Below are 57,671 nucleotides of genomic sequence, written 5' to 3' on the forward strand. Positions count from 1 at the left end.
AAGGCCGCACCCCGATTGAATATCGGAATACGGCCTTAGCAAACATGAATTAATGTTAACGTCCAATTCTAGGGGTTAACTTCAATATTGCAGGCTTTTTTATTAACAAATTAGTCTTTGTCAACACTGTCTGGGAATGTAGCTAAACGCTCGCCTTCGCCAAGTTCTTCTTCGATTTCAAGCAAACGGTTGTACTTTTCAACACGTTCTGAACGAGCTGGGGCACCAGTCTTCAATTGACCACCGTTAACAGCAACGGCAAAGTCAGCGATAAATGTGTCACCAGTTTCACCTGAACGGTGAGAAATCATGGTGTTGTATCCGTTCTTACGTGAAAGACGGATAGTTTCCAAAGTTTCAGTAACAGTACCAATTTGGTTTAACTTGATTAATGAAGCGTTACCGGCACCTTCCTTAATAGCTTTAGTCAAAAGCTTAGGGTTGGTACAAATGAAGTCATCCAAAACAATTTGAATTCTGTCTTTGTGGCTTTGAGTAAATTTAATCATGCCGTCAACATCATTTTCATCGTATGGGTCTTCAATTGAAATTAATTCTGGGAACTCGTCAAGTAACTTGTCGTAGTATTGAGCTAATTCTTCATCATTAAATACTTTACCTTCGAAGTGGTACTTGCCGTCTTCTTTGTTGTAGAAGTAAGAAGCAGCACAGTCACACGCAATGGCAATATCTTCACCAGGCTTGTAACCAGCCTTAACGATAGCGTCGTGTAAAGCTTGTAAAGCTTCTTCCGAGTTCTTCATGTTAGGAGCGAAACCACCTTCATCACCAAGGCCAGTTTCGTAACCCATGTCTTCAAGAACCTTCTTCAAAGTGTGGTAAGTGTTAACGATCTTTTCAAAACCATCACGGAATGAAGTCTTTTTAACTGGAGTGATCATGAATTCTTGAACGTCAATACCGTTGTCAGCATGCTCACCACCGTTAATAACGTTGTGGAAAGTTTGAGGCATTTCAAGATCAGTACCACCAAGGTATCTGTATAAAGGTTGGTGACTATCTTTTGCTGCAGCAGCCGCAGTAGCCATTGATACACCCAAGATAGCGTTAGCACCAAGCTTAGCCTTGTTAGGGGTACCATCTAATTCAATCATTACGCGGTCAATGTTTGCCTGATCGTGTGGATCCAAACCTTTTAATGCTTTGGCAATTTCAGTGTTTACGTTTTCAACGGCTTTGGATACGCCCTTGCCGCCAACACGGCTGCCACCATCACGTAATTCAACAGCCTCATTTTCACCAGTCGAAGCACCTGATGGAACTTCAGCTTTACCAACAACACCGTTTGATAAGGTTACAAAAGCCTCAACTGTTGGGTTACCACGTGAATCATAGATTTCCAGTGCATGAACATTTTCAATGACTGATTTTAACATCTAAAAACCTCCTAAATAATAAATGCTGTACTATTTTGTGTAAGTACATACATTAGTGGAGCATAGGCTCCATATCTACATGACAAATTTTAGCCTAAGTTTGTGATTATGTAAACATTTGTAACCGATTTCTAATGTTAAAAAATATTAAAAATAATTTTGTCGCTTTTTTGACAGTTTTGATTTATTATTATGCTATACAATTTTTAAAAAGATTGGTTTATTTCAAAAAGGAATATTAATATGACAAAAGTAAGGTTAATTATAGATTCTGGTTCAAATGACCAGGCAAATAGCAATTTGACTGTCGTTCCTTTGACAATGACTATTTCTGGCAAGGATTTTGTCGATAATGAGAATCTTAACATTGAAGAATTTATTGCCAGTATGGAGAAAAATACGGAAGAAGGTAAAACTTCTTGTCCCAGTATCAACGAATGGCTTGAAGCTTTATCTGGAAGTAAGCGAGCTATCATTATGACCATAACCAGTGGTTTAAGTGGCAGCTTTTCTTCCGCGTTTCAAGCAAAACAAATATATGAAAAAGATCATCCCGACAGCCACGTAATTGTGGTTGATTCCAGAACAGCTGGACCCGAGATTTCGGTTATTCTGCAAGAAATTCAAAAGTTGGTTAATAGTAATGCCCGTTTTGTTGATCTAGAGCAAAAAATTTCAGATTACAAAACCCATACGCATTTGCTCGTTGTATTGAAATCTTTACACAACTTAGCGCTTAATGGACGTGTCAATATGGCTGTAGCCAAAGTGGCCAAAGTCTTAAATATTGATGTAGTAGGGACTGCCAGTGATGAAGGAAAATTAGAGCCACTGGCAAAAGTGCGCGGCATTAAGCGTGCGCTTAAAGAAATCATCAAATTAATGGGTGAAATGAAGTATCAGGGTGGACATGTTATCATTGACCAATGCAAAAACATGAAAGATGCCGAAACTTTAAAAGCAAAAATTTTAGAGCTTTATCCTGAAGCTGCGATAACTATTCGTCCAATGAGGGGATTATGTACCTTTTATGCCGAAGAAGGCAGTCTAATGATCGGTTTTGATGACCTCTAAAGTTTTTTAAGCCAGATTTTATTTGTTCTATAGATAACAGATTAGAAAAATGTAGCTTAAGTCCTAACAGTATAAAGTTAGGACTTATTTTTGTAAGAAAAAGAAAGCGCTTTTGTTACATAGATTGTGAAATGAAATTCATCTTCTAAAGTACTGAACATAGTGCTATAATGAAATTAGATAGCGCTTTCATCACAAACCAAACTGCGCTATCAAGTTTATCTTTATTTAAAATCTATCTTTTAGTTAATGAGAGGTTTTAGTTTAATCATATTAATAAGTTTCGTTGGAGGAATAATAATGGATTTAGTTAAAACAGTCCTTGCGATCATTCCAATCGTGTGGCTGATACTTTCCCTGGGTGTTTTCCACATTCGGGGTGACTTGGCGTGTTTAATCGGCTTTGCATTATCATTAATTCTAAGCATTGTCGGTTTCCACTTTTCGTTTTCAAACAGTATCACAGCAGGAATTGATGGTATAATCATGGCTTTGTGGCCGATAATTTATGTCATCATCTCGGCTCTGTTTATCTACAACATCAGTAGAAAATCAGGCGGAATGGATACAATAATGTCTATGTTAACTTCAATTACCAAGGATATGAGATTCTTAGTATTAATCTTAGCATGGGGATTAGGCGGATTCTTGGAAGCCATTGCCGGTTTCGGTACTGCGGTAGCGATTCCTGCAAGTATTTTAATAATGCTGGGTATGAACCCAATTAAAGCCGCTGTAGTGTGCTTGGTCGCAAATACTGCTCCTACAGCCTTTGGTGCTGTTGGTCTACCAGTAACAACTCTGGCTAAAGTAACAGGACTGGGAGTAACTCAATTAGGTTATTTAATTGCTATACAATTGTTTGTTTTAATGATGTTGGTGCCATTCGTTTTGGTAATGATGACTGAGGGTAAAGGCCTTAAGTCATTCAAAGGCAAAGGTGTATTGGTTTGCACTTTGGTAGCTGGTTTAACTTTCGCAGTACCAGAAATTTTCATTACTAAGTACTTGGGCCCTGAACTACCTTCAATTGTTGGTTCATTAGTTTGTCTGCTATTTTTGGTGATTATTATTAGAGGTTACAGCAAGAAAGATGAAGCAGGATCCTCTAGTGATGAAAAGGAAGAAAAAGCGCAAATTTCTACTGCTGAAAAAATCAAAGCTTGGGTACCATTCATTTTGGTCTTTTGCTTTATTATCTTCACTTCATCAATGTTTCCTGCAATTCATAATGCACTGGCAAGTGTCAAAACTAGTTTCCACTTCTACAATGGTGCAAATGCCAAACCGGTTGACATTGACTGGTTATCATCACCAGGTACTTTAATACTGCTTTCAAGTATCATTGGTGGTGCTATTCAAGGCTTATCATTTAAGGAAATGTTTTCCGTATTAACGAGCACAATCAAACAATTGGTTAAAACAATTATCACTGTTTGTTCTATTGTGGCTTTGTCCAAAGTCATGGGCTACAGCGGAATGATTGACGTTATTGCGGTTAGTCTTGTAACTTTAACTGGTGCATTTTACCCAGTAATTTCACCAATCATCGGTGTACTAGGAATCTTTATTACTGGTAGTGATACATCAGCTAACGTACTCTTTGGTGAATTGCAAGTACAAGCTGCCCATGCACTGAAAGTAAGTCCATATTGGCTGGCAGCAGCTAACATGGTTGGTGCTACCGCTGGTAAGATGCTTTCACCACAAAATATCGCAATCGCGACTGGTGCAACCGGACTTGAAGGTAAAGAAGGGGTTATTCTTAAGAAAGCACTGCCTCACTGTGCATGGTATACTGCAGTATTGTGTATTATCGTGTTTGTTGCCGGTAAAATGTTAAGTTACTTATAATATTGATTAATCTGTAAGTCAAATTTCTCATACTTAAAAACACCTCTGAATTCATAAAAATCAGAGATGTTTTTTGATTAAATAATTAAGAAAAGTAGCTGCTGTGCAATACTAAAGCATAAAACTGCTAGAGAAGTAGCTCCCAAAATGTCTGAAGGAAAGTGAGCTTTAAGACTAATTCGCGATATCACAACCATCAGCCAAATGATAGCTAAAATTAATAACAGCCGATTTCCTAATTGATTGGCAAAAATTTGCCAGATTATTAATGCCATTACCGTGCTGCCTAAAACATGACCGCTCGGAAAGCTATAGCCTTCTTCTAAGTCTGAGTGCAAAATCGGACGTTTTCTACGCATCCATTTTTTTAAAAATATTCCTATTAAATCAGTAAAGCCTAAAGTAAATAGCACCCAAAAAGCAAGTAGATTTTTATTTTTACTAATTAAGAAACTAGCAAGAAATACGTCTAAGACCACTAGTAGTTTAGGATCATTTATAAAGGCTATAATCTGCCAGCCAATCCCATCGTGCTTTCTAATCAGTAGTTTATGGTGAAGCCAATGATCGAATAAGTTAAACCGACGAGAATTTCTGACATTGAAAATAAGTAGCAACAATATGGCTGCAGATAAAATTGCAATCCAGAAGTTAATATTCAAAGTCAAATCCCTACCTATAACTATTACTCGTTTGTATTTTAACAGCAACTTTGTTTGGTATAAAAATAAAAACTTACTCTTGAATAAAACTTAAGAATTGCATTATTAGTAGACTTTTTCGATATAAGTAATAGTTTTAATTAATGATGATAAAGGTAAAATATAACTTAAAATTAAAGCTTGACTTTGATGAAAAACAACTTAAAATTGATGATATCAATGATATGCTGGATTTTGAGGTGAGAAAAATGGCTGATAATAAAACCACTAAACAGGAAACTGTCGGTGAAGCTTTACGTGATATAGCTCATCATGAACATGCTTTTGCTTTAGCTGATAATTCTACTAACCATATTGGTGACCTAGCTGTTTATGGCACACTTTATCTTTTGGCAATTTTACAACCCTATGTGCTTAGATTTGAGTGGATTTTTGTACTTCAAGCTCTAGTAGCAGTAATTAGTTTAGTTCGTTACCAGAACTTTTTAAGAAATAAAATTGCTTGCAAAAAAATGACTCCATTTTTTGTCAATACTAGTTTGATTTCAACAGGAGTTCGTGCATTTGTAGTAGTTAATGCACCTTTGTTTGCCTATAGCCTCTATACTAAGGGGCAGTTCAATGTCTTTATTTCCATTATAGCTGGTCTAGTTGTGGCTATAATTGGGATGTCTTGGCAATATCATTATCTAATTAATCGTCAAGTCATTGACAGACAAGAGCAATCGCCTAAGCAGACTTTTAAAAATGCTACTAAGTTCATTATTAATAGTTGCAGAAAAAATTATATTAGCCGTGGCTATTTGTTTGATATTGTTTGTGCTTTTGTGGTTTGCTCAAACAATATTGCTTATAAAGAATTTATCCTAGTTAAATTTGAAGCTTGGCAATTTGTCTTAATCACCCTTTTAGTAACATTGGGAGCAATCATATTTCAAAAGTTTTTACAAAATAAGGTTGCTGCAAAGGATATCAGTAAAAGCTTTAAATGGGGCTCTTTAATTATGACTGCAATTCGAGGCTATCTGATTATTGCTGCACCATGGATTGCTACATGCTTGTTTGCAGGGAGTGCTATTAATTGGCTTGCCGTGAATTTGGTAGGTTTATTTGTTGCTGTAGTTGCTACAGGATTGCAATATAGATACTTACAAAAAGTTGGAGTCTTTTAAAGATATGCAGCTAAAGAAAAGCCAGTAAAAGAATTTTCTCTTACTGGCTTTTTGTTTGAATAAAGCAGCTCAATAAAATTTGTATTTTCGCGACATTTTAAATAATTAGTTTGAGTAAAAAACAAATTAAGCAAAACAATAAATTAATTTTTATTTTAATTAATCATAAAAAAAAATAAAGTTTGAGACTTTAAATTATTCTTTTATCATATTTGTTTATTGGCTTATTAATTTTTTACAAGTGCGTACTTTTTCTTCTTAATTAGACATTATAGAAAGGTAGTTGTATTTGATTGAAAAAGTTGACAAAATAAACGGTGAATTTTTTTAATTTTACTGATTAATGAATATCATAGTATAAAGAAATTGGTTAGCCAATTTCTTTAATTGATTTGCATTTCTCAGAAAAAACAGTACAATTATCATATCTTTTTTTTGTAATTTTTATGACAATATACATATATTTAATTTTTTTACAAACCTATACAAAATTTAAAGTAAAATTTGTATTTATTATTGTTCCCGAATTAAGTAATGACAAAGAAAATAATTATTAAAGAGATGTAAATACTCTAAATAAAAAAGGCATTGTTCTTAATTGATTTTAGTTAAAAATATAATGAGTGAATGATTTATTATAAAAATTGAAATAGTAAAAAAATTCAATTAAAAAGTTTTATTATATATCAAAGTTCGCAATCATGTTATTAGTTTATATTCTAGGCTAACATTTTTATAGAAGTGAGATTTATAATTTAAATCAACTATGGTGTGTAAAAATTTATGTTAAAATATTAAATTACTTAACTGTATCTTAGTAACGTGTATTATATTATTTTAAAGTTAATTAATTAGTTAATAATTGTAACTTATCAGTTTGATAAATATGAAAATGTGAAAAATTTAACCGATGCTTAAAATAGGTTAATATAGAATAAGTACTTAATAAGGTAGATATGGAAAATATAAAGAAAAGATCTAAAGTACCCTTATTTATTTAAAGTTAACTTATATAATTTGTTAGTGTATAATAAAAAGACTCTTAAATTGATGTGAACCCCAAAATTAGGACACTTTATATTAGCTATTAACTGAGGACTAACTGCCGATATTCAAGCGGAGTTAGTCCTTTTAGTTTGATTTTGATTCTTTTCTGATTGTAATACTCAATGTAGTCTCTGATTGCGTCTTCCAGTTCAGTGAGATTTTTAAACTGCTTTTCAAATCCATAAAACATTTCTCGTTTGAGTATCCCGAAGAAACATTCCATTAACCCATCATCAAGCGAATTGCCCTTGCGTGACATTGATTGGCTAATGCCATGATTTTTAAGCCATGCTTGAAATCTATAATTCTGGTATTGCCAGCCCTGATCGGTGTGGAAGATTAAGCCATTCAAGGCTGGATATTTACGCCAAGCTTGGTTTAACATGTCCATTGTTTGCTTAAGATTAGGACTACGGGAAATAGTATAGGAAACAATCTCTTGGGTGCAGCCGTCAATGATCGGTGATAAGTAAGTCTTTTGCCCATTGAGCTTAAACTCAGTTATATCTGAATACCATTTGTGATTGGGATAAACTGCACTAAAGTTACGTTTAATTAGGTCAGGCTTAATCGGACCTTGGGTACCGCGATAGCTGCTGTATTTGTGCCAGCGTTTACTGACTATGCCGAACAGCTTCAGCTTGTTCATTAGGCGCTGCACCTTTTTATGATTGACTAATAAACCGCGACGCCTAAGCTCTGCAGTAATGCGGCGATAGCCATAGCGGTGCTTGTGTTCTTCATAGATAGCTTTGATTTCAGCCATTATTTCTCGATTACCCCGATCTTTGTCCTTCTTCTTTAAAGTGTAGTAGTAATTACTACGAGATAGATGGGGCAGATTGGGATTGGCATTAATGGTATCAAGAATAAAAGTTACGCTGACTTAACTCAGCAGGGCCGATTTGATAATCATGCCAAAGATGATAGATTTCAATTTTATCTTGTTTAGACAATTTAGACATAAAGATGACCCCCAAATTTGTCCTAAATTTGGGGGTCATATCAAATAAAGTTAGTTTTTTAAAATTGAGAAATATAAACTTACAAATATTAGCTATTTTTTAAAAAGATATATTTTTTGATATAAAGCAATTATTTATTAACAATCTTTGATAAATAGGATAAAATTTTAGTAACAAGGTTTTTATAAATTAATTATGGACTAGAAAAAGGTGATTTTATGTCTCGGATACCACCATTATCTGTTAAAAAACTAAAAAAGATTGACCGTACTGCACAAAAAATTCATTATGATGTTTTTGGAACTTCAGATCATTATGATGATATAGAGAATTATTTAGAGTATCAAGGTATTGATGTAAGATATATTATTAGTGAAGATATTGATGGATACTTAAGATGGGACGATAAGAAGGACTGTCCAGTAATTGCTGTCAGTATTACTGGGAACGCACCAGTTAGGCAAAGATTTACTATGGCACATGAGTTAGGACACCTAATACTTAATTTTGGCTGGAGACTTGGAATCGATCAAAATAATGCTCAAATAATTAATGGTTTTAAGCACAGTAATAAAAAGTTTTTAAATATTCTTTCTTATCGTGGAAAGGAATATACACCCGAAGAACAAGAAGTGGACGAATTTGCTGGGGCCTTTTTAATACCTACAAATAAATTAAGTAAATTAGTTAATGAATTTGTTTCAAACGATGTGAAAGATCCTGAGCAATCAGCAAATCAATTAGCTGTCAAAGTATCTCAGACTTTTAAAGTATCATTACAAACTGCTACACTTAGACTTAGAAATTATTTGAGAGAACTTCAAAATGAATAAATCAAATGAAAAAAAGATTAAAATATTATATAAAGTTTATAATGAAAGTTTGAAAAAAAAGTCAAAAGGTAGTGTTTTATCAAATTCTAAAAATAAAAAAAGTGCAGAAAATAAACATGAAGCTGCCCAAACAGCTTCTATAATTGAAAATGATACAAACAATGATGCAATTGTTAACCAAGCTATAATTAAACTAATTATTTCAATTTCTAATGTTATATCTAGTGATGAGGAAGAAAAAAATAAAATTAAGAAGCCAATCATATGGGGTATGATTATTTATTTCGTTATTATGACAGTTTTCGTTGCAATTGTAATTTTGAATTTTTCCCGTTCAAATACATTAATACGTTTTTTGCTGGGAGGCTTTTTTACAAATATGATAGGATTACTTGTTATTATTTTTAAATACATATTTGCTCCAAGCAAGGATTTGTATAATCTAATGATAAAACTTGAAGATAGATACCAGACTGAAAAATAATAATTTTGTAAATAACGATTTTTAATCGTTATTTTTTGTATAAAATAAAATGTTAGAAAACAATTCGATTAGGTATAATTTTGGGTTTTAAAAAAAATTGATTAAAAACGCTAAAAATAATATTGTTTGTTAAAGACCCTAAAGCATTAAAATAATGATGATAAACTGATGATTCGTATTGATCTTTTAGCAATTATAGTAGGGGATACTTGTTGTTTTTCAAAGAATGGCTTAGTCAGATTATCAATAGAGTATTCTTAGCAGAATTGATAAAATGTGGTAGCAGGTTTTAGAACTAGTTAACAAAGAAATTTTTCTTATCTACACAGTATTAAATGCTTAGAAAGATGAATAATATAGTCGATGGGGATTTAAAATTTGTTTTTACACAATTTTTACTTACAAAACTCCGAGTTATTTATAATTATGTTACGTGTTGTTTAGAGTTAATCGAAAAGCAGATAACGGGTAAAGTTTCAATACATGTTGTTGTGCTATCATTAAAAAACTATTTACCAAAAAATTTGTTTTTTTATCTATAATTAAAGTTTAATGGCAAAAAAAGATTTGACTAATACATTAAATTGTTTAGTATGAAGATAGTTAAGATTTAAAATCAAGGATGCCTTTTTGCAGAACTTATTTCAATAATCTTCATTTTGAACATATCATAGTTAGACCTTGATAATAAATTGAGTAATGCTCAAAGAAATTTGTGATCATTACTTTAAATATGATACTTGAGTATGCTATGGTAACAAATTTAAAGATTGATATAGTAGTTAAAGAAAAATCAAATTAATTCTGAGTCATTGCTAATATTAGAAATCAGTTTGAGTTAATTTGAAAAAATGAAACAATGAAGGTAAAAAAATATAAATTACCATTCATTACTATATAATATATAAACATTAAGATTGATTGTCTTGTTACTGATAAAATTATTTATCATGTTGGCATTAAACTTTAGCGCTAACTAATATTAATTATAATATTTTGCGAAGATGATTAGCAAAATTATAAAAATAGTTATGTTTTGCGGAGTTTAGATTATTTCTTATTACTTTGGCGATCAAGTTAATTTCAAAGGAATGTATTGATTTTCATAACTTTATCAATAAGGAGGGTGCAGTCTATTTTTATAAAAAATTCGAAAATGATATCTAGTAATTACTGATATTACAACATTTTTATTATTGATAGTAATTAATAATTAATTTTAAAGTTAGCAAACATGTTTATATACCATCGAGAACTTTCTCGATAGTATCATCTTGTTGTACTTCATACTCATCAAGCATATACGCATAATTTTTGCAGTAATTGTCATGCTTGAGTGTCCTAAACGTTTTGAAAGGCATATAAATCAATTCGTTTGCTGCTATAATAGCGTATACAAAAGGGCATAACCCTGTTGTATTTGTATTACTTCTAAGAAATCTAAATTCGAATAGTGATTTCTTAGAAGTTTTTTATTTTCAAAAATATTTAAATCTTATTTTTTACTTAAGCCAATTAATTCTATAGTAGACAATATAACTTCTCCAGCAGTTAAATCAGCCGTTACTTTGCTGACTTGACCTTTTTCAGCATTTTTGCCTAATATTTCGTTTAAATTATCATCAGAACCATCTTCCGATATTAAATTACCTCTGCCTTTTATTGGCCGTATGACATATCTTCCGGGTTTAATATCAAGTCCTACTAACCATATACCAGCACTTATTTTTGTTTTATATGTATATTTATCTGGTGTTGGTGTAAAGCTTGTAGACTCTATCCAATCTATCTTGATTTTGTCGTTTTTTACTAAGTTGGTAGTAAAAGAAGTTAACCGATCGCCATTAGCATCGTTTCCTAAAATAACGTTAATAGTGAAATCGCTGTTAGATAAATTACCACTGCCCTTGACAGCTTTAATAACGTATCTGCCTGGCTTGATATCTCTGCCGACTTTATACTTACCAGCACCTAAAGTAACTGCTTTAGCAGTGTTTTTCACTGGTATAAATTTGGAAACCTTTTTGGTAGTATAAGCAGAAAGCTTTTTTCTCTTTTTTATAGGTGATGGCTTTTTAAAATGATGTGTGGTAGTCTTGTATGTTTCATTATGACTTTCGGAATCTTTTGAATTTGAGACAAAGAAACCACAAATTAAAACTAGTATTAACCCCCATACCCACCAACGTTTCACTAACAGCTCCTTTGATGGATTTTTACTTGGCGTTGATGCTTCTTTATAATCTTTGTTATTTTCTAATTTTCTATCACTAATAATTATGTAAATAACAAAGATTATTAGTGCAATTATCCATAATAATTTCATTTGCCTTCTCCCATTATACTTGTAACTATACATTTATAATTTACCATTTTTATAACTGTCTTAAAAGAATAAATTGGTATATGTTTTTCAGTGCTATTGAGCATCATATTCTACATGGAAAGCTTTTCCTATAATTCTTCCAGCTCTTTTTGCATTAAGAATAATAGGGCCATAATCTCTATTCTTTGGTATTTTAATGTGAATAATTTTCTAGAGGGTTCATGGTCAAGGGTTAAATCAAGATATCTATAATGTTTTGCTCGGCAAAAATTGGTTCGCCACAAGTACTATTAACAATATTCAAATGCAATAACCTTTTAATTTAATCAATGGTAGATCATAAATAAAAGAGCAGTTATAGAAACTGCTCTTTTATCTTGAATAATGTATTACTTTAATTAAAAGGTTGCGAACATTTGGCGATCACATAAATTAAAAATGTTGATATACCAAGTTTTAAGACCATATATTTAAGGAGAGTACAGGATTTGAACCTGCGCGCCAAGGAAAACTTGGTTCGCCGGATTTCGAGTCCGGTGCATTACCACTCTGCCAACTCTCCATAACGAATAACATTATACCGTATCTGAAATTTTTTTCAACTTGACATTTATCATAAATCGGTAAAAAGAGTACTTGCTTTGCATTTAGTCAGACTAGTCAAAACTGAGCTTGCTATTTACCGGCTCATAGTCAATCAGTAGTTTTTATAAAGGCAGTCAAAGTAAAAGAATTACCATTATTCCTTTAAATCTCCGATTGTCTTAAGATAAGTTTTGATTTTCTGTTCTACAAATGCAATATTATCATTAATTTTCTTTTCTTCTTCATGTAAATTATCTAGTTGATTGAACAACAAAACCAGCCGTTCAGGAATAGTTTGGTCACCCGCATAGCGCAATTTAGCATATTTTTGCATTTCTTTGATGCTCATACCGGTTTTTTTTAAGCGCGAAATAAAACTAATCCAAGCCACATCTTTTTCGGTATAAAATCTGCGGTTGTTTTTATCACGACTGGGAAAAAGCAGTTTTTGCTTTTCATAATAACGCAGTGTGTCAATTGAAAAGCCACTAAGTTCGGCAAATTGACCAATTGAATATTTCATCTGATTTCCTTCTTTAACAGTATATGATTATATTTTACCATGTCGTAATATTTTTAAAATAGTAGTTGACATGGACTGCACTCCAGCAACTATTCTAATAACTGTTGAAACAAGTTTGCAGAATAAAAAGGAGAGATACTATGAAAAATGATGAACGCTATCAAAAGGGTTTAGCAAATTTAGAAAAAGTTGATCGCGAAGGTGGTAAATCAGTTATTAAATCACTGGCTGGCTTATCTGAAGACGTTGGGCGTTACATTATTGAGTTTGCGTTTGGTGATGTATACGATCGCGGTGTTTTAGATCTAAAGCAAAGAGAAATGATCACCATCACAACTTTGTTAACACAGGGCGATACTGAACCGCAACTGAATGTTCATATCAATGGTGCCTTGAATGTTGGTTTAACGCCGGAAGAAATAATCGAAACTTTTATTCAAACCATTCCTTATGTTGGCTTTCCCAAAGTACTGAATGCGATTACTGTCGCTAAAGAAGTGTTTAAAGACCGCGGAATAGATTTTACAAAAACAAATAAAAATGAATAAGCTCATTCCTGAAACTAGCTGCTACTTTTTAGCAAGCTAGTTTTTAGTTGGCGAAATATTTTATGACTGAAAGGAGTTTGACTTTTTTAATCGTCTAATGTAAGCTAACTTCAATTTAATTTTATATTAATGTTTCAAGATAAAGAGGTGCAAGATGGATAGCTCATTAACTAAACGTGCTGCAGTGATAGACGCAATTCCAACAGTCTTTGGCTACGTTGGTATTGGCATGGCTTTTGGCATTATTGGCAAAGCAAGTGGTTTTTCCACTTTAAATGTCTTTTTGATGTCTGTAATTATATACGCTGGCTCTGCCCAATTCACTACTGTGAGCATGTTGGCTGCGGGCAGTCCTATTGCTTCAATCATTCTGGCTACTTTTTTAGTCAATTCCCGTATGATTTTAATGAGCACCACGGTAGCAAGGTATTTTAAAAAAGATAAGCTGGGTAAGGGCGTTCTGATCGGTACTTTTCTGACAGATGAGAGTTTTGCCTTGAGCATGAATAAGGTTAATTATACCTCCGGCAAAATGACCTTCGATTGGTTTAATACCGCAAATATCGTGTCTTACATAACTTGGTTAATTGCCACTCTAATTGGTTCACTCCTAGGCAGTTTTGTTACTAGTCCAGAGAAATTTGGACTTGATTTTGCTCTTGTAGCCATGTTTATTGGCTTATTATATTTGCAAGTTGTTGGTGATAAAAAGCTCCAGAAACTTTTGCAGATTATTGTCATAGCAATCACTTTTGTTTTGACGTATTTACTGACAATTGTCTTACCAGCAAATATGGTTGTGATAGTGGTAACCCTGATTGGTTGTAGTTTAGGAATGGTGCTTAAGTATGTCTTCTTCTAATTATACGTTGTTAACGATTTTAGGCTGCGGTCTTGCAACCTGGTTATCAAGGGTAATTCCCTTCATTTTGTTAAAAAAATTTTCTTTACCAGAAAAATTGGTTGATTTTCTTTCATTTGTGCCAATTGTGATTATGTCTGCGCTTTGGTTCAGTAATTTGTTGCTCGCAAAACCGGGACACTTACCCCAATTTAATGTGGAGTATGTTTTAGCATCAATTCCAACTTTTGCCGCCGCGATTATTAGTAAATCATTGTTGGTTATTGTGTTAGTGGGGATGGTTTCATTGGCTGTTATCCGCTTAATTTAGCAGTTATTAGGTAAGTTTGTTATAATATCAATACTAAAAAGTATTAGGTTGGAGTCATAGACTTTCAAGAATTAGTTTCAGGTTTGGGTTGCCTGTCTGATTTTTGAAGGTCTTTTTTATGTGGAAAGTAGATTTAAAATGCAATTCTTAGAAACTTTATTTATCATTTTGCTAGCAACACTAATTGGCGGCCAGTTAAGCAGTAGATTAAATTTACCAGCGGTTATAGGTGAACTTCTTGCCGGGATTATAGTAGGCCCGGCAGTATTAAACATTGTGCAACCAAATGACATGATAAAAATCTTTTCTGATTTAGGAGTAATTCTATTAATGTTTTTAGCTGGTTTAGAAAGTGATCTAAAGATATTAGTCAAATTATTACGTCCCAGTTTTTTGGTAGCTGTGTGCGGAATGATAATACCAATCATAGTAGCTTATGCCACTGGCATCTTTTTTCATTTTTCACAATTAGAAAGCATCTTTTTAGGATTAACTTTTGCGGCAACTTCTGTTTCAATTTCGGTGGCTGTTTTGCAGGAAATGGGTCGATTAAACAGCAAAGAGGGGCTGACTATTTTAGGAGCAGCAGTGGTTGATGACTTACTTTCGATTTTATTATTAAGCGTTGCTACAAGCATGATCGGGGCTGCAACCGCAAAAAATAGTGCCGGTTTAAACCTAATATTGGCGATATTCCTGCAAATTCTTTACTTATTTTTGCTGGCTTTTATCAGCGTCAAGATAATACCGCGACTATTTAAGTTAAGTCAAAAAATTACCTTACCAGCTTCGGAGACTCTTATAGCTATGATAGTGATCATTTTAAGTGCTTGGGGAGCAGAAATGGTTGGTCTGAGCAATGTCATTGGGGCATTTTTTACGGGATTGGCTTTAAGCAAAACTCAAACTCAAAAAGCCTTAAAACAAAATTTTACAGCTATTGGTTACAGCAGCTTTATTCCGGTCTTTTTTGTTAGCATTGGCCTAGAAATGAGCATTAAAAGCATTGCCAATGATTTGTTACTGTTTTTGCTTTTAACGGTAGGGAGCATACTTTCAAAATTAATTGGAGCTGGCTTAGGGGCAAAAATAGCTGGTTTTACCAATTCAAACGCTTTTTTGGTCGGAACGGGAATGGTTTCTCGCGGAGAAATGGCTCTGGTAGTTGCACAAATAGGTCTGTCTAATCATTTACTAGCGCCGACAGCTTATTCTACTGTGATTGGAGCTATTATTATGACCACTGTTTTATCACCTTTTTTGTTAAAATGGGCAATTAGCCATAGTAAATAATCCAATTTTAGGTGGCACATTTTTATCAGATAAAAGTTCGATTTCTTTTCCCACATTTCAAGTATGGTATGATTAAAAACATGTTTTCATTCAATTTTGATGGAGGGATAGATTTAAAAAATGAAAATGCAGCTAAATACTGGAATTTTTAAATTGCAATGGTATATCGACCAAATGCGGGGTTGGAGTTTTAAAACTTATATGTTATTGATGTTGGGAATAGGTGTTATTATCGGCACTACTTTTTCATCGTCATTAAACTTGATTTCACTAATTACCATGGTAGCAGCCATATTGGGATTTACTTGCACGCTTGCTATCACGAATGCCAGACCGATTAACGGCATATTGGGGTTAGTTTCAAGTATTATTTATATTATCGTTTCTGTTGCTGCGCAAAATTATGCCAACATTATTTTGCAAGCCATCTATATTTTTCTCTTAGACTTACCAGTTTTGCTCTTGCCGTCTTGGACGAAAAATGCTGAAAAACATATTCGTGGTTTGAATTTTAAAAATTGGGTTTTTAGCTTATTATTTTTCTCTGTTGTTTTAAGCCTGCTTTATTTAATGGATACCCGAATTTTTATTAGTCCCAGACCCTGGATTGATGCCACCGCGGGTGCAGTCGGTATTACTGGTTCGATGCTTTGCATGTTGCATTTTAGAGAGCAATATTATTTTTGGACTATTCAGGGGATTTTAGCAATAATACTTTGGGGAGTAACTGCTTTTCAGGGGGATGCAAATCTGACATTATTTTTGACCTACATTTTGTATCTAAGCAATGATTTATTAGCTTTTACGGATAAGCACACACATTGGTTCCATTAAAAAAGTTCTTCTGTTAGGAAGAACTTTTTATTTTGCTAAATGTTTCTTGACAATTCTGCTTAAAATTTTGGTTGCACCTTTTCCCGCCTTATCATCATAATATGACTGATAACGGGTGTCAGTGTCATAAGCACTGACAATCCCTAAATGTATTTCAGGTGAGTAATTAGGCATAATAATTTGTAGCCATTTCTGATGCTTTTTAAAAATTTCAGCGCTAAGCTCTGCTTCTTTTTCAGGTTCTTTGACTACAGCTTGCAAATCCCTTATTAAGTCGGCTTCTGTCTGTTTCATTAAGTTGTATTTTTCATCTGTAAATTGATCCGCTTTAGTCATTTTTTCCTCCATCATTTTAATCTACTAAATAACTATAGCAATATTAAAAGCGAAAATCATGTGTAAATTGATTTGTCGTTTAAAAATAAACGGCAGATATGCGAGTATTTCCCAAAGTGTACTCAAAAACGGTATAATTAAGTTAAAGGAGAACAAATGATTACTTTTGTATGGGCTGAAGATCAACAACATCAAATTGGTATAGAAGGGCATTTGCCGTGGAATTTGCCCTTGGATTTACACCACTTTAAAGAAATAACTTATGGTCACCAAATAATAATGGGGCGTAAAACTTTCATGAGTCTGCCTAAAATCTTGCCGGGCAGAAAACATATAGTTCTAACAACTAGTAAAGAATTAAAAAGAAAATATCAAAATAACGAAAATGTCGTAATTGTGCAGTCAGAGGCTGAATTACAAGAATGGGTTGAAAAACATAAAAACCAAAATTTATGTGTGATAGGGGGCAATTCGGTTTTTAAAGCTTTAATCAAGCAAGCAGACTACTTGGAAAAAACAGCAATAAAAGCAACTTTCACTGCTGACACTACAATGATTCCAATCAAATATGATGAATTTAATTTGGTTAAAAAAGAAACTCATTACCCTGATGAGCAAAACAAATATTCATTTGACTTTTTAACATATAAGAGAAAGGAGCAATCTAATGAGACGAATATTAACATCTAGTCTAATTTTAATCATCTGTATCCTAACCTTGATAAGCAGTTTTATTTTAGCAGAAAACCTGAATCATAATTATTGGTGGCAAGTAATCGGTATGGGAATAGTTACTTTTGCAGTTGGACGTTTTTATTTTGACCAAGTAAAGTCATACCATGAAAAAGGCAAATAATTTTAATTTTATGGTTGACAGAATAATTTTTAAATGCTAAATTAATAAACAATTAAATAATTAATACATCTTGAAAAGCAGAGTAACTATTACTCAAGTTAATAAAGAGAGCTAACGTTTGGTGAGAGTTAGTTAACGAAGTGTAGTGAACATGGGCTCGAAATGATGACTGCTGGTGATATTTAGCTAGTGGCGGAGTTGCATCCGTTAGAATTGCAAGCTATTGGTAGATAGCTAGTGAGATTTATTACGTGAGTAATAAATAAAATAAAGGTGGTAACACGAAGCACTCGTCCTTATGTTAGGATGAGTGCTTTTTTTATTGAAAAATTGGGAGGTTTTTCAAATGACAAAGAAAAGTCGCAATATAATTATTGGAGTTGTGGTAGCTATAGTTGTAGTAGCTATTGCTTGGTTTAGTTTTGGTAAAAAAGGTGATAATCAAAAGAGCAATCACGTTGTCACTGTGGGTATTGTTAGTGAAACCAAGCCCAAGCAAATTATTTGGCAACATGCTGCTGCTTTGGCAAAGAAAAAGTACGGGGTAACAATTAAAATTAAAAACTTTACTGATTATAACCAACCTAATAAGGCTGTTAAAAGTGGTGATATTGACCTCAACGCTTTTCAACACTATGCCTTTCTTAAAGCCTGGAACAAAGCCAATAAAGGCGGTGTAGTTGCAATTGGTCGGACTGAAATTAACCCAATTAGGTTATACTCCAAGAAGTACCATAAATTAAGTGAGATACCGAAGGGCGCTACGATTGCTGTTCCAAATGACGCAAGTAATGAATCACGTGCATTATTTGTTCTTAAAAATGCCGGTTTAATTAAGTTACGCAAAGGTAAAATTTTAGTTTCTGCTGCAGACGTAATTAAAACCTCTAAGAACATCAAAGTTAAAGAAGTTAGTGCTGATCAATGTGGTCGGGTAATTAATTCTGTTGATGCCGCTGTAGTTAACAATGACTTTGCAGGTCCTGCAGGCTTAGGTAAAAAGCAAACTATCTTCATTGAACCAGTTAATAAAGATTCTTTACAATGGGTAAATATCATTTGTGCAAAGAAAGGTCAGGAAAAGAATAAAGACTATTTAGCTGTAGTAAAGTCATATCAAACAGCTGAAACTAAGCGCTTAGACAAGAAGTTTTATGGTGATATGAGTAAACCAGCTTGGGACGTTAAGTTTTAATGATCGGAGAAGAATGTAATGGGGATTGTTGATTTAGAACATGTTAATGTTGATTTCGCTGACAAAAAAGGAAAAGTTGTACATGCTGTTCACGACGTTAATTTAACGGTAGAAAAGGGTGATATCTATGGCATCGTAGGTTTTTCTGGAGCAGGCAAGTCTACTTTAGTAAGAACTGTTAACTTGTTGCAGAAACCAACTGCCGGAAACATTAGAGTCAATGATACTGATTTTGTCAAAGACGGCAAGCAAGTGATAGCTAATAAAAATTTACAATTAGCGCGTAGAAAGATCGGCATGATTTTTCAAAACTTTAACTTGCTAAATGAAATTAGTGTAGTTGACAACGTGTCCTTTGCCCTAAAGCATTCTGGTCTGAAAGAAAAGGAAATAAAGGAAAAATCACTAAATTTATTGGACCTGGTCGATTTAAAAGAGAAGGCCAACTTTTATCCCGTTCAGCTTTCAGGTGGGCAGCAGCAAAGGGTTGCGATTGCCCGCGCACTTGCAAATGAACCAGATATTCTAATCTCTGATGAGGCTACCAGTGCTCTTGACCCTCAAAATACTGCACAAATTTTATCTTTACTAAAGAAATTACAAAAAGACCTTAATCTGACAATCATTTTAATCACACACGAAATGGGTGCTGTTAAGAAAATTTGCAATAAAGTTGCTTTGATGCAATCTGGTCAAATAATTGAAAAAGGTAACTTGCGTGATGTGGTGCTTCATCCACAAAATGATCTCACTAAAAGTTTTGTTGGTGGCTCTCTTGAGGTCATTAATACGCTTAAGTCACTTAATTTGGACGAACTTAATGATAACGAAGCAATTTACCAATTAGTCTATAGTATGGCAAATGTGACCAAAACCATCATCATTGATTTGTACCGTCAAATTGGCGTTGAAGCAAGTATGTTATATGGTAACGTGGAATTATTAGATGACGAACCAATTGGTACATTGCTAGTTCAAGTTAAAGGCGGCAAAGATAAACAACAAGCAACAGTAGACTTTTTAAGAAAAGAAAAAGTGGCAGTTACTCGACTAAACGAAAAGGGGGACCTATATGAGTAGTTGGTTTAACAGTGTTTTTCCTAATGTGGTGCAATTAGGCTGGTTAGGTGATACCGGCTGGGGTACCAGCATTATTCAAACATTATTTATGACATTTTGGTCTGGTATTTTTGGTGGCATATTAGGATTAATCTTTGGAGTCATTCTAGTTTTAACTAAAAGTGATGGTATTAGACCAAACAAATTCTGGTTTAATATTTGTGACAAAATAGTTTCGATTTTCAGGGCAATCCCATTTATTATCTTGCTGGCATTTATCGCACCAGTCACTCAAAAAATAGTGGGCACTCAGATTGGTGTCAAGGCTGCACTTGTTCCTCTAACTTTGGGAGTTTTCCCTTTTTACGCCCGTCAAGTACAAGTCGCACTTGAAAGTGTTGATCACGGTAAAATTGAAGCTGCTCAAAGTTTAGGAGCTACAATTTGGGACATTATTTTTAATGTCTATATTAATGAAGCAAGATCAGAGCTTGCACGTGTTTCTACAGTTACAATTATCAGTTTAATCGGACTGACAGCAATGGCTGGTGCTATTGGAGCAGGAGGATTAGGTAATACAGCTATTTCATACGGTTACAATAGGTTTAATAATGACGTGACGTTTGTTGCGACAGCTTTAGTCATTATTCTGATATTTATTATTCAGGTGATTGGTGACTTCTTCGCTACCAAATTAAATCATCAAAATCATTAAATATAAAAAACAACGAGCTAAAAACTCGTTGTTTTTTCGTATTTATTAATAGAAATTATTTAACTGCATCCTTTAATGCTTTACCAGGCTTGAATGCTGGTACTTTGGTTGCAGGAATGGTCAAAGTCTTACCAGTTTGTGGGTTTCTACCTTTTCTAGCAGCACGATCACGTACTTCAAAAGAACCAAAACCAATAATTTGTACCTTTTCGCCTTTTGCCAAGTTATCTTTAATTGATTCAATCAAAGCGTCGATAACTTTTTCAGCATCCTTTTGCTTAAGGTCAGTTTTTGCTGCAACTTCTTTAGTAAGTTCAGATTTGTTAATTGAAGCCATAATTCTTCTCTTTTCTATAAAAAATATTACACATTCAATGCTAAAAATAGCCGAGTATTTTCTATACCTAGACCACGTCAAGCATTGTGTCGCTTGATATTCGGCAACTTTTATTATTTTAGCACAGATATAGCTTCCTTCAACAGTAAAACGCTAAATGTTATATTTATTTTTCTTGTTTTAACAGGCGATTGACCATTTGTTGGTAATTCAAATACAAGGGTTTGAAACGAGAATGTTTTTCTTTTTGCCAGGGTTTTGGCTTACCACAAAAATGCAAAATCGAAGTGTTTTTCATAACCCATTCAGTATTAATTTCACCCGTACTTCTTGTCAAGTAAACTGAAAATGCCCTCGCATCATAGTTCCATCTTGTTTCGGGTATTTTTAAAATGTCCTCACCGTACAAGTAATTTAATATATCTTGGTCTGGTAAAATTAAAGTGTCGTGGTGTTCTTCAATTGCCTGTGTAATATCCTCAATATTTATTTTTACACGCATCTGGTCTAAATCCATTAGCATTATTCCTGAATTAAAATACCCAGTTGACGTGCCAAGCCTAATGTTATTAATTGAACTCATAATGTCGGTTAAACCTTCATGTACCGAGGCCGCAAACATTTTACCTTTTAAGTCCAATTGCCATAAAGGGACGATGGAATTAATTACTAATATATCGGGATCTAGATAAATAATGCGGTGCAAATCAGCTGGCAAAATCTTGCTTGATAGTAATCTGAAATACATTTCTTTAGGATAGTCATGCAAGTTGAGCAGGGAATCGGGGAAGCTAATATTTTTATTCATTGTTAGCGTCATTACGTCAATGCCTATCTTTGCCCCAAATTTTTTTAATTTAGTCAAAGAGTGCCGATTGATATTGTCGTAAATCAGCCATACCCGAAAATTTTCATTCAAGTTGTTGAGTTTAAGTGAGTACATCATTACTTCAAGTGGTTTGATATAATTCTGGTCAATAGTGACCAAAATTTCGATTGGTTCTTTTTGCTGCTTTTCCATGGAGTCCTTCCTTTGAAGCGTAAGTTTCAATTTCATTCTTTACTAGTATAAAGCAAAAAAGAAATTATTACCTTATAATATAAGTGGTAAAAGTGTTAATCATTGGTTAAATTAGTTTATGTACAGCCTGTTTTCACTGGCAGACAAGAAATTATTTATTCAAAGTAGTAGAATGTATATAAATAAGTTTTTTTATAATGAGGTGTCAATATGAAGAAAAGACTATTGTTAAGTATAGTTGGAGTTGCTTCTCTGACTATTGGTTTGAGTACGAGCAGACCGGTTTTGGCCGCAGATACAGCTGCAGCTTCTTCAAGTCAAAATCAGACTACTGCTTCAAGCACCAATACAGCTGAAGGAAATACCAATACCAGCACTAATACTGATCAAAATCAGACGAATACAACAGGAGATAAGAATAATACTTCGTCCCCGTCAGATACTAGTAAGGAACCTAACAAGAATACTGCTAATACCAGTAACGCGTTTAAGTATGTTGGTAAAACTGTTAAGTTAAAGAAAAATGCCTATGTTTATAATAATAAAGGTAAAAGAATTAAAAACAAAAAACTAAAAAAGGGAACTATTCTTTCAGTTATTGGTTTTACTACTGTTAAGAATAAGAGTTACTTGCAAATATCAGTCAATGGTAAGAAAAGTAAGAAACAAGAATACATTAAGCCCGGTAATGTGAAACTTTTTAAAGTTGCCAGCTATAAAGTCAAACGGAACGCAAAAGTTTATAATAGCAAAGGCAAGCTTCTGGTAAAAGGCAATAAATATTCTTACGTTAAAAAAGGTAAAACAGTTTATGTATTTAGCGTCAAGAAGGTCAAAGGTAAAAAGTTTGTAGGAATTTCTGATACAGAATTCTTAAAATGGTCTGATTTAGTTCACAAGACCGGTAAAGCGGTTATTAAATAATTTAGTTTTTGTTTTTCTAGGAGGCATACAAATGACTGATCCAGTTTTAAAAAGAGTAGCTGTTAGAAAATATACCAGTGAAAAGGTTGCTCCAGAAGACATCAATAAATTGATTGCTGCTTTTCAGGCTGCTCCATGCGGCATGCATGAGGCAGATGTGATGCAAATGACGGTTGTCGAAGATGAAACCATCTTGTCTAAGATAGAGCAGGTAACAAATAATGCTTGCTATAATGCTCCATTGTTGTTTGTCATTAACGTCAAAAAAGATAGTAGTTTTGGCGAGAGGGATGCCTCAGTAGCGGCAGAGAATTTAATGATTGAAGCTGCAGAGCTAAACTTAGGTTCAGTTTATTTGATGAATGCGGCTTTAGTTCTTAATTCTGCGAGTGATTTGCAAAAAGAATTGCGTATTCCTGCTGGTTTTCAGACATGTGTGATAGTAGCTTGCGGACATGCTGCTGAACAGCCAGATAATAATCGTGCCAATCGGTATCAGGTTATCAGAAAATAACAGGTCTTTTAAAAACAAAATTTTTAAAAAGCTTTAGTTAATCTTTTTTACAAGAAAACTAAAGCTTTTTTGCTATCAAAATATATAATTTTTGCAGACTCAATGGTTTATGCAATCTGTACTTGGTATAATAAATAATGTAAGCGTTACAATTAAATTGTTTTTTCAGTTTGTTTAAGGAGTATAAGTCATGAAGAAAATTATTAATGATCCTGCTAATGTTGTACCAGAAATGGTTGAAGGTATGGTGAGATCCTACCCGCAATATCTTGAAAAAATAAAAGATACTGCAGCGGTTGTAAGAGCAGATAAAGATTCAATGAGCGGCAAAGTCGGCATTGTCAGCGGAGGAGGTTCAGGTCATGAGCCTACTCACGCTGGTTTTGTTGGTAAAGGCATGCTAAGTGCAGCAGTTTGCGGACAAGTCTTTACATCGCCAACCCCAGATCAAATTTATGAAGCAATTAAAGCTGTTGATCAAGGTAAAGGAGTTTTCTTAGTTATTAAGAACTATTCCGGAGATGTCATGAACTTTGATATGGCAAAAGATATGGCTGATATGGATAATATCAAAGTTAAATCAATTGTCGTTGATGATGATATTGCTGTTGAAAATAGTACTTTTACTCAAGGAAGACGCGGTGTTGCAGGCACAATTTTCATGCATAAAATTGTTGGAGCATTAGCTCAAGAAGGTGCTAGCTTAGACGAAATTGATGCCACTGCTAAAAAGGTCTTGCCGAATATTAAGACTATTGCTGTTGCTCTTTCAGCAGCAACCAATCCGGAAACTGGCAAACCAGGTTTTGTTTTAAAAGATGATGAAATTGAATATGGCGTCGGTATTCACTCTGAACCGGGTTATCGTCGTGAAAAAATTAGACCGGCAAAAGATTTAGTCACAGAATTAGTTGGAAAATTGAACGATGAAATGCACTTAGATGGGCACAAAAAATATGCGGTTTTAGTTAATGGCATGGGTGCGACTCCTTTAATGGAACAGTACATCTTTAGTAATGATTTACTTGATAAACTAAATGAGTTTAACGTCAAGCCGGCATTTATGAAAGTCGGTAATTATATGACTTCTTTAGATATGGCTGGTATTTCTCTTACTATTTTTGAATTAGCAGATGAGAAATGGCTGGAATATTTGAATAAGCCGGTTGAAACAATAGCTTGGTAATCACAAAGGAGTTTGTAATATGGGGTTAACTGTTAATAACTTAGTTGAATGGATGAATAATTTTGCCACTAAAATTGAGCAAAATAAACAATATTTAAGTGATCTTGACACTGCAATTGGTGACGGTGATCACGGCTTTAATATGAGCCGCGGTATGAGCGCTGTTAGTCAAAAATTAAGTACGATGCCAGATTCCATTACAGATGCTTTTAAGCAAATTGCTATGACTTTAATTTCTACTGTTGGTGGTGCTTCAGGACCACTTTACGGTACTGCTTTTTTAGAGATGGCTAAAAAAAGCAGCTCCACCAGTGATATCGGTGAATTATTAGAAGCAGCGTTAACTGGAATAAAAAAGCGTGGTGGAGCTGTTCCTGGTGATAAAACTATGGTTGATGTTTGGACAGAATTAGTTCCTGAAGTAAAAGACCATTCTTTAACAGCCGCTAAAATCGATGAAGCAGTAGCTCATACTAAAGAAATGGTGGCTAAAAAAGGGCGGGCATCATATTTAGGAGAAAGATCGAAGGGTCATATTGACCCCGGTTCTCAATCAAGCGGCTATCTTTTTGAGGCATTATTAGAAACTGAGGGCATTTTATGAATTTAGGAATTACACTAGTTTCACACGTCCCAGAAATTACAAAAGGTTTGAACCAGCTCTTAAAGCAAGTAGCTAAAGATGTTCCTATTACGATTGCTGGTGGTACAAATGATCAAGACATCGGTACCAGTATGGATAAAATTTTGCAAGCATTTAGTGATAATCAAGCAAGCGAAATTCTGGCCTTTTATGATTTAGGTAGTGCCAAAATGAATTTGGAACTGGCGCAAGAAATGACTTCTAAGAAAATACATGTGTATGATGTCTCTTTTATTGAAGGAGCATATACGGCAGCAGCTTTAGTAGAAGCTGGAGTTAATCTGTCTGAGATTGAACAGCAACTAGAACCATTAAAAATTAAAAAGTGAGCTCACAATATTTTTTATTGCAGAAAGGGTTTACATTAAACTAATAAAGTAATATATTCTAAATGGGGACAGTTTACTACTAATAATTATTTTGAGACTTTAAAGGGCTCAATAATCATAGTAGGAGATAAAAATGAATAGTAACTTAACAATGCAATTAATGGGTGAGTTTTTCGGAACTATCATCTTAGTATTGCTAGGAGATGGCGTTTGCGCCGGTGTCAATCTAAAAAAGTCAAAAGCTGAAGGCAGCGGCTGGGTCGCAATTTCTTTTGGCTGGGGCTTCGCTGTAACATTTGGCGTGTTCTGTGTCAGTTGGCTTTGTCCAGGGCATTTTAACCCAGCAGTGTCATTAGGTATGGCAATTGCAAATAAATTACCTTGGTCTTCAGTTTTGCCATATATTGTGGCACAAATAGCCGGCGGCTTTATTGGTGGTATCCTAGTTTGGTTGACATACTACCCACATTGGGCAGAAACAACTGACAAAGGTGGAATTTTAGGTTCTTTCGCTACGGAACCGGCAATTAGAAGCTATGGTTGGAATTTCTTTACAGAAATGATTGCAACCTTTGTCTTAGTTTACGGTTTACTCGGATTGACCAATATTAAGTTGGCTCCTGGATTGAATCCACTATTAGCCGGATTTTTGATTACAGCAATCTGTCTTTCCTTGGGAGGACCTACTGGAATCGCTATTAACCCGGCTCGTGACCTTGGTCCAAGACTAGCACATCAATTTATGCCAATAGCTAACAAAGGAGACTCAGATTGGGCTTATAGTTGGGTTCCAGTCTTTGGTCCGTTTCTTGGTGGTACATTAGCTGCATTATTGTTTAATCTTTTATCATAAAGTTCAACTGTAATATCAAAAACTCATGACTGAAAAGTCATGAGTTTTTTTATGCCCAAATTATTGATATTCATCTGGTTTAAAATGTCGCAGAATTTCAATCCCTTTGCGCTGATACTTGTTTGGTATAAAACTCTTTCTCATTGCTATCTGCATGTATGCCCACAATTTTTGACCTGGTTTTAACCGAATGACGTGAATATCAGAAACCTCTTTTAGACTGCTTTCCATGGCAAGAGCAATGCCTACATTGCGTTTAACTAATTCTATCATCATTCTCATTGTAGTAGCAGTGTATGAAATCTGTGGCGTAAAATCGCCCAATTTCCCTTCCTGTTCCAGGCATTCTCTAGTTAAATAGCCTCTTTCGCGAGCCACAAACTTGCGGTTGCGTAAGTCGGATGCATTAATTTGGTGGACATCCCGCCACTTGTCGCTTGTACTGGTAATAATGACTAGTTCAGTTCTTTGCAGGTTATGAATAAAATATTCGGGATCATTAATAGGAACCATCCACGAATATATTGCCACATCTACAGTGCCGTCGGTCAAGTCAGAAAATGCGTTAGCCGATCTTTCGATTCTAGATTCAATTAAATTAGCAATATTTGCTTGATAAAATTTTTGTATAATATCGGCAATGTAAAGGCTACCGGCCTCTCCAGAAAAGGCAAGCCGAATTTTTTTGTCACTGGCATGCATCACATCATAATTGATACTGGCGATATCTTGCAATAGAATTTTTGCTCTTTTATAAAGTAAGTCGCCGGCATCGGTCAAAGTTATTTTACTTTTGCGATTTTTTTGCAATATTAGTGGATCATCGAACTTATCTGCCAACCGCTTCACTGCCATGGAAATTGTGGGCTGGGTAACGTCAAAGAATGCGGCTGTAGTGGTATAGTTACCAGTTTCGACTAATTTACAAAAATATAATAAGTCTTTTTCATTCATGAGTACTTCCTAAATAAATAAAATTTATAAATATATCTGATTAAATTATATTAAATTTAGCTTTAATGTACAATAACAAGTTGCTATAATAACTTTTTGTATTATGAAACCAAAATATTTTTTCAAAAAATTTAATTAGACTTAAAAAGTTGGTCAAGATATATTTACGTTAAGAATAGTTTATAAGAAAGTGATGGTGAAAAATTTGATCTACGATTCAACACTCAAATGGGACGCCGTTTACGACGTAATTGTAGTCGGATTCGGCGGAGCTGGTGCCGGAGCGGCAAGATTTGCGGCAGATAACAATGCGCACGTTCTGCTCATTGACTCAGCTCCCGAAGGTCATGAAGGTGGCAATACCAGGTATGCTGGTGGTGCTTTTGCTTGGAGCGATAATTTTGCTGATCTCCGTGAATATTATAAGCAAACTTATTATCCCTTTAAGTATGATCCAAAAGATTTAGACGCTTTTGTCAATAATGTTTTGAAGATGAAGGAGTACTCTCAAAAATATTTTGGCATTGAAGCACAATATACCGGGAGAAGACCTCAAGGAGAATATCCAGAATACAAGCATGCAGAAACAATGCGCTCACAAAGCATGACTGCTGGTATGTATAATGGCGGATTCTGGAAATTATTACGTAAAAAAGTTTACGAGCGTTTAGACAAAATTGATGTTTGGTTTGAAAGTCCTGCACAACATTTAATTCAGGATCCCAACACTAAAACCATTTTGGGTGTGCAAATTAAACATCAAGGTATAAATAGAAATGTAGCTGCCAGAAATGGTGTAGTTCTATCATGTGGTGGCTTTGAAAATAACCAAGATATGGTTCAAACATTTTTAGGTCAAGGTTCTTTAGCTCCAATTGGTACTTTATATAATCAAGGTAAAGGAATTGATTTGGCTGTTGAAGCTGGCGCTAGACTGTGGCATATGTCCAACTATGATTCACATGGCTTTTCTTTAAGAGAAAGCGCGCCAAGAGAAAAATTTGCCTATATGATCAACTGGAAGAGCTTGTTTAATGGCAGTATTTTCGTTGCTGGCGATGATGGCACCCGGTATTACCGTGAAGACGAAGAAGACCGTCATGGTTACAAATATAACCACGGCAACTGGATTATGCAGCCTAATCAAAATCATCCACATATCATTATGGATCAAAGGCAATTTGAGCAACTAGCCAATGACGATTCAGATAAGGCTGAACAAATTAAAAGCCTGATTACCTATGCCATAAAAGCTGAAACTATTGCCGAATTAGCTGACAAGATTGCCGCACCAAAATTGGCTGAAGCTGTCAGTGATTTTAACTTTTTAGTCAATGAAAAAAAGCGCGATATGTTTTTAAATCGCAAAATTGAAACAATGCGTGCTTTTGGCGCAGGTCCATATTATGCTATCCCAATTTGCCACAACATTCTGCATACACATGGTGGCGCTCGTCGTAATGAAAATTGCGAAGTTTTGGACATGGAGAATAATGTTATTCCTCATTTATATGAAGCCGGTGAATTAGGAGACATTTTTGCTACCAAATATATTGGTGCAAACAGTATTGCTGATTTGTTAATTTCTGGCAAAATTGCAGGAGAAAATGCTGCGTGGCCAAAAAGAAAAATGGCTGAAGTTGATGTAGTTACAGGTGCTTCAAAAAACCCTGATCTAAAATCTGACGCCCATGCTTCTTCAACTGATTTTGAAGCTGGACCTAATCAGGGAATCGGAATTAGTGAAAATGGCATAAATGATGTCCCAATTGTGGTACGCGTCACGATGTCAGGTGATAAGATTTCTCAAATTGAAACACTGCAAGAAAAAGAAACGCCTTATTTGGGAGGCAAAGCAATTCCCGTTCTAACTAATGAAATGATTGAAAAGCAAACTACAGAGGTTGATGCGGTCAGTGGCGCAAGTACAACTAGTGCTGCTTTTAAAGAAGCGGTCAACCAAGCAATTGAGAACGCTGAAAAGCAGTAAAGAAGTGCAAAAATGAAAATCAACGAAAAAACTAAGTGGAATGGTGTGTATGATGTAGTCGTTTTAGGTTTTGGTGGAGCCGGAGGCACGGCAGCTCGTTTTGCGGCAGAAAATGGTGCTCAAGTCTTATTAGTTGACGCTGCTCCTTATGGTCATGAGGGTGGTAACACCCGTTATTCAGCACAGCATGTTGCTATGGCACATGATAGAAAGAAGATTGCTGAATATTATGAGCAGCTGGCAGCGCCATATAATTTTGATCAGAAAACAATGGCTGCTTATCTTGATGGCTTTGTTAATATGCCGCAATATTTTAAAAAGTATTTTGGTATTGATCCTTTTATCTGGTCACGTGATAATCAACCGGGTGACCATTTAGCAAAGAAAAAGAATTTATGTGAGTATCCTGAATATCGCGGCTCTGAAACCTTTGATTTTGCCTTGGTTCATAATCAAGACTTTGATGCTGAATTATGGAAAGTAATTCGTGCTCAAGTCGTCAAAAATGCTGCCAACATTGATGTCTGGCTTAATTCTAAAGCAGAGCATTTATTGCAGGACGAGACAACTGGTGAAATAGCTGGAGTAATTATTAATCGTAACAAGAAACAATATTATATTCATGCTCGCAAAGGAGTAATCGTTGCTACAGGTGGCTTTGAAAATAATAAGCAGATGCAGCAGGATTACCTGCACGTCACTAAATTAACCCCGCTGGGCACTCTCTATAATAAGGGTGACGGAATTAAAATGACTAGTGAAGTTGGAGCAAAAATGTGGCACATGAGCAATTATGAGTCATTAGGCATCGTCCCCAGCTATGTAATTGCTGAAGGTGAAAATGAGCGTGGTCGGCAAGTTAGCGGCTGGCAAAATGTCAAATCAGGTGCGATTTTTGCGGTGGCAGACGACGGCACTCGCTTTATGCGCGAAGATGCTAAATTCAGACATGGTCATATCGCTGAACACGGGGACTATTTATTGCCTCACGCTTACGACAATGCTTGGTTGGTCTTTGATAATCAGCAATATCAAAAATTCGTCTTAGAACAGAAGCAAGGAAAGCTCAAGTACGGTAAGTTCTTTGACAAGGTTGTTAGTGCCGGTTCACTGACTGAATTAGCCCAAAAGATGAATTTACCAGCCGCAAATCTAGAAAATACTGTTTTGCAATTTAACGAGTTTGCCACTAACGGCAAGGATTTGGAATTTGGTCGTGCACCTGAGTCAATGACTAGTTTCGATTTAAAAGATGACGTCCATGCAGTTAAATTGGCTCCCGCAGTGCTTAATACCCAAGGTGGGCCAGAACATGATGAGTTTGCCCGTGTACTTGATGTCAACGATCAACCAATCAAACGCCTCTACACAGCTGGTGAGCTTGGCGGAATGTGCGTCAATCGTTACCAGGGCGGTGGCAACTTAGCTGAATGCTTGATTTTTGGCAAAATTGCTGGAGAAAATGCTGCCAAGTTAGAGCCAATTGAGGATTCGATTAATTTAACGGAGAAATTACCGCGAATTAATGATCTTTTGGATGGAGAAAAGGACGATCAAATTGAGCTGGGACAAAATCAGTTTCTAGGATCTTCTGAAGCAGGTATTGGCGGTAGGATTTTGGTTCGCGTGACCTATTTTGATAATGAAATCAAAAAAATCGAAGTACTAGAAAATCATGAAACGGAAGGAATTGGAGCTGTAGCCATTGACCGTATACCCCAGGAAATGGTAAGCAATAATTCTACGAATGTTGATGCAGTTTCAGGAGCTTCTACCACAACTAATGCTTTAAAGGAAGCCGTGAATGCGGCGATTAAGAAAGCACAAAATAGCTCTAAAGGAGAATAAAGAAATGTTAGATAAAATACAATGGAAAAAGTGGGTTTTGCCACTAGCTATTGGCATTGGCTTATGGCTGCTAACTCCATTAAAACCAGCGGCAATTAACGTTCAAGCTTGGCATCTTTTTGCCATATTTATTGCAACTATAATTGCCTGTGTAACTAAACCATTACCAATGATGGCAACTACAATAATAGCGGTGGTGATTGCTACATTAACTGGTATTTTTAAGATGGAAGAAGTCACCGCCGGTTTTGGTAATTCCACGGCATGGATGGTCGCTATGTGTATGTTTATGGCGGCCGGCTTTATTAAATCGGGTCTTGGTAAAAGAATTGCCTACTTCTTTGTCAAAACTTTTGGCAAGAGAACTTTAGGTTTGGCTTATGCCTTATCCCTAGTGGAGACTGTTCTGGCAGTTGGTATCCCAAGTAACAATGCTCGTGTTAACGGGATTATGTACCCAATTATTGATAACTTATCAAGAGAAATGGGTTCAGATCCTAAAAAGGGAACTGAGCGTGACATGGGTTCATTCCTGGTCTTTACAGAATACGAAGTTAACATCGTTACTTCCACCATGTTTCTAACTGGTTTAGCCGGTAACATGGTGGCATTAGGAATAGCAAAGACCCAAAACGTTACTATTTCCTGGATGCAATGGTTTGTAGCTGCAATCGTACCAGGCATAATTTCCTTAATATTAGTACCTTTTATTCTATATAAAATTTACCCGCCTAAGATCAAAGAAACACCTAATGCTCATGCTTGGGCAGACAAAAAATTACAAGAATTAGGCAAAATGACAGCTGCAGAAAAAATTATGGGTGTGGTTTTTGTCCTGTCAGTTGTATTATGGTTAGTAGGCTCTAAGTTTGGCATTGACGCTACTTTAGTCAGCTTTATTGCAGTTGCATTACTATTGGTATTTGGCGTTATCAATGTTAAGGATATTTTAGGTCAGAGTTTTGCTTGGAACATCTTAACTTGGCTTTCAATTATCATGTTGATGTCTCAAAAATTAATGACTTTGGGCTTTTTCCCTTGGTTCTCAAAGACTTTAGGTAGTGCACTTAATGGTATGAATTGGGTTTTGGTACTGGTAATCTTGTTCTTGGTTTACTTCTACCTCCACTATTTATTTCCAAGTGTTTCTACACAAATTTCTGCTCTATATGCAGGATTTCTCTCAATTGCGATCGGTGCCGGAGTGCCACCTATGATGGCAGCGTTAATGCTAGCTTTAGACGGTTCTTTATACTTGTCAACTTCAAGCTATTCGGCAGGTCCTGCCGCTTTGCTTTCTTCAACAGGCTACGTTTCTAACAAAGATTGGTGGAAACTAAGCGCCATAATTGGTGTTGTACTTAACATTATATGGTTAGGCGGCGGTCTGGTTTGGACTAAAGTTATCGGCATGTGGTAATCAAAAAAGCTTTGAATAGTAGTATTCAAAGCTTTTTTATTTTGCCCGTCAAAGATTTTTATGATGGAACTTGTTACTTCATCTGCTCTAGTTTAGTATTATTACTATACTAATTTAAAAGGAAGATTAAAAATGAATAATTGGGCGGTAATTTCAACGTGGAATATGTCTTATGAGGGCCTAAAAACCTCAGCAGACTTGTTAAAAAAGGTACAGATGCCAAAGACGCAGTTGAAAAACTAATTAATCAGGTTGAATCTAATACCGAGTATACTTCTGTCGGTTATGGCGGGCTGCCCAACGAAAACGGTATCGTGCAAATGGATGCTGCCTTTATGGATGGTAATACACTCGCACAAGGTTCTGTTGCCGCAATTGAAAATGTCAAGCATGCGGTTTCTGTGGCGCGCAAATTGAGTTCAAACAAAACCAATAGTTTTTTAGTAGGTGAAGGTGCTACCAATTACGCGATGAAAAATGGTTTTGAAATGACTAACATGCTTACTACTAATGCCAAGAAAACATGGCGGCAAAAAGTTAAAGAGACTCATGAGCATGATGTTCACCCCTATGCTGGTCACGACACTGTTGGCGCAATCACTTTAGATCAAAAAGGTGCTATTACGGTAGCAACTTCAACATCTGGTTTATTTATGAAGAAAAATGGTCGGATTGGTGATTCTCCTTTATCAGGTTCAGGTTTTTATGCTGACAGTGATATAGGAGCAGCGGCTGCTACCGGTCTTGGTGAAGATATTATGAAAGGTTGTTTATCTTATGAAATTGTGCGGCAAATGTCTGCAGGTAAAAGCCCGCAAGAAGCATGTGACTCAGCTGTTTATTCTTTTTGTAAAAAACTAAAACAACGCTATGGGCAAGTTGGTGAGATTTCATTAATTGCCCTGAACAATAAGGGGGAATGGGGTGTCGCAACTAATGTTGAATTTACTTTTTGTGTTGCTGATAATAAGCACAAAGCCCGGATATTTACAGCTAACCCTGCACCAAATAATAAAACCCGAATTTCAGCTTTTAACTAAGTAATGATAAAATTGTTTGCTTCTGCTATTTTTACTAACTTTTGAGAAAGGAATTTAAATGCTAAAAGAAGCCTGTGTAGAAAATTTTACCGATATTGCCCGTGTAATAAAAAATGGCGCTCAAAGAATAGAATTAAATAATGACTTGGCGTTAGGGGGGACAACACCCACATACGGTGTAATGAAAAAAGCTCTCGCTTATACTAAAAACTGCAATATTCCAGTAGTGGTAATGATTAGGCCGCGTGGTGGCAATTTTGTTTATAGTGCAAGTGAAATTGAGATTATGGCTAGTGATTTAGAAGTAGCAGCCAAATTAGGAGCACAGGGGGTAGCATTTGGCTGCTTAAATTCCCAAAACCATTTAAATAAGTTACAAATGAGACAGCTGCTTAGTTTAGCTCATTCTTTGAACGTTGAAGTAGTCATGCACATGGCTTTTGACGAAATTCCCCAAATAATTCAAAAGGCAGAGCTAAGTTGGTTGGCTGAACAGGGTGTTAAAAGAATTTTGACACATGGCGGTAAGCTGAGCAAACCTATCTTGGCTAATATTTCCCACCTTAAAGAAATTATTTCCTGGGCAAACGGACAGATAGAGATTTTACCCGGTGGTGGTATTACAAGCACAAATTGTGATTTTATTGCTAAAAAATTAAACGTACAACAAGTTCATGGCACAAAAATAGTGGCTTGATTTTTGAAGAAAACTTGACAATGTTTTAATTAAAAACTAAAATACCTTTAATATCTTAAAAGCGATGAAGAGAAAAGTAAGTTTACTGGTAACGTACAGAGAGCTCTGGAGACTGAAATAGAGCCGCAAAAGCAAACTGAAAATCACTTGGAGCTATATGGTGAATTAAAGTAACCATTATTGGTAACACCCATTATTGTGTTAGCGTATCGCATATTGCCGTACGTGAAGTGATTGGTTAAATTAATTTGAGATAATTTGCCAGTAAAAAAGGTGGTACCGTGCCAATTAAAGCACCCTGAATTCATTAAATTCAGGGTGCTTTTTTTATTTAAAATGGCAAAAAATTCACTGGAAGAAAAAATGAGCAATAACAATTTTTATTATAATTGGAGGTTTATGCATGAACGAACTTGAGCAAGATGTTAACCAGCAACCACTAACTTGGAAACAATATTTAGTTGTAGCATCTTTATTATTTGGATTATTTTTTGGAGCAGGAAACCTCATTTTTCCCATTCACTTGGGACAAATGGCGGGTGCAAACTGGCTAGTTGCTACTTTAGGTTTTTTGGTAACTGCTGTCTTATTGCCTTTATTATCGGTTTTGGCTATCAGTGTGACGCATGCCAAAGGCGTATATGACATTGGACTGCCTCTGGGCTCGACATTTGCTTTAGTTTTTATGATCTTAATTCATCTTACTATCGGACCTCTTTTTGGTACACCCCGTACGGCTAGTATTTCTTTTAAAGTAGGAATTGAACCCATGTTGCCGCAGAGCATGGCTCAAATTGGTCTGCTAATTTTTTCAACTATATTTTTTGTATGTGCGTTTGTGGTTGCTTATGAAGAATCAAACATTTTAACCAGCATTGGCAAAGTGCTAAATCCATTATTCTTGTTACTACTATTTATCGTATTTCTGATGGGTTTCTTTTCGCCAATGGGTAGAGCTTCAGCTCAAAAAGTAACTTTAGCATACCAACAGGCTCCCTTTTTTAACGGCTTTCTGCAAGGCTATAATACGATGGATGCGCTGGCTGGATTAGCATTTGGGGTAACCGTTGTGACTGCTGTCAGACAAATGGGCAAAACCACTGCCAAAAGTAATGCTAAAGTCACTGCCAAAGCAGGTATATTGGCAACTTTAACTATTGGTGTCATCTATGTAGCCTTGATCTGGCTGGGTGCAACTACCTTGCAACATTATCGAATTGCTGCTGATGGCGGTACCACTTTCAACCAAATTGTGACATATTATTTGGGCAATGTGGGGCATGCGCTTTTGGCCAGCCTGATTACAGTGACTTGCTTAACTACTGCGGTCGGTTTAATCGCTGCTTTTGCTCAAGATTTTCACCGGAGCTTCCCTAAAGTTAGTTATCATACCTGGTTATTTTTAATGACATTAGCTTCATTTTTGACTGCTAATTTTGGTCTGGACACTATTATTGCCTGGTCAACACCAATGTTGATGTTTCTCTATCCTTTCGCAATGGTCTTAATCCTGCTTTCAATTACTGCGAATTTATTTAACAAAGATAGAGTGGTATATTTCTGGACTGTACTGTTCACACTTGTTCCTGCATTTTTAGATATGATCGCTGCTTTTCCACCTGTAGTAAGCCAAAGTTCGTGGGCACTAGCTTTAAAAGGTGTGCAAATGAAATACTTGCCGTTTGCAGCAATTGGAATGGATTGGATTATTCCAGCCTTGCTAGGTTTAGTAATTGGTTTAGCATGTCATTATGTGGTAACAAGAAAAGTCAAATCTTTACAAAATTAGTTTAAATTAGTGATGTACCATCTAAATATTAACGATGTTTTCAAAATTATAGTTGACATGAAAAAAGGCATTGATTAAAATATCATTAATATTGATAAAGCGATGAAAAGATAAGTAAGTTTGCATGTAGCGTTTTAGAGAGTCCTGTAGCTGAAAATGGACCGTGATGGCAAACTGAAAGTAACTTTGAGCTATATGGTGAATGATTAGTAGCTTATATTGGTGACACCCATTAACGTGTTAGCGTATCGTAATTTTTACCGTACGTGAAGTGACTGTGAGATTTTTTAGCAGAAAAAATATTTACAGTAATATAGGTGGTACCGTGCTGACAGCACCCTTGATTTAATCAAGGGTGCTTTTTTATTACCCTATTATTTATCAAAGTTTTTTATCATATTAATTTGTGTTTGATTTTTTGTTTAGGAGGAATCATGATGGAAGAAATTGAACAAGATGTAAATACCAAACCATTAACTTGGAAACAATATTTAGTTGTTGCTTCTTTGTTATTCGGATTATTTTTTGGTGCTGGTAACTTGATTTTTCCTATTCATTTGGGGCAAATTGCAGGAGCTAATTGGGGGATGGCTACTTTTGGCTTCTTAGTGACTGCAGTTTTATTACCACTTTTAGCTGTGCTCGCAATCAGTGCCAGTCATGCCAAAGGTGTTTACGACATTGGTAAACCGTTAGGTAAAATTTTTGCCCTTGCTTTTATGGTTTTGATTCATTTAACTTTAGGACCATTATTTGCAACGCCGCGGACTGCAAGTATTTCGTTTTCAGTTGGTTTGCAACCGGTCTTGCCCAAATCTGTGGCGAAACCGGCATTACTGGTGTTTTCTGCAATCTTTTTTATATTGGCGTTTATTATTTCATACCAGCAATCCACCATTTTGGATAGTATAGGTCGTATTCTAAATCCCTTATTTTTGTTGTTGCTGTTTTCCGTCTTTTTGTTAGCAGCTTTTTCACCTATGGGTGCGGCAAAGCAGCAAAACGTAACTGCTGCTTACCAAACTGCTCCATTTTTTAATGGCTTTTTAGAAGGCTATAACACGATGGATGCATTAGCGGGCTTAGCTTTCGGTTATACAATCGTTTCTGCTGTCAGACAACTGGGAAAAACTTCGGCTAAAAGCAACGCTGAAGTTACAGCTAGGGCAGGAGTCATTGCGACCAGTGCTATAGGAGTAATTTATGTGGGCTTAATTTGGCTAGGAGCAACTACTTTAAACCATTTTAAAGTTTCAGCAGAAGGCGGCACTGTTTTTAATCAAATCGTGACTTATTATTTAGGTAACTTTGGTCATGCTTTGCTGGCTACATTGGTTACCTTAACCTGTTTAACTACTGCAGTTGGCTTGATTGCAGCGTTTGCCCAAGATTTTCACCGTAGTTTTAATAAAATCAGCTATCATGGTTGGTTGACAATAATGACGCTCGTTTCCTTTATTACTGCTAATTTTGGTCTAGATACTATTATTTCGTGGTCAACACCAATGCTGATGTTTTTATATCCTATAGCAATGGTCTTGATTATTTTATCTATTTCCGGCTCTCTTTTTGACCGTGATCCAATTGTCTATTTCTGGGGGATCGCTTTAACCTTCATTCCAGCTATTTTGGATATGATCGCTTCTTTTCCCGCTGTTGTTAGCAAGCAGCCCTGGGCACTGCAGTTAAAATCATTTCAAATGCGCTTTTTACCCTTTGCAGATATCGGAATGGACTGGGTATTTCCAGCTATTGTGGGCTTGGCAATAGGTTTTGCATTCCATTTTTATCACGCAGCCAAAAACAAATAGATCAACATATAGTTCATATTATTAAAGCTAATTTTTTGACACCATCTGTTTATAAAAGTAGATTAAACTAAAGAGCAAAATTTGGTTTAAATAGATGGGACTGAGCAATTTGAACAATATGGATATGAACGACAATCATAATATGAATCATTCAATGAATAACAATGATTCATCCATGCAAATGGGTGGCCATGATATGATGATGCATGGCGGGCACATGATGCATATGGGCAATTTGAAGAAAAAGTTCTGGGTTTCTGTGATTTTATCTTTACCGATTATATTTTTATCACCAGCGATGGGAGTCCATTTGCCTTTTCAATTCTCTTTTCCGGGTTCTGAATGGGTAGTGGTGATCTTCGCAACTGTGCTGTATTTCTACGGCGGAGAGCCTTTCTTATCCGGGGCGTACTATGAAATAAAAGATAAAAAGCCCGAAATGATGACCCTTATTTCCTTGGGTATCACTACGGCTTATATTTATAGTCTGTATGCTTTTGTAAAAAATGATTTGCTAAACAGTAAAGTTCATGTGATGGATTTTTTCTGGGAGCTGGCAACATTAATTTTAATTATGCTTTTAGGACATTGGATAGAAATGACATCTGTCATGAATGCCAATAGTTCTGTTCATGATTTAGCAAAACTTTTACCTGATAAAGTTCACGTACAATCGGGTGATCAAGTTAAAGATACGGCAATCAATGATGTACAAAAAGATGCAGTTATATTGGTAAAAGCTGGTGAAAGTATTCCATTAGACGGTGTCATCATCACCGGTTCAAGCCAAGTTAATGAATCATTAGTGACTGGTGAATCACGCGAAATTACTCGTAAAAAAGGTGATAAAGTAATTGGCGGCTCTATTAATGGTTCTGGCACATTAACTATCAAGGTCACCAATTCAGCTAATTCAGGCTTTTTAGCAAACGTCAATAAACTTGTCGAGTCTTCACAAATGAATAAGTCAAAATTACAAAATTTGGCTGATCGAGTTTCAAGCTGGCTGTTTTACGCCGCGTTAATTTTCGGTATTATTGCTCTAATTGTCTGGACTAGTTTGCGGGGAATAGCAGGTGGGCTAGAACGGATGGTTACCGTTTTAGTAATTGCTTGTCCGCATGCTTTAGGGTTGGCAATTCCGCTGGTAAATGCTAAGAGTACCTCAATCGGTGCTAAAAATGGCTTATTGATCAGAAATCGCAACGTGATCAGCGTCAGCTCTAAAATTAATTATTTGCTTTTAGATAAAACTGGCACTCTGACGGAAGGCAAGTTTCAAGTGCGCAAATGTGACAGCTTGAATAAGTCGTACAGTGCAGATGAAGTAATTAAACTGATCGCTTCACTTGAGCAAGATTCTAATCACCCGATTGCGCAAAGCATTTTACAGTTTGCTAAGGAAAAAAATATTGAGCTCTATCCATTGTCAAATAGTAAAACACTTGACGGCAAAGGTGTTGCTGGAACTTTAAACAGTAAAGATTACCAGTTAGTAAATGAAAAAACAGCTAGAAGTATTGTCAATAATTTTCCGCAAGTTGATGCTTTAAACTATACCTCGAGTTACTTGATTGCGGGCAATGAACTTTTAGGTTACGTTGCCGTGGGGGATGAAATTAAGACTAACGCTGCTGAACTAATTAAACAAATTAAAGCTTTGAATATCACGCCCGTGATGCTAACTGGGGATAATGAAAATGTTGCCCAAAACATTGCCCAAAAACTTGGAATTACAGAAGTTCACTCAGGTTTAATGCCGCAAGACAAGCAAAAAATTGTGGCTGAATTACAAGATAAAGGTCAAAAGGTAATGATGGTCGGTGACGGTATCAATGATGCCCCTAGCTTGGCTAAAGCTGATATTGGTGTAGCCATTGGTGCAGGTACTGATGTTGCGGTGGATTCAGCTGACGTGGTCTTAGTTAATAGTGAACCACTGGATATCATTAGTTTTTTGAAACTAGCGCAGCATACCCAAAGAAAAACTGTCCAAAATTTATGGTGGGGTGCTGGCTACAATATTGTGGCACTACCACTTGCTGCTGGTATCCTAGCTCCATGGGGGATTTTACTTTCCCCAGCAGTCGGTGCGATCTTAATGTCACTCTCAACTGTAATAGTAGCTATTAATGCTGAAACACTAAAAATATAAAGATTTAATTAGGGCACTCAATAAGAGTGCTTTTTTGCTAAAATAAAATAAATTTTAAAATTTTAAAATGATAGCCCTTTTATTTTAAAATATTGAAAATAAAACTAAAAATCTGTATTATGAGTGCAAGAGAATATTACTGCTTTTAATAGCTAAAATACTAACATTTGAAAAGGAGATTTAGTATGAGTAAAGAAGAATACCGTGTTGAAAGTGATACAATTGGCCCTGTTAAAATTCCTAAAGACGCACTGTGGGGTCCTCAAACTGAAAGAAGTCGTAACAATTTTCCCAGTGGTGAATTAATGCCGCTTGCAATTATTCGTGCTTTTTTACATTTAAAAAAAGCTGCAGCTGAATCGAATGTAGAAGTCGGCGATGAACCAGTAGAAAAAGGGCAAGCTATTGTGGAAGCGATTGATCAACTATTAAAATTAGATGATCATGAATTGCGTCAAGATTTTCCTTTACACGTATTACAAACCGGCTCTGGTACTCAAAGCAATATGAACGTTAACGAAGTAGTAGCTAACCTAGCTAACAAGATGCATCCCAATTTGGATATTTTACCCAATGATGACGTTAACAGAGGACAATCTTCAAACGATACATATCCCACAGCAATGAATATTGTTGCAGTTGAAGCTTTAGATAAGCTTGAACCTGCCGTGCAACACTTAATTGACGAACTCAAAATTAAGCAGGACAAGTATTGGAAAACCGTCAAAGTTGGCCGTACTCATTTACAAGATGCTACTCCGATAACTTTCGGTCAAGAGGTTTCTGGCTATATTTCAGCTTTAAAACATGATTTATCTTATATCAAAGAACTTAAGCCGACATTATATGAACTAGCAATTGGTGGTACTGCTGTTGGGACAGGCCTCAATGCTGCACCGGGAATGACTGTCAAAATTGCTGACAAACTGTCTCAAGTCTATGGCCATGATTTTAAAGTTAATACCAATAAGTTTTGGGGGTTAGCTCACCATTCTGGCATAGATGTTGTCCATGGTGCTTTAAAAACCTTGGCTGCTGACATGTTCAAGATAGCTCAGGATATAAGATTCTTAGCATCAGGTCCCAGAGCAGGCTATCACGAACTTAATATCCCCGCTAATGAACCAGGTTCTTCGATTATGCCTGGCAAAGTAAATCCTACACAGGCTGAAGCGGTAACAATGGCCGCTGCGAAAGTCTTTGGCAATGACACTACAATTACTTTTGCCTGCTCACAAGGAAATTTTGAAATGAATGTCTACAAAACAGTTATGATCACCGCTTTTTTAGATTCATGTGATATTTTAACTGGAACTATTACAGGCTTTGCTGATAAAATGATTGCTGGTTTGACTGTTAATGCTACAAAAATGGACGATCTGCTTGAGAGTTCTTTGATGACAGTGACTGCCTTGTCACCTCATATTGGCTATCACGCAGCTGCTAAGATTGCACAGACTGCGGATAAAGAAGGAACAACGCTTAAAGAAGCAGCCCTCAAAAGTGGCAAATTAACTGAAAAGGAATATGATGAATGGATGGATTACATGGAGATGACCAATATATCTCAGACTAATCCTGAAAAATAAATCTTTTAAATTTCTGTAGAGGAGAAATCAATGGGTAAATTTGTTTTTACGCCTAATAAGGCTTCTGAAATACAAGAAAATTACGACGCAATTATAATCGGTGCAGGTGGTGCCGGCTTAACTGCAGCTATTCAGGCTCATGAATTAGGACTGAATGTTGCTGTCTTTGAAAAGAATTCTGATTTAGGTGGAAACACAAACAGGGCTTCTTCTGGAATGAATGCTTCTGAAAGTCTTGTTCAAATACAACAGGGAATTATAGATGATAAAGAAGATTTTTACCGTGAAACTCTCAAGGGTGGAGGAATGATGAATGACCGTGAACTTCTACGCTATTTTGTCGATCATTCTGCTCTTGCAATAGATTGGCTAAAAGATCACGGTATAGAGCTAACTAATTTAACTATTACTGGTGGAATGAGCAAAAAGAGAGCTCACCGTCCTGCTTCAATGGCACCGGTAGGTAATTATTTAGTAACTGGAGCTTTAAAGCAAATACAAGAAGATAAAATACCTGTTTTTAATAATGCAAAAGTAACTAAGCTTTTACAAGATAACAAACAGCAAGTAACTGGTGTTCAGGTTGATACTCTGAATGGACAAGTAAAAGTGAGTGCAAGCGCTATTCTTTTAGCTTCAGGTGGCTTTGGTTCATCTAAAGAATTAATCAAAAAATATCGTCCTGACCTTGTAAATTATAAGACTACTAATCAGCCCGGTGCTACTGGCGATGGTTTAAAGCTTGCTAGTCAAATTGATGCACAGCTGGAGCAAATGGACTTTATTCAAGTACATCCAACTGCACAAACTGATAGTGACCACGTCTACTTGATAGGAGAAGGCTTAAGAGGAGAAGGAGCTATCCTAGTTAACAAATCTGGTAAAAGATTCGTCAACGAGTTAAGTACACGTAAAATTGTTTCTGACGCAATTAGCAACTTAAATGAAAACGGCGCTTTTTTGATTTTCGATCAAGGTATTAGAAATAACTTTACTGCTGTTGAATTTTATGATCACGTAGGATTGGTTAGTCATGGAGAATCAATTTCTGATCTAGCTCAAAATATTGGTGTCACAGCTTCCAACTTGAACGAAACTATTACTAATTGGAATGAGTCTGTCACAAATAAAACAGATAAAGAATTTGGCAGATCAACGGGAATGGAGCATAAAATTGCGCAGGGACCATTCTTTGCAATTCATATTAACCCGGCCATTCACTATACTATGGGTGGTATCCATATAAGTCCCCAAACCGAAGTTTATGATACAGATGGCAACATAATTAAAGGCCTCTATGCTGCGGGAGAAGTTTCAGGTGGATTACATGGAAATAACCGAATTGGTGGCAACTCGATTGCTGAAACAGTCATTTTTGGTAGGCAAGCAGGAATACAAATGAGCAAGTTCGTCAAAAACCAATAACTATAATTTAACTAAATTAGTGTTTGAAAAAGAATTGTCAGCCATTGGCAATATTGTTAGGTATTTTGCTAGATTCCACTTTTGTAAGCTGTGGTTTTGCACTGATGTGTCTATTAAAATTATAGCTTTATATAAATAAGATTATATTTAATAAATTTTAAGTTCTTTGTCGTTTAGCAACGGCGAAGGGCTTTTTTTATTACTTTAGGTTCCTATATAAACGCTATTTCGAAAATACTAATTTTTACCTTATCGACAAACCGAATTTTAAATATGGGAGACTGCTTTTATTTTTTAAAAATTAAAAAAATAAATTATTTATTTTAAATATTGCAAATAGCAGAGATAAAATTTATAATATTGATGTAAGTGATTACATTTTTAAAAAATTCGAAAGGAAATGACTTAATGAATAAAAAAGTATTATTGGTTGGAGACGGAGCTGTAGGTTCAACTTTTGCAAACGATTTGCTACAACATACTAGTGTTGACGAGTTAGTAATCTGTGATGTGGTCAAAAAACGTCCGGTGGGAGATTCAATGGATTTGGAAGATATACTGCCTTTCACAGGCGAGTGTAATATTCATTCCGGTGAATACTCCGACGCAAAAGATGCTGCTGTGGTTGTGATTACAGCAGGCGTTCCTCGCAAGCCAGGAGAAAGTCGGCTTGATCTTGTGAATAAAAATGTTAGCATCTTGAAAAGTATCATTCAACCAGTAGTCGAATCTGGCTTTGATGGTATTTTCCTAGTTTCTGCTAATCCAGTTGATATATTGACAACTTTAACCCAAAAACTATCCGGCTTTCCTAAAAATAAAGTAATAGGTACGGGAACTTCGCTTGACACTGCTCGTTTAAAAGTAGACTTAGCTAAGAGATTAAATGTTCCTGTAGCTGAAATTAATTCTATGGTATTAGGCGAACATGGTGATACATCTTTTGAAAATTTTGATGAATCAACTGTTAGCGGTAAATCTCTAAAAGAATTTGCTAATATTGATGATCATATTCTGAATCAAGTGGAACTGAATATTCGTCAAAAAGGTGGAAAAATCATTGAAAATAAAGGTGCAACATTTTACGGCATTGCGATGATGTTAACGCAAATTGTTACTGCAATATTGACTAATCGTTCAATTGCTTTGCCTTTATCTGCACCAATTAATGGTGAGTATGGTATTAAGAGCAATCTTTATTTAGGCACTCCTGCAGTAATCGACGGGTCTGGAGTCAGTCAGGTGATTGAAACTGAACTTTCAGAACCTGAAAAGGCAAAGATGGTGAACTCGGCTACCAAAATGCAGGAAGTGCTAGATAATATCACTTTAGATTAATTAAAAAGAAGGCATAAATAATGCAGGTTGGAAAAAGAATTTTTTTACAAAGGAATCTTCCGCAAAAGGAATTAATTGCTGCATATAAAAAGCTGCCCTCATCAAATGTAGCTGACTGTATGAATAGGACAGGTGCAATGGCGCCCAGAATTAGACTGATGTCGCACCCACATGAAGAAATGTGTGGTCCGGCGTTCACAGTTCATAATCGTCCCGGTGATAACTTAACTATTTATGCGGCTTTAAAGTATTGCCACGAAGGCGACGTGGTTGTCATTGATAATGAAAATGACAATACTAGGGCGGTTATTGGTGAAGTAATGATGACATGGCTGCGCGATCAAAGACATGTAGCTGGTGTAGTTGTTGACGGACCTATACGAGACAGTGATAGTTTAAGCAACTGGGATTTGCCTATTTATGCTGTAAGTACAACTCCGGACGGTCCCTACAAGGAAGGTCCAGGAGAAATAAATGTACCGGTTTCTTGTGGTAACGTCAGTGTTAACCCCGGTGACGTCATTTTAGGTGACGCTGACGGTGTTATCAAAATCGCTTTGGAAGAAGCATCTGAATTGTTGCCGATTGTTCAGGAATTTCATGAAAAAGATGAAGCAAAAGCTGCTAGTTTTCATGATGGTTCAGGAAATATAGATTGGCTTGATGAGGAATTAAAGAATAAGAATTATGAAATTATCGACGATTTTTATCGTCCGGAAAATTAAAAATTATAGGTAATTACTATGAAAACACTTGAAAAAGTTAATTATAAGGGCTTTATTTTACCTTTAGTGATTGGCGTTATCCTTTGGTGCATCACGCCTTTGCGTCCGGCTGGCTTGTCTGCTCCCGCATGGGAGATGTTTGCCGTTTTTGTAGCAACTATTGTTGGCTGTATTACAAAGCCTTTGCCCATAGGCGGTACTACTTTGATTGGACTGATAGTGACAGTTTTAGTTGGTTTAGCTCCAATCAAAGATGTTGTAGATCCAAAAACTGGTAAAGTAACCACTGGTATTCTTAGCGCCTTTAGTAATTCTGCTTCTTGGCTAATTGCTATGGCTTTTATCATGGCATATGGTATTAGCAAAACTGGTTTAGGTAATCGGATAGCGTATTGGATGATTAAAAAATTTGGTAAGAAGTCCATTGGTATCGGCTATGCAATTACCGGTTTGGAATTAGTTTTAGGAGCTTTAATACCATCAAACAGTGCACGTACAGGTGGTGTAGTTTGGCCGGTGACTGAATCAATCTCTAAAGATTATGATTCTCATCCTAACGATCCTTCAAGAAAGAAAATCGGAGCATATCTTAGTTTTACCGCCTTCCATGCCAACATTCTGTCAACTGCTCTGTTTATTACAGGTGCTGCTCCTAATATGGTTGCTTCTCAAATGGCGGCACAGAAAAATTATAATATGACCTGGATCAGCTGGTTTACAGCAGCAATAGTTCCTGTTCTAGTTGCAACTATTATTATTCCGGTTGTGATTTATAAAATTTTTCCTCCAGAAATTAAAGAAACTCCCAATGCTAAAAAATGGGCCAGTGACCGTTTAGCAAAAATGGGACCAGTGACAAAGCCTGAAATGATTATGTCAATAGTATTTTTGCTGGCTATTATTTTATGGGTTTTATCCGGAATCTTCAAAATTCCTCAATTAGATTCTACTTTTGTAGCTTTTTTGGCTGTCGGCTTGTTGCTGCTAACAGGCGTCTTAACTATGAAAGATGCTTTAAACCAAACTGGAGCTTGGAACATTCTAATTTGGCTGTCGATTTTAATATTTATGGCAAGTAAACTTATTTCCTTTGGCTTCATTGATTGGTTCTCCAAGACTATTCAGACTAGTCTTCACGGAATAAGCTGGCAAATAGTTTTAGCTGTTTTAGTGATATTGATGTTTTACACCCACTACTTCTTTGCCAGTGGTACTGCACATATGACAGCATTATACCTGCCATTTTTATCTGTTGCTGTTGCTACAGGAGCTCCATTAGGATTATCAGCCATGCTCTTGGCGTTTACCGGGGCAATTAATGCTTCAACCACTCATTACGCTAACGGACCGGCCTCTATATTAGCTACAACTGGTTACATTAAGCAGAGTGAATGGTGGAAATATAACTTTATTTTAGGAATTCTCTATTTACTGATTTTCGGCGTAATAGGCACTTTATGGATGAAAGTTATTGGAATTTGGTAAATGCTTAAGGCAAACAATTTTATAACTAATGATGGTATTCGAATAACTTATTACGATACATTAAAAAGTGGTCAGCCTATTTTAGCTGTTCCTGGCATAGGTAGTTCTGCAACATTATGGCAAGAGGCTGTAAAGCTTTTCACAGAAGATTACCGCTTTATCATAATTGATCCTCGAAATCAGGGACGTTCTCAAAGAACGTTTAAGGGGCAACGTATTAGTCGCCATGCAGCTGATTTAGCTGAGCTCATTAGCAGATTAGATTTACAAAATATTATTGCTGTTGGTAATTCCATGGGAGCCGCAAACATTTGGGCTTATGTTTCACTATTCGGCTTTCAAAGATTGCAGGCAATTGTTGACTTAGATCAACCTCCCAAAATGATTCAAGACAGCACCTGGCACTATGGGTTTAAAGATCTAACTTGGAAAAATTATCCGGATTATTTAAAGGCAGATCTGGGCAATGGTATTTTTGCTCATATCAATGATGAGATGTTTAAAAAGGCCAAAATTGAAGCCCAAAAATATCCGTATAATGCTGAAGAAAATTATCTTTGTCGAATAGATCATGCTGAGCAGGATTGGCGGGACATTTTAATTAGCTTGAAAGTTCCTATGCTCGTTTTAGCAGGACAAAATTCACCCTTTTTTGATTATCATTTTGCCTATGCTATGAGGGAATTAAATCCTAAAATTTACACAGGAATAATAGCAAACTGTGGTCACTTAATTCAGGCGGAACAGCCTTTGAAAATGTATCAAGAAATTATGAAATTTTTGCAAGAATTTTAGCTAAAGTGAGAACCAAATAAATGGATAAGACTATAGACCTTAATTTAACTTTTCCGGACACGAAGGCCAGATGGGAAAATTTCTTAATTAATCGGGGTATTACAGATTTCAGCTCCCGCGAAGTTGCCGTCCTCGATCATACTGTTGGTTTAATAGATGAAGATGGCCATTTGGTTGGAACTGGTAGTATTGCGGGCAAAGTTCTTAAATATATAGCTGTGTCAAATGATAATTCTGTTCACGGGGCACGTTTTAATCAAATAGTTTCGGCTCTGCAAGAATACCTTTTTAGTCAGAAAATTTATCATTCATTCGTATTTACCAAAGCAAAATATTCTTCTAGTTTCGCCCATTTAGGTTTTAATGAATTGGCTCATACTGCTACTGCGGCCTTTTTAGAAAGTGGAACACCAAGTATTCAAGACTTTTTAGCAAAAATACCTAGAATTGAAAACCAAAATCAAAAAGAAGTTGCAGCAATTGTTATGAATGCTAATCCATTTACTTTGGGCCACCAAAAGTTAGTACAACTGGCAAGTAGTGAAAATGATTTAGTTTATGTTTTTGTAGTAGCTACAGATGCTTCTTTATTTAAAACATCAGAAAGAATAGATTTGGTAAAAAAAGGAACTGCCAACTTTAAAAACGTGGTGGTAGTTAGTGGTGGAGATTACCTAGTTTCACGCTCGACATTTCCAGCTTATTTTTTAAAGTCACCTGATGAACTAATTACAACGCAAACGGAGATTGACGCTTTAATTTTTAAAAATATTATTGCACCAAAATTAACTATTAAGAAACGTTATCTGGGTACTGAGCCATTTTCAAGGACAACTAATTTTTATAATCAAAGTTTACAAAAAATACTTAGTCCCAGTATTGCTGTTAAAATCGTGCAACGTTTTCGTGATAACGAAAAAATAATAACGGCAACTAGTGTGCGCCAATTGATCAAAAATAGTGATTTAAAAGATATTTCCACTCTAGTTCCACCAACTACAATGAATTTTATAAATGAAAATTATCAAATTTTACAAGAAAGAATCAAGAAAGGAATGAACATTGATGGAAATTAAAACTGTTGGAGTAGCAGGAACACTAGAATCTTCAGATATTCAGATAATGATCTCTGCTGGTCAAAATGGGATTGAAGTTGATCTGGATTCAGAGGTAGCTAAATCATACGGTGATCAAATTAAAAAAGTGATAACTGAAACACTTAATAAATTTGGTATTACTAGCGCAAAAGTTAAGGCTACTGACAAAGGAGCGCTCGACTGCGTGATTGCTGCAAGAACATTAGCAGCTGCTCAAAGAGCAACTGAAACTACTGATGCACCAAGATTGGAGGTATTGCAATAAATGACTTATGTTAAAAATCGTTTGCGTCGAACAATGATGTTTGTACCAGGTAATAATCCTGCAATGGTTAAAGACGCTGGCATTTATGGAGCGGACTCTATTATGCTGGATTTAGAAGATGCAGTTTCATTAACTGAAAAAGACGCAGCCAGAATGTTAGTATTTAAGGCTATTAAAACAGTTGACTTTGGCGGTGCTGAAATAGTCGTTAGAATTAATGGTCAAGACACTCCCTTTTATGACCAAGATGTCAAAGCTATGGTTCGCGCTGGAGTAGATGTTATTCGTCTTCCTAAAACTGAATCGGCCGCTATGATTAAAAAATTAGTGGCGGATATGGAAAAAGCGGAAGAAGAATACGGTATTCAAAAAGGCTCTATTGGTGTTATGGCAGCGATTGAGAGTGCAAAAGGTGTTCTCAATGCTCCAGAAATTGCAACTGCAACCCCGTTAATGATGGGCTTAGCTGTTTCCGGTGAAGACTATACTGCCGATATGCACACACACCGTTATCCAGATGGGCGTGAACTTGAATTTGCCCGCAACATGGTCTTGCAAGCCGCTAGAGCAGCCGATGTTTATGCCTTCGATACTGTATTTTCAAATATGAATGATACTGAAGGATTCTACCGCGAAACAAAATATATTTATGAACTTGGTTATGATGGCAAGTCTTTAGTTAATCCAAGACAAATACCTATGGTTAACAAGGTATTTAACCCTACTAAAGAAGAAATTGAAAATGCTCTTTCTGTCCAAAATGCTATTCAAGAAGCAAAGGCAAAAGGCTCAGGCGTTATTTCAATGAACGGTAAAATGGTCGACAAACCAGTTGTTGAGAAGGCTAACCGTGTTATTGAAACAGCTAAAGCATCGAATTTAATTGATGAGGAGGGTAATTACATTGGAGAATAAAGTAAAACGCAATTTGCCTGATGATTTGATGACAAAAATGAATCTTAAACCATTCGAATCTGTGGAAATAGGTAATCCTGAAGTAAAAAGAGTGGCTCCTAAAGTACAAGTTACTACGGGCGAATCAAAAGTGGTGGATTCTTTAGAAGATGTTATTAAGAAAACTCTAAAAGATGGTATGACTATTTCGTTCCACCATCATTTTAGAAATGGTGATTTTGCTTTTAATAAAGTAATGAATTTAATTATTAAAATGGGTTATCAAAACTTAACTTTAGCTCCATCTTCCTTAACTGGTGTTATGAATGACACTGTAATTGAAGCAATAAAAAAGGGTGTCATTACCAATATCACATCCTCTGGAATGAGAGGTAGTTTAGGTGATTTTGTTTCCCATGGTGGTCTGGAAAACCCAGTAATTTTCCGTTCTCATGGCAATAGGGCCCGTTCTATTGAAGAAGGGGAAATCAAAATTGACGTGGCATTTTTAGGAGTCCCAAATGCTGACCCGGCTGGTAATGCCAATGGTCAAGAAGGGGACGCAGTTTTTGGATCCTTAGGCTATGCTTTGGTTGATGCCCAATATGCGGACAAAGTTGTTCTACTCACAGATAATATTGTTGATTATCCGAATACGCCTGCCTCAATTAAACAAACTCAAGTCGATTATGTTGTGCAGGTTGATCAAATTGGTGATGCTGATAAGATTGGTTCAGGGGCAACTCGTTTCACCAAAGATCCTAAAGAACTGAAAATTGCACAAACTGTTAATCAGGTAATTACAAATTCACCATATTATAAACAAGGATTTTCTTTCCAAACCGGATCTGGTGGAGCTGCGTTGGCAGTGACCAGATACCTAAGAGAATCTATGCTAAAGGATGGGATTAAGGCATCATTCGCGCTAGGCGGTATAACTAAGCCTACGACTGATCTTCTTGAGGAAGGCCTGGTCAAGAAAATCATGGATGTTCAGGACTTTGACAAGGGTGCTGCAGCTTCAATGGCCCAAAATAAAAACCAACAGGAAATTGATGCTTCCTGGTACGCTGATCCTCATAATAAAGGAGCTGTAGTAAATAACTTAGATGTGGCTATTCTTTCAGCTTTGCAAATTGACACCAATTTTAACGTTAACGTAATGACAGGCTCCGATGGTGTTATTCGTGGTGCTATTGGTGGTCACCAGGATGCGGCTGCAGCAAAAATGACTATTATCACTGCTCCGCTAGTACGTGGACGCAATGCTACAGTAGTACCAGAAGTGGAAACAGTTGTTACACCAGGAGATTCAATTGATGTTTTAGTGACCGAAAGAGGAATTGCGATTAATCCCCGCCGTAAAGACTTAATAGCTGCTTTTGCTAAAGTTCCTGAGCTCAATATTGTTGACATCAAAGAACTGCAAGAAATGGCGCAAAAACAGGTTGGAATTCCCAAGCCTCTAGAATATACTGATCGTGTTGTTGCTTTAATTCAATATCGGGATGGCACTATTATTGATACAATTAAGCAAGTAAAAGATTAACTAATTATTTTAATAAAGTGTGAGAATGAGGCTAAGACTTGTTCTCACACTTTTTAGTTATAATATAAAAATAGAAAGAAGATGATAAAATGGTAAAAACAATATTTGCTGAAGGAGAACCACAGAGTATTACAGAGGTATTAGCAAATAAAGATGAAAGAGCAGAGTTGCAACAAACAACATTTCAAAAGTTTCCTGAATGTACGCTACTGGATGTTAAATTAAACATTCCTGGCCCTATCAAAAACAATCACTATTTAAAAGAAATTTTTGCTTCAGGTATTCTAAATTTGGAAGAAATTTTGCAAAATAGCCAGTTACCTTTTACTTTGTATAAACATTGGGAGAGAGCTACAGGTTCAGAAAATTTTTATCTTGTTAATGCTGATTATCGTTCCGTTAAACAAAAGGCAGTTGAATTTGAGAATAAGCAAAAAATTAATCGGTTATTTGATGCCGATGTATTAATTAGAAAACAAAAACAGGCAATATCCCGCAAAGATCTAGGCTTGCCTGTTCGCAAATGCTTTTTATGTTCAAAACCTGCTAAAGAATGCGCTCGTTCAAGAACACATTCAGTTGCAGATCTGCAAAATTATATTACTAGCTTATATAATGAGAAGTTCTGTAAAAAATCCGCCAATTAAAGTGCTTCGTTTTTGCGTAGAACTCTTTCAGCTATACCTGAAGTGGTTATTAAATGTGTTATTACGCCAGATCTGAGAGCCCCCAAAAGCGCATCTTCCTTAAACCGGTTTTTAACAATTACAAATCGATCAGGAACTGCTAAAATGTCTGAAAGACTGATGCCAGATATGTGGGGCTCAATAGGGCTATAAAAGCGACCTTTAATATCATACGGTCTGCCAAAAATAATCCCTGCTAACTGATTTTTTTTAATCCCTGTAAACAGCTTATCAGCGTAATGATCCATAAAAAATTGTCCAGATTCCAGCGATTGCATGGTACCGATGCTTGCAAACACCAGGTCAAGTTTTGAAAAATACTTTTCAATATATTGATAATAGGGCTCTTGCTGAATTTTTTTGACTAGTCCCGGATCAATGGCATAAAGAGGAGCGGGAAAAGTTAGACTTTTTGCATTAAATTTGTCAGCAGCATGTTGAATAAGTGGCTGCTTGCGTTTGCTAGCATTAACCACCTGACCCAATAGTTGAACAAATGTCAGGTCAGGGCGAGTTTCTGTTGAAAAATCATCAATAATATCCCTTAAAAGTGTTCCCCAAGTAAGACCAACAACATTGGCAGACGTAATATAATTTTGAATTTGTTTTGCCGCAAAATTGACAATCATTTCATTGTCTTGGTTTTTAGTGTCTTTTTCTTCTAAAATATAAACTTCTTTCAGATCAAAAAGGCTTTGGAATTTGCGTTCCAAATTTTGTGCTCGTTTGGGGCTTTGATAAATGCTAATCTTAACAATCCCTTTATTTTCAGCTTCTTCAATTGCCTTGGCTATCAGATAACGGGAAAGGTTATACTTCTTTGAGATTTCAGCAATATTCAGTTTGCTCAAGAAGTAGTCATGTGCAATATTTGCAAGCTGTTCATCTGTTAATAATGTCATTTATTTATTCCTATTCTGTCTACTTGGTATTTGTTTTAATTATATTAGAAAAAGCGCTTTATTACTATGACCAAAACAATATTTTAAAAGATAATAATTCTCAAAGGGAGTGTTATTGTCTAAATATTCTTTTATTCTAGCAAATCACCAAATTTGGCATTAGTTACTTTTTGCAAATCCTGCGGTTTTAAAAAAACGCTCCGGCCAACTTTACCACTCGAAACTGCAATTTCAGGTTCTTGCAGCATACTTTTATCAAGAAAAATAGGAATGTGGTGTTTAAAGTAAATCCCAATCGGAGTATTTGCACCATGAACATAGCCAGTTGTTTTTGCTAAATCTTTTAAAGGAAGCATTTCACACTTTTTATTTCCTGAAATTTTGGCCAATTTTTTCAAGCTTAAATGTTCAGTCACGGGGATTACACCAACAACAGTTGGAATTTTATTGCCAGAACACACGAGTGTTTTATAGACCAAATGTTCATTCTCGTTTAAAATGGATGTATCCATTTGGGCTACACCACCTGAATCTTCATGTGTAGCAAATTCTGCTTGTCGGTATGGAATCTTATCTCTATCCAATATTTTTTCTACTAGTGTTTTTTCAATCTTATTTTTCTTTTTTGACATTAATATCACCTTTTTAATGATAGCATTGATAAAAAGGAAAATAAAAAGGGAGTTAAAAAAATAATGAAATTATTAATTATTAAAATTGAAACCAGCCATGAAGTTGAAGATGCTTTAAATATATACAGTCAAGATGTATTGCACTGTTTAGGGACTGAATCACGCAAACGCTCTGATTTTGAGCAGGCTGGCTGGGAATCAGACTCCACGATTGTTAACCTCAGTGAGATAAACGACTTACCACAAGATTTACAATTTTTAGCATATTTTGATATTGAACAAGATAAAGCTGAACTGGTTGAAAAGTACCAGAAGAAATTAGCTGAGTTAAAAAGTTATGGCTTGCAAATTGGCAAAGCAAAAATAACCACTTCTTATATTAAAGACGAAGACTGGAACACAGTTTGGCAAAAATTTTATCATGTCATAAACTTTTCGCGGCATCTGGCAATTGTGCCAGAATGGGAAGATTATCAACCAGCTTTTAAAGATCAGCAGTTAATCAAACTTGATCCTGGTTTGGCATTTGGCACTGGCACACATAAGACAACGCAAATAGCATTAATGGGACTAGAACAAGCACTAACTGAGCCAAAAGCTGTCTGTGACGTGGGGACAGGTTCTGGTATTTTGGCCATTGCTTCTTCTTTATTGGGAGCCAGTTCTGTTGTGGCTACCGATATCTCGGATGAAGCTGTCACAGCGGCAAAAGAGAATATCGCTCTTAATCATTTGGCAAATATCAAGGTGGAAAAGGCTAGTTTGCTTAATGGTGTAGAAGGAAAATATGACATTATTATTGCTAATATTTTGGCGGAAATTCTGCTTGCGCTAATTCCTGAATTAAATGAACACTTAAATACAGGTGGTAAAGTGATTTTTTCGGGAATAGATTATACTCAGCTGGATAAAATCAAAGCCGCTTTGACAAAGCATGATTTTAAAATTGATTTGACAATCGAGCATGGGCGCTGGGTTGGATTAATTATAGAAAGAAAAGATAACTAAAAAGAGTTATAATAGATAATTAAATTAGTAAGGAATTAGTAAGTTGCTTGATAAACTAAAAAACATACCTTTAATTAGCAAATTAAATAGTTATAAGGTAATGCCAGTAATATGGTGGAGCATTTTAGTTGTTATCTTACCCCTTATTTTCAGTCTATTAAGAATAGGGACTATTTGGCGGGTAGGATTACTTTTTATACTCCTTAACAGTATAATCAGCTATCATATTGGTAAGTTGATTAAAACAATTAATCTTAAACATTACTGGCTGCTATTTATGCCAGGCTGTTTTTGCCTAATTGTTTTATTCAAATATGCTAATTATAACTTTTTATTTGGACTAATTTATCTTATTTTAGAGATTTTTGGTGTAATGGATAACCAAATATACGGGTAATATTAGAAGGGTCGGTTTATATGTCTAAGTACATTGAGATGACGCACGAGCAGGTGATAGATACCTGCAAGAAGTATATGAACGATAAGCAAATTGCTTTTGTTGAAGAAGCTTACGAATTTGCTAAAAATGCGCACAGTGAGCAAAAGAGAGCTTCCGGACAGCCTTATATTGTTCATCCCACTCAAGTTGCTGGAACTCTTGCCAAATTAAGTCTTGACCCTGATACTATAGCGGCAGGTTTTTTACATGATACTGTTGAAGATACACCAGTAACTAATGATGATATCAAAGAAAAGTTTGGTAAAGATGTAGCTTTTATTGTTGATGGCGTAACAAAACTAAATAAATATCAGTATAAGTCACACCAAGAATTTTTAGCTGAAAATCACAGGAAAATGTTGATCGCAATGGCTAAAGATATCCGTGTGATTATGGTCAAGTTGGCTGATAGACTGCACAATATGCATACTTTAGAACATTTGCGTCCTGATAAGCAGCGCCGAATTGCATCTGAAACAATGGATATTTATGCGCCTTTGGCGGATCGCTTAGGTATTGGTACGATCAAATGGGAACTTGAAGACATGAGTTTTCATTATTTGAACCCTAAAGCATATTATCGCATTGTTAATTTAATGAGTCTTAAACGTAGTCAAAGAGAAAATTATATCCAAGATGCAATTAAGACACTTAAAGACAGTTTAGATAGCTTAGGTATTAAATACGAGATATATGGTCGGCCAAAGCATATTTATTCCATTTACAAAAAAATGGTCAATAAGCATAAAGACTTTAATGAAATTTATGACTTGTTAGCCGTACGCGTGATAGTCAAAACGGTGAAAGATTGCTATGCGGTTTTAGGTGCTGTTCATACTAAATGGAAACCAATGCCAGGTCGTTTTAAAGATTATATTGCTGTACCTAAAGTAAATGGTTACCAGTCACTCCATACTACGATTATTGGCCCCGGAGGTCGACCGCTGGAAATTCAGATTAGAACTGAACAAATGCATGAAGTGGCTGAATACGGTGTGGCTGCCCACTGGGCTTATAAAAGAGGTAATTTCAAGGGCGTAGAGCAGACTAGCTCTAATGAAAAATTGGACATGGTCCGTGAAATTTTAGAATTAAAAGATGAAACTTCAGACGCCGATGAATTTATGAAAAGCGTTAAGAGTGAAATCTTTTCAGATCGGGTTTATGTCTTTACGCCTAAGGGTGAAGTTTACGAATTGCCCAAAGGCTCAGTGACTCTTGATTTTGCTTATGAAATTCATACTCAAGTCGGTAGTCATTCGGTTGGAGCCAAGGTAAATGGTAAATTGGTACCATTGGATTATAAACTTAAAAATGGCGACGTAATTGAAATCATGACCCAATCTAATGCCAGTCCTTCTCGTGATTGGGTGGACATGGTCAAAACTTCACGCGCCCGCAATAAAATTCGCCGTTACTTTAGAAACCAAGATCGTGACCACAGCATTGAGCAGGGTGAACAAATGGTTGCGGAGAAGCTCCGCGATCAAGGTCTTGCTCCTAAAGAGTTTATGTCAAAAGAGCATATTGAGCCGCTTTTAGACCAGCTAAATTACCACAACGCTGATGAAATGTATGCTTCAATTGGTTTCGGTGATCTTTCAGCTATTGGCGTGGTTAACAGATTAACAGCAGACTTGCGGCGTGAAGATGAAAGAAAAAAGCAAAAGCAGCTTGAAGAAGAAATATTAAATTCAGGTCAGAAATCTGTTTCGGAGCCTCAACCCCATAAAAAAGATTCTAAGGCAATGAAGATTAAGCACAAAAATGGGGTTATGATTCAAGGAATTAGTGACTTGATGCTTCATTTGGCTAAATGTTGTAACCCTGTTCCGGGCGACGAAATTGTGGGCTATGTGACTAAAGGACGAGGCGTTACAATTCATCGTGCAGATTGTCGCAATATAGTCAATAATGACGAAAGCAAGGGCAGGTTGATCGAAGTTCAGTGGGAAAACGTTGAAGAAAATAGTGCCCAAGCTTTTAACGCTAACATTGAAGTTTTTGGCTATAACAGAGGAAAACTGTTGACTGATGTCATTACCAAATTAAACACATTAACTCCTAATATCAATAATATTTCTGGTAAGGTTAATGAGGATAATATTGCTCACATTTACGCCACAGTAGCTGTTAATAATTCGGCGCAATTAGATGGTATTTTAACTAAGTTACGCGATATTCCGGATATATATCAAACAAGGAGAGCAGATAATTAATGCGGATTGTCATTCAAAGAGTAAATCATGCCAGCGTCAATATTGCTGGCAAGGTAGTAGGAGAAATTAACAAGGGATTGCTGCTTTTAGTCGGTTTAAAAGACGGAGACGATTCTGATGTGGTCAAAAAGGCGGCTGCAAAAATAGCCAAAATGCGCATTTTTGAAGATGAAGATGGCAAA

At 35.8% G+C, this 57,671-nt stretch carries 52 protein-coding genes, 1 tRNA gene, 2 pseudogenes and 3 other annotated features (1 of these 58 running past the window's edge); of the genes and pseudogenes, 43 read left to right on the forward strand and 12 right to left on the reverse strand.

The features are described from left to right. Positions 1–110 precede the first annotated feature (110 nt). Positions 111–1,397 carry a phosphopyruvate hydratase gene (eno, locus tag H3T47_RS07030; RefSeq protein WP_038522901.1) on the reverse strand — a complete coding sequence of 429 codons (1,287 nt, stop codon included), beginning with the start codon at positions 1,395–1,397 and terminating at the stop codon, positions 111–113. A 243-nt stretch (positions 1,398–1,640) separates the two neighbouring features. Between eno and H3T47_RS07035 the strand changes: the two genes are divergently transcribed. Continuing rightward, a complete protein-coding gene (locus tag H3T47_RS07035) occupies positions 1,641–2,471 on the forward strand; it encodes a DegV family protein (RefSeq protein ID WP_046327209.1) in 831 nt (276 codons plus the stop codon). Positions 2,472–2,771: 300 nt separating this feature from the next. Beyond that, entirely contained in the window at positions 2,772–4,325 is a 1,554-nt protein-coding gene (locus H3T47_RS07040; protein ID WP_199282996.1) for an L-lactate permease, read from the forward strand. Between the two features lie 77 nt (positions 4,326–4,402). Here H3T47_RS07040 and H3T47_RS07045 read toward each other — a convergent pair whose 3' ends face one another. Continuing rightward, positions 4,403–4,981 carry a phosphatase PAP2 family protein gene (locus tag H3T47_RS07045; protein ID WP_370448315.1) on the reverse strand — a complete coding sequence of 193 codons (579 nt, stop codon included), beginning with the start codon at positions 4,979–4,981 and terminating at the stop codon, positions 4,403–4,405. Positions 4,982–5,235: 254 nt separating this feature from the next. Between H3T47_RS07045 and H3T47_RS07050 the strand changes: the two genes are divergently transcribed. Next, positions 5,236–6,159 carry a hypothetical protein gene (locus tag H3T47_RS07050; RefSeq protein WP_199282997.1) on the forward strand — a complete coding sequence of 308 codons (924 nt, stop codon included), beginning with the start codon at positions 5,236–5,238 and terminating at the stop codon, positions 6,157–6,159. Between the two features lie 1,087 nt (positions 6,160–7,246). On the opposite strand, the pseudogene H3T47_RS07055 reads toward H3T47_RS07050, so the two are convergent. After that, positions 7,247–8,092 (reverse strand): annotated as a pseudogene (locus tag H3T47_RS07055) (IS3 family transposase); the annotation flags it as partial. 297 nt (positions 8,093–8,389) lie between these two features. Between H3T47_RS07055 and H3T47_RS07060 the strand changes: the two are divergent. Next, positions 8,390–9,004 (forward strand): ImmA/IrrE family metallo-endopeptidase, encoded by a 615-nt coding sequence (locus H3T47_RS07060; protein WP_199282998.1) that lies wholly within the window; start codon positions 8,390–8,392, stop codon positions 9,002–9,004. Beyond that, a complete protein-coding gene (locus tag H3T47_RS07065; protein ID WP_199282999.1) occupies positions 8,997–9,488 on the forward strand; it encodes a hypothetical protein in 492 nt (163 codons plus the stop codon). Before H3T47_RS07060 ends, H3T47_RS07065 begins: the two co-directional genes overlap by 8 nt. A 1,495-nt stretch (positions 9,489–10,983) precedes the next feature. Here H3T47_RS07065 and H3T47_RS07070 read toward each other — a convergent pair. From H3T47_RS07070 to H3T47_RS07080, 3 genes are all read right to left on the reverse strand, one after another. After that, complete coding sequence (locus H3T47_RS07070) at positions 10,984–11,814, reverse strand: hypothetical protein (RefSeq protein WP_199283000.1); 831 nt, start codon at positions 11,812–11,814, stop codon at positions 10,984–10,986. 473 nt (positions 11,815–12,287) lie between these two features. Next, positions 12,288–12,376: transfer RNA gene (locus tag H3T47_RS07075), tRNA-Ser, on the reverse strand. A 177-nt stretch (positions 12,377–12,553) separates the two neighbouring features. Next, positions 12,554–12,922, reverse strand: coding sequence for a MerR family transcriptional regulator (locus tag H3T47_RS07080; RefSeq protein WP_038522881.1), 369 nt, complete (start codon positions 12,920–12,922; stop codon positions 12,554–12,556). Between the two features lie 140 nt (positions 12,923–13,062). Between H3T47_RS07080 and H3T47_RS07085 the strand changes: the two genes are divergently transcribed. The 5 genes from H3T47_RS07085 to pnuC all read left to right on the forward strand — a co-directional run bounded on the left by H3T47_RS07085 (position 13,063) and on the right by pnuC (position 16,769). Next, complete coding sequence (locus H3T47_RS07085; protein WP_199283001.1) at positions 13,063–13,470, forward strand: carboxymuconolactone decarboxylase family protein; 408 nt, start codon at positions 13,063–13,065, stop codon at positions 13,468–13,470. A gap of 154 nt (positions 13,471–13,624) precedes the next feature. Beyond that, a complete protein-coding gene (locus tag H3T47_RS07090; protein WP_199283002.1) occupies positions 13,625–14,332 on the forward strand; it encodes an AzlC family ABC transporter permease in 708 nt (235 codons plus the stop codon). Then, positions 14,319–14,642, forward strand: a complete 324-nt coding sequence (locus H3T47_RS07095; RefSeq protein WP_199283003.1) for an AzlD domain-containing protein — start codon at positions 14,319–14,321, stop codon at positions 14,640–14,642. The genes H3T47_RS07090 and H3T47_RS07095 overlap by 14 nt, the downstream gene beginning before the upstream one ends. A 138-nt stretch (positions 14,643–14,780) precedes the next feature. Next, complete coding sequence (locus H3T47_RS07100; protein ID WP_199283004.1) at positions 14,781–15,935, forward strand: cation:proton antiporter; 1,155 nt, start codon at positions 14,781–14,783, stop codon at positions 15,933–15,935. 120 nt (positions 15,936–16,055) lie between these two features. Further along, on the forward strand, positions 16,056–16,769 hold the full coding sequence (gene pnuC, locus H3T47_RS07105; RefSeq protein WP_233335880.1) for a nicotinamide riboside transporter PnuC: 714 nt from the start codon (positions 16,056–16,058) through the stop codon (positions 16,767–16,769). Between the two features lie 27 nt (positions 16,770–16,796). Here the strand turns inward: pnuC and H3T47_RS07110 are convergent, their stop codons facing one another. Next, on the reverse strand, positions 16,797–17,105 hold the full coding sequence (locus H3T47_RS07110; RefSeq protein WP_052727775.1) for a TipAS antibiotic-recognition domain-containing protein: 309 nt from the start codon (positions 17,103–17,105) through the stop codon (positions 16,797–16,799). A 156-nt stretch (positions 17,106–17,261) separates the two neighbouring features. Between H3T47_RS07110 and H3T47_RS07115 the strand changes: the two genes are divergently transcribed. The 5 genes from H3T47_RS07115 (at position 17,262) to H3T47_RS07135 (ending at position 20,930) form a co-directional block, all read left to right on the forward strand. Continuing rightward, a complete protein-coding gene (locus H3T47_RS07115; protein ID WP_199283005.1) occupies positions 17,262–17,795 on the forward strand; it encodes a dihydrofolate reductase in 534 nt (177 codons plus the stop codon). Then, positions 17,773–17,961, forward strand: coding sequence for a hypothetical protein (locus tag H3T47_RS07120; protein WP_109918447.1), 189 nt, complete (start codon positions 17,773–17,775; stop codon positions 17,959–17,961). The genes H3T47_RS07115 and H3T47_RS07120 overlap by 23 nt, the downstream gene beginning before the upstream one ends. A 61-nt stretch (positions 17,962–18,022) precedes the next feature. Then, positions 18,023–18,262, forward strand: a binding site (T-box leader). A 45-nt stretch (positions 18,263–18,307) separates the two neighbouring features. Further along, positions 18,308–19,156, forward strand: a complete 849-nt coding sequence (locus H3T47_RS07125) for a MetQ/NlpA family ABC transporter substrate-binding protein (protein ID WP_038522860.1) — start codon at positions 18,308–18,310, stop codon at positions 19,154–19,156. Between the two features lie 18 nt (positions 19,157–19,174). Next, entirely contained in the window at positions 19,175–20,236 is a 1,062-nt protein-coding gene (locus tag H3T47_RS07130) for a methionine ABC transporter ATP-binding protein (protein ID WP_199283006.1), read from the forward strand. Then, positions 20,229–20,930, forward strand: a complete 702-nt coding sequence (locus tag H3T47_RS07135; RefSeq protein ID WP_038522854.1) for a methionine ABC transporter permease — start codon at positions 20,229–20,231, stop codon at positions 20,928–20,930. Before H3T47_RS07130 ends, H3T47_RS07135 begins: the two co-directional genes overlap by 8 nt. A 55-nt stretch (positions 20,931–20,985) precedes the next feature. Here the strand turns inward: H3T47_RS07135 and H3T47_RS07140 are convergent, their stop codons facing one another. Both H3T47_RS07140 and H3T47_RS07145 read right to left on the reverse strand, forming a co-directional pair. Continuing rightward, a complete protein-coding gene (locus H3T47_RS07140) occupies positions 20,986–21,267 on the reverse strand; it encodes an HU family DNA-binding protein (RefSeq protein WP_038522851.1) in 282 nt (93 codons plus the stop codon). Positions 21,268–21,433: 166 nt separating this feature from the next. Continuing rightward, positions 21,434–22,288 (reverse strand): glycosyltransferase family 8 protein, encoded by an 855-nt coding sequence (locus tag H3T47_RS07145; RefSeq protein WP_109918445.1) that lies wholly within the window; start codon positions 22,286–22,288, stop codon positions 21,434–21,436. Positions 22,289–22,498: 210 nt separating this feature from the next. Here H3T47_RS07145 and H3T47_RS07150 point away from each other — a divergent pair, with 210 nt between their 5' ends. The 6 genes from H3T47_RS07150 (at position 22,499) to H3T47_RS07175 (ending at position 26,737) form a co-directional block, all read left to right on the forward strand. Beyond that, entirely contained in the window at positions 22,499–23,212 is a 714-nt protein-coding gene (locus tag H3T47_RS07150; RefSeq protein ID WP_199283007.1) for an SLAP domain-containing protein, read from the forward strand. Between the two features lie 31 nt (positions 23,213–23,243). Further along, a complete protein-coding gene (locus tag H3T47_RS07155; protein ID WP_199283008.1) occupies positions 23,244–23,726 on the forward strand; it encodes a nitroreductase family protein in 483 nt (160 codons plus the stop codon). Between the two features lie 190 nt (positions 23,727–23,916). Continuing rightward, complete coding sequence (dhaK, locus tag H3T47_RS07160; RefSeq protein WP_109918442.1) at positions 23,917–24,912, forward strand: dihydroxyacetone kinase subunit DhaK; 996 nt, start codon at positions 23,917–23,919, stop codon at positions 24,910–24,912. Between the two features lie 19 nt (positions 24,913–24,931). Continuing rightward, positions 24,932–25,516, forward strand: a complete 585-nt coding sequence (gene dhaL / locus H3T47_RS07165) for a dihydroxyacetone kinase subunit DhaL (RefSeq protein ID WP_187158936.1) — start codon at positions 24,932–24,934, stop codon at positions 25,514–25,516. Then, the gene (gene dhaM / locus H3T47_RS07170) at positions 25,513–25,884 is read left to right on the forward strand and encodes a dihydroxyacetone kinase phosphoryl donor subunit DhaM (RefSeq protein ID WP_199283009.1); all 372 of its coding nucleotides are present in this window, start codon (positions 25,513–25,515) and stop codon (positions 25,882–25,884) included. The genes dhaL and dhaM overlap by 4 nt, the downstream gene beginning before the upstream one ends. 133 nt (positions 25,885–26,017) lie before the next feature. Then, the gene (locus H3T47_RS07175) at positions 26,018–26,737 is read left to right on the forward strand and encodes an MIP/aquaporin family protein (protein WP_109918439.1); all 720 of its coding nucleotides are present in this window, start codon (positions 26,018–26,020) and stop codon (positions 26,735–26,737) included. Between the two features lie 60 nt (positions 26,738–26,797). On the opposite strand, the gene H3T47_RS07180 is transcribed toward H3T47_RS07175, so the two are convergent. Then, the gene (locus tag H3T47_RS07180) at positions 26,798–27,691 is read right to left on the reverse strand and encodes a LysR family transcriptional regulator (RefSeq protein WP_199283010.1); all 894 of its coding nucleotides are present in this window, start codon (positions 27,689–27,691) and stop codon (positions 26,798–26,800) included. 205 nt (positions 27,692–27,896) lie between these two features. On the opposite strand from H3T47_RS07180, the gene H3T47_RS07185 reads away from it, so the two are divergent. From H3T47_RS07185 to citX, 19 genes and pseudogenes are all read left to right on the forward strand, one after another. Further along, entirely contained in the window at positions 27,897–29,681 is a 1,785-nt protein-coding gene (locus tag H3T47_RS07185; protein ID WP_199283011.1) for an FAD-binding protein, read from the forward strand. 12 nt (positions 29,682–29,693) lie between these two features. Continuing rightward, positions 29,694–31,529, forward strand: a complete 1,836-nt coding sequence (locus H3T47_RS07190) for an FAD-binding protein (protein ID WP_199283012.1) — start codon at positions 29,694–29,696, stop codon at positions 31,527–31,529. A 4-nt stretch (positions 31,530–31,533) separates the two neighbouring features. Continuing rightward, positions 31,534–32,949 carry a DASS family sodium-coupled anion symporter gene (locus tag H3T47_RS07195; RefSeq protein WP_199283013.1) on the forward strand — a complete coding sequence of 472 codons (1,416 nt, stop codon included), beginning with the start codon at positions 31,534–31,536 and terminating at the stop codon, positions 32,947–32,949. A gap of 132 nt (positions 32,950–33,081) precedes the next feature. Continuing rightward, positions 33,082–33,989: pseudogene (locus H3T47_RS07200) on the forward strand (N(4)-(beta-N-acetylglucosaminyl)-L-asparaginase). Positions 33,990–34,047: 58 nt separating this feature from the next. Next, on the forward strand, positions 34,048–34,686 hold the full coding sequence (locus H3T47_RS07205; RefSeq protein ID WP_199283014.1) for a copper homeostasis protein CutC: 639 nt from the start codon (positions 34,048–34,050) through the stop codon (positions 34,684–34,686). Positions 34,687–34,741: 55 nt separating this feature from the next. Then, positions 34,742–34,990, forward strand: a binding site (T-box leader). A 99-nt stretch (positions 34,991–35,089) separates the two neighbouring features. Beyond that, positions 35,090–36,475, forward strand: coding sequence for a branched-chain amino acid transport system II carrier protein (gene brnQ, locus H3T47_RS07210; RefSeq protein ID WP_199283015.1), 1,386 nt, complete (start codon positions 35,090–35,092; stop codon positions 36,473–36,475). Between the two features lie 93 nt (positions 36,476–36,568). After that, positions 36,569–36,820, forward strand: a binding site (T-box leader). Between the two features lie 92 nt (positions 36,821–36,912). Then, on the forward strand, positions 36,913–38,286 hold the full coding sequence (gene brnQ, locus H3T47_RS07215; RefSeq protein ID WP_199283054.1) for a branched-chain amino acid transport system II carrier protein: 1,374 nt from the start codon (positions 36,913–36,915) through the stop codon (positions 38,284–38,286). A gap of 94 nt (positions 38,287–38,380) precedes the next feature. Then, entirely contained in the window at positions 38,381–40,441 is a 2,061-nt protein-coding gene (locus H3T47_RS07220) for a copper-translocating P-type ATPase (protein WP_233335881.1), read from the forward strand. A 185-nt stretch (positions 40,442–40,626) separates the two neighbouring features. Further along, positions 40,627–42,030, forward strand: a complete 1,404-nt coding sequence (locus H3T47_RS07225; RefSeq protein WP_199283016.1) for a class II fumarate hydratase — start codon at positions 40,627–40,629, stop codon at positions 42,028–42,030. Between the two features lie 30 nt (positions 42,031–42,060). Beyond that, complete coding sequence (locus H3T47_RS07230) at positions 42,061–43,455, forward strand: flavocytochrome c (protein WP_199283017.1); 1,395 nt, start codon at positions 42,061–42,063, stop codon at positions 43,453–43,455. Between the two features lie 408 nt (positions 43,456–43,863). Next, positions 43,864–44,793, forward strand: a complete 930-nt coding sequence (locus H3T47_RS07235) for an L-lactate dehydrogenase (protein ID WP_199283018.1) — start codon at positions 43,864–43,866, stop codon at positions 44,791–44,793. 20 nt (positions 44,794–44,813) lie between these two features. Then, on the forward strand, positions 44,814–45,518 hold the full coding sequence (locus tag H3T47_RS07240) for an RraA family protein (RefSeq protein ID WP_199283019.1): 705 nt from the start codon (positions 44,814–44,816) through the stop codon (positions 45,516–45,518). Positions 45,519–45,536: 18 nt separating this feature from the next. Continuing rightward, a complete protein-coding gene (locus H3T47_RS07245; protein ID WP_038522811.1) occupies positions 45,537–47,003 on the forward strand; it encodes a DASS family sodium-coupled anion symporter in 1,467 nt (488 codons plus the stop codon). Continuing rightward, the gene (locus H3T47_RS07250; protein ID WP_199283020.1) at positions 47,004–47,798 is read left to right on the forward strand and encodes an alpha/beta fold hydrolase; all 795 of its coding nucleotides are present in this window, start codon (positions 47,004–47,006) and stop codon (positions 47,796–47,798) included. Positions 47,799–47,818: 20 nt separating this feature from the next. Continuing rightward, on the forward strand, positions 47,819–48,874 hold the full coding sequence (citC, locus tag H3T47_RS07255; protein ID WP_199283021.1) for a [citrate (pro-3S)-lyase] ligase: 1,056 nt from the start codon (positions 47,819–47,821) through the stop codon (positions 48,872–48,874). Next, positions 48,864–49,160, forward strand: a complete 297-nt coding sequence (gene citD, locus H3T47_RS07260; protein ID WP_199283022.1) for a citrate lyase acyl carrier protein — start codon at positions 48,864–48,866, stop codon at positions 49,158–49,160. Before citC ends, citD begins: the two co-directional genes overlap by 11 nt. Further along, positions 49,161–50,075 carry an aldolase/citrate lyase family protein gene (locus tag H3T47_RS07265; RefSeq protein ID WP_046327174.1) on the forward strand — a complete coding sequence of 305 codons (915 nt, stop codon included), beginning with the start codon at positions 49,161–49,163 and terminating at the stop codon, positions 50,073–50,075. It abuts the gene before it with no gap. Continuing rightward, a complete protein-coding gene (gene citF, locus H3T47_RS07270) occupies positions 50,065–51,603 on the forward strand; it encodes a citrate lyase subunit alpha (protein ID WP_305067079.1) in 1,539 nt (512 codons plus the stop codon). Before H3T47_RS07265 ends, citF begins: the two co-directional genes overlap by 11 nt. Positions 51,604–51,692: 89 nt before the next feature. Continuing rightward, complete coding sequence (gene citX / locus H3T47_RS07275; RefSeq protein WP_199283024.1) at positions 51,693–52,250, forward strand: citrate lyase holo-[acyl-carrier protein] synthase; 558 nt, start codon at positions 51,693–51,695, stop codon at positions 52,248–52,250. On the opposite strand, the gene H3T47_RS07280 is transcribed toward citX, so the two are convergent. Together H3T47_RS07280 and ybaK are read right to left on the reverse strand one after the other, a co-directional pair. Continuing rightward, on the reverse strand, positions 52,247–53,191 hold the full coding sequence (locus H3T47_RS07280; RefSeq protein WP_199283025.1) for a sugar-binding transcriptional regulator: 945 nt from the start codon (positions 53,189–53,191) through the stop codon (positions 52,247–52,249). The genes citX and H3T47_RS07280 overlap by 4 nt on opposite strands. A gap of 131 nt (positions 53,192–53,322) precedes the next feature. Next, entirely contained in the window at positions 53,323–53,823 is a 501-nt protein-coding gene (gene ybaK / locus H3T47_RS07285; RefSeq protein ID WP_199283026.1) for a Cys-tRNA(Pro) deacylase, read from the reverse strand. A 63-nt stretch (positions 53,824–53,886) separates the two neighbouring features. On the opposite strand from ybaK, the gene prmA reads away from it, so the two are divergent. The 3 genes from prmA to dtd all read left to right on the forward strand — a co-directional run. Beyond that, entirely contained in the window at positions 53,887–54,831 is a 945-nt protein-coding gene (prmA, locus tag H3T47_RS07290) for a 50S ribosomal protein L11 methyltransferase (protein ID WP_199283027.1), read from the forward strand. Between the two features lie 417 nt (positions 54,832–55,248). After that, positions 55,249–57,489 carry a bifunctional (p)ppGpp synthetase/guanosine-3',5'-bis(diphosphate) 3'-pyrophosphohydrolase gene (locus H3T47_RS07295; RefSeq protein WP_199283028.1) on the forward strand — a complete coding sequence of 747 codons (2,241 nt, stop codon included), beginning with the start codon at positions 55,249–55,251 and terminating at the stop codon, positions 57,487–57,489. Beyond that, on the forward strand, positions 57,489–57,671 hold the beginning of the coding sequence (dtd, locus tag H3T47_RS07300; RefSeq protein WP_109918419.1) for a D-aminoacyl-tRNA deacylase. 255 nt of this gene lie beyond the right edge of the window; 183 of the gene's 438 nt are visible here — the first part of the coding sequence; its start codon is at positions 57,489–57,491; the stop codon falls past the right edge of the window. The genes H3T47_RS07295 and dtd overlap by 1 nt, the downstream gene beginning before the upstream one ends.

Origin of the sequence: Lactobacillus sp. W8093 (genome assembly GCF_016100925.1) — a bacterium.
Taxonomy (GTDB): domain Bacteria; phylum Bacillota; class Bacilli; order Lactobacillales; family Lactobacillaceae; genus Lactobacillus; species Lactobacillus helsingborgensis.

What these genes read in the sequence shown, in the direction of transcription:
- H3T47_RS07140 (WP_038522851.1), bottom strand. Translation starts at nt 21,267, where the DNA reads ATGGCTTCAATTAACAAATCTGAACTTACTAAAGAAGTTGCAGCAAAA.
- citX (WP_199283024.1), top strand. Translation starts at nt 51,693, where the DNA reads ATGGTAAAAACAATATTTGCTGAAGGAGAACCACAGAGTATTACAGAG.
- brnQ (WP_199283015.1), top strand. Translation starts at nt 35,090, where the DNA reads ATGAACGAACTTGAGCAAGATGTTAACCAGCAACCACTAACTTGGAAA.
- H3T47_RS07150 (WP_199283007.1), top strand. Translation starts at nt 22,499, where the DNA reads ATGAAGAAAAGACTATTGTTAAGTATAGTTGGAGTTGCTTCTCTGACT.
- dhaM (WP_199283009.1), top strand. Translation starts at nt 25,513, where the DNA reads ATGAATTTAGGAATTACACTAGTTTCACACGTCCCAGAAATTACAAAA.
- H3T47_RS07100 (WP_199283004.1), top strand. Translation starts at nt 14,781, where the DNA reads ATGCAATTCTTAGAAACTTTATTTATCATTTTGCTAGCAACACTAATT.
- H3T47_RS07085 (WP_199283001.1), top strand. Translation starts at nt 13,063, where the DNA reads ATGAAAAATGATGAACGCTATCAAAAGGGTTTAGCAAATTTAGAAAAA.
- H3T47_RS07265 (WP_046327174.1), top strand. Translation starts at nt 49,161, where the DNA reads ATGACTTATGTTAAAAATCGTTTGCGTCGAACAATGATGTTTGTACCA.
- pnuC (WP_233335880.1), top strand. Translation starts at nt 16,056, where the DNA reads ATGAAAATGCAGCTAAATACTGGAATTTTTAAATTGCAATGGTATATC.
- H3T47_RS07245 (WP_038522811.1), top strand. Translation starts at nt 45,537, where the DNA reads ATGAAAACACTTGAAAAAGTTAATTATAAGGGCTTTATTTTACCTTTA.
- H3T47_RS07280 (WP_199283025.1), bottom strand. Translation starts at nt 53,191, where the DNA reads ATGACATTATTAACAGATGAACAGCTTGCAAATATTGCACATGACTAC.
- H3T47_RS07180 (WP_199283010.1), bottom strand. Translation starts at nt 27,691, where the DNA reads ATGAATGAAAAAGACTTATTATATTTTTGTAAATTAGTCGAAACTGGT.
- H3T47_RS07155 (WP_199283008.1), top strand. Translation starts at nt 23,244, where the DNA reads ATGACTGATCCAGTTTTAAAAAGAGTAGCTGTTAGAAAATATACCAGT.
- H3T47_RS07120 (WP_109918447.1), top strand. Translation starts at nt 17,773, where the DNA reads ATGAGACGAATATTAACATCTAGTCTAATTTTAATCATCTGTATCCTA.
- H3T47_RS07135 (WP_038522854.1), top strand. Translation starts at nt 20,229, where the DNA reads ATGAGTAGTTGGTTTAACAGTGTTTTTCCTAATGTGGTGCAATTAGGC.
- H3T47_RS07090 (WP_199283002.1), top strand. Translation starts at nt 13,625, where the DNA reads ATGGATAGCTCATTAACTAAACGTGCTGCAGTGATAGACGCAATTCCA.
- H3T47_RS07195 (WP_199283013.1), top strand. Translation starts at nt 31,534, where the DNA reads ATGTTAGATAAAATACAATGGAAAAAGTGGGTTTTGCCACTAGCTATT.
- H3T47_RS07115 (WP_199283005.1), top strand. Translation starts at nt 17,262, where the DNA reads ATGATTACTTTTGTATGGGCTGAAGATCAACAACATCAAATTGGTATA.
- H3T47_RS07065 (WP_199282999.1), top strand. Translation starts at nt 8,997, where the DNA reads ATGAATAAATCAAATGAAAAAAAGATTAAAATATTATATAAAGTTTAT.
- prmA (WP_199283027.1), top strand. Translation starts at nt 53,887, where the DNA reads ATGAAATTATTAATTATTAAAATTGAAACCAGCCATGAAGTTGAAGAT.
- H3T47_RS07060 (WP_199282998.1), top strand. Translation starts at nt 8,390, where the DNA reads ATGTCTCGGATACCACCATTATCTGTTAAAAAACTAAAAAAGATTGAC.
- H3T47_RS07050 (WP_199282997.1), top strand. Translation starts at nt 5,236, where the DNA reads ATGGCTGATAATAAAACCACTAAACAGGAAACTGTCGGTGAAGCTTTA.
- H3T47_RS07235 (WP_199283018.1), top strand. Translation starts at nt 43,864, where the DNA reads ATGAATAAAAAAGTATTATTGGTTGGAGACGGAGCTGTAGGTTCAACT.
- H3T47_RS07080 (WP_038522881.1), bottom strand. Translation starts at nt 12,922, where the DNA reads ATGAAATATTCAATTGGTCAATTTGCCGAACTTAGTGGCTTTTCAATT.
- H3T47_RS07035 (WP_046327209.1), top strand. Translation starts at nt 1,641, where the DNA reads ATGACAAAAGTAAGGTTAATTATAGATTCTGGTTCAAATGACCAGGCA.
- ybaK (WP_199283026.1), bottom strand. Translation starts at nt 53,823, where the DNA reads ATGTCAAAAAAGAAAAATAAGATTGAAAAAACACTAGTAGAAAAAATA.
- dhaL (WP_187158936.1), top strand. Translation starts at nt 24,932, where the DNA reads ATGGGGTTAACTGTTAATAACTTAGTTGAATGGATGAATAATTTTGCC.
- H3T47_RS07205 (WP_199283014.1), top strand. Translation starts at nt 34,048, where the DNA reads ATGCTAAAAGAAGCCTGTGTAGAAAATTTTACCGATATTGCCCGTGTA.
- H3T47_RS07190 (WP_199283012.1), top strand. Translation starts at nt 29,694, where the DNA reads ATGAAAATCAACGAAAAAACTAAGTGGAATGGTGTGTATGATGTAGTC.
- H3T47_RS07250 (WP_199283020.1), top strand. Translation starts at nt 47,004, where the DNA reads ATGCTTAAGGCAAACAATTTTATAACTAATGATGGTATTCGAATAACT.
- H3T47_RS07240 (WP_199283019.1), top strand. Translation starts at nt 44,814, where the DNA reads ATGCAGGTTGGAAAAAGAATTTTTTTACAAAGGAATCTTCCGCAAAAG.
- H3T47_RS07145 (WP_109918445.1), bottom strand. Translation starts at nt 22,288, where the DNA reads ATGGAAAAGCAGCAAAAAGAACCAATCGAAATTTTGGTCACTATTGAC.
- citD (WP_199283022.1), top strand. Translation starts at nt 48,864, where the DNA reads ATGGAAATTAAAACTGTTGGAGTAGCAGGAACACTAGAATCTTCAGAT.
- H3T47_RS07070 (WP_199283000.1), bottom strand. Translation starts at nt 11,814, where the DNA reads ATGAAATTATTATGGATAATTGCACTAATAATCTTTGTTATTTACATA.
- H3T47_RS07295 (WP_199283028.1), top strand. Translation starts at nt 55,249, where the DNA reads ATGTCTAAGTACATTGAGATGACGCACGAGCAGGTGATAGATACCTGC.
- H3T47_RS07230 (WP_199283017.1), top strand. Translation starts at nt 42,061, where the DNA reads ATGGGTAAATTTGTTTTTACGCCTAATAAGGCTTCTGAAATACAAGAA.
- eno (WP_038522901.1), bottom strand. Translation starts at nt 1,397, where the DNA reads ATGTTAAAATCAGTCATTGAAAATGTTCATGCACTGGAAATCTATGAT.
- H3T47_RS07225 (WP_199283016.1), top strand. Translation starts at nt 40,627, where the DNA reads ATGAGTAAAGAAGAATACCGTGTTGAAAGTGATACAATTGGCCCTGTT.
- H3T47_RS07110 (WP_052727775.1), bottom strand. Translation starts at nt 17,105, where the DNA reads ATGACTAAAGCGGATCAATTTACAGATGAAAAATACAACTTAATGAAA.
- brnQ (WP_199283054.1), top strand. Translation starts at nt 36,913, where the DNA reads ATGGAAGAAATTGAACAAGATGTAAATACCAAACCATTAACTTGGAAA.
- H3T47_RS07040 (WP_199282996.1), top strand. Translation starts at nt 2,772, where the DNA reads ATGGATTTAGTTAAAACAGTCCTTGCGATCATTCCAATCGTGTGGCTG.
- H3T47_RS07095 (WP_199283003.1), top strand. Translation starts at nt 14,319, where the DNA reads ATGTCTTCTTCTAATTATACGTTGTTAACGATTTTAGGCTGCGGTCTT.
- H3T47_RS07175 (WP_109918439.1), top strand. Translation starts at nt 26,018, where the DNA reads ATGAATAGTAACTTAACAATGCAATTAATGGGTGAGTTTTTCGGAACT.
- H3T47_RS07220 (WP_233335881.1), top strand. Translation starts at nt 38,381, where the DNA reads ATGGGACTGAGCAATTTGAACAATATGGATATGAACGACAATCATAAT.
- H3T47_RS07125 (WP_038522860.1), top strand. Translation starts at nt 18,308, where the DNA reads ATGACAAAGAAAAGTCGCAATATAATTATTGGAGTTGTGGTAGCTATA.
- citC (WP_199283021.1), top strand. Translation starts at nt 47,819, where the DNA reads ATGGATAAGACTATAGACCTTAATTTAACTTTTCCGGACACGAAGGCC.
- H3T47_RS07130 (WP_199283006.1), top strand. Translation starts at nt 19,175, where the DNA reads ATGGGGATTGTTGATTTAGAACATGTTAATGTTGATTTCGCTGACAAA.
- dhaK (WP_109918442.1), top strand. Translation starts at nt 23,917, where the DNA reads ATGAAGAAAATTATTAATGATCCTGCTAATGTTGTACCAGAAATGGTT.